Raw genomic sequence first — 57,154 nt, forward strand, 5'->3', positions numbered from 1 at the left:
TCGTGGTGCAGAGGGTCGAACTCGTCGAGTTCGTCGAGGTCGACGAACTCGACGACACGGTCCGGGGTGCGGGCGGGTACGGATCCAGTGGTGGGCACGCGAGCCTGGCGGCGCAGAGCGCACCGTCGACGGAAGGGGTCTGAGGTCATGTTCGGACGTCGCAAGAAGAACAGTGCTGCTGCCGAGGGCGTGGACGCCGCTGCCGAGGACGCGGCCGTCGACGGGTACCCGCAGGACGCCGACGAGACGTCGGACCGTGCCGGTGGGCCCTACGACGTGGGCGAGCTCCCGGAGGAAGCGGAGCCGTCGGCCACCCGCCTCGATCTGGGGTCGGTGCTGCTGCCGATGCCCGACGGCGCCCAGCTGCAGGTGGAGATGACGCCGGAGGGTGCTCCGCAGGCCGTGCACCTGGTGACCCAGTTCGGGCGGGTGACGGTGTCCGCGTACGCGGCGCCGAAGTCGCCCGGCCAGTGGCGTGAGGTGGCATCCGAGCTCGCCGAGTCGCTGCGCGCCGACAACGCCGACGTGTCCGTCGAGACGGGGCCGTGGGGCCGCGAAGTGGTCGGGGTCACCGCGAACGCCGACCTGCGCTTCGTCGGTGTCGACGGGCCGCGCTGGATGATCCGCTGTGTCGTCGCCGGCCCGTCCGGCAACGTCGCGGCCGGTACCCCGCTGGTGGAGATCGCGCGAAGGGTGCTGGCGGACACGGTCGTCCGGCGTGGCACCGAGCCGCACCCGGTGCGGACGCCACTTCCGGTGGTGCTGCCGGAGGTGCTGGTGCAGCAGCTCGTGGCCGCTCAGCAACAGCAGCAGGCGCAGCAGCTCGCACAGCAGCAGGCGGCGATGCAGGCGCAGCAGGAGGCGGCCGCCCAGCAGTCTGCCGGGGCTCCGTCGCAGAACGGGTCCGTACCGCCGGAGCCGCCGCGCCGCGGCGAGTCGGGCTCGGCGATGCAGCAGCTCGGGTTGTAGTCCGCGGCCGCGGGCCGTTACCTCCGAGGTAATCGACGCCGGTACTTCGTGCGCGCAGGCTGGGTTCCGACCGAGCCGCACCACACGAGGAGTACGACCGTGAACACCTCCGTCGCATCGCACACCGCCACCGCATCGAACACCACCACCGTGAGCCGGACGGCCCGGGAGTGGATCGAGGGGGTACTCGTCGCGTCGCCGGTGGCGCGGCATCTCGGCCTGCGGACGGTCCGTGCCGAAGTGGACCGGGTGGACCTCGCCCTGGACTTCCGGGACGACCTCACGACGGTGCCCGGGGTGCTGCACGGTGGTGTCCTCGCGACCCTCGTCGACACGGCGGCCGCAGCGGCGTCGGCCAGTGGCCTCGACGAGGCCGACCCTGCCGCCGGTGGCGCCACGACCCACCTGAACGTCACGTTCGTCACGGCGGCCACCGGCCGGCACCTGACCGCGACCGCCGTGGTGACGTATCGCACCCGGTCGACCACCCACTCGACCGTCACCGTCCGCGACGTCGACGGCACCCTCGTCGTGACCGCTACCGCGACGAGTCGGATCTTCCGCTGAGGGCCACTGCCGCGCTCAGGGACGCCCGGCCGAGCACGCCCGGATCGGCGCCGACCTCGTCGAGTGTCAGTTCCGACAGCGCGGCGTTCGGTAGCACCGTCGCCCACTCCTTCGCCACCGTGAGGGGGTGGACGGCGTCGTCGACGGCGGCCGCGATGCCCACGGGCACGTCGAGCCGGGCCAGGTCGTCGAGGTCGGGTGCCCGGTAGTGGGCGGCCTCCTCGAGCGCCGACGGCAGATCCGGCCACTGTGAGCGCCAGGACCGGGTGAGTTCGGCGGCGAGCCACGGCGGACTGGACGCGGCCATCTCCGCGGTGACGGCGTCGAGTCCGTCGGCGCGCAGGCGGGCCGCGGTGAACAGGGCACTGCCGGCCGCGGGGGTGTCGGTCGGTGTCCCCGTCCAGGCGGGTAGGGCGGCGAGGACGGCCACGGTCCGGTCCGGGTGGTCGAGGGCCCAGGCGAGAGCGACGGCGGCCCCGATGGACACTCCGCCGACGACGATCGGGCCGTGGCGGTCCGCGGCGGCGTCCATCGCGTCGCGGTAGCTGCCGACGACGCGACGCGGGTCGGGGTCGACCGCGATCACCGTGATCCCGGCGCCGGTCAGGGCGGGTCGGAACGCGCGGTCGGCGAAGTTCGCGTCGGACCCGGTTCCGGGTAGGACGACGGCTGTCGTCGCGTGTGTTCCGGGCCACGTGTGCTGCTGCATGAGACGATCTTGCACTGCCGTTTCCGGGGGGCCGAGGACGGCTGTGGTTGTCCGCTCGCTTTGGGGATACAGTGGCCAGCAGAAGACCATCCGATAACCCCCAACCCGGGCCGCACGGGCCCCGTCGAGCATCATCGTCGCGGCGCACGATCTTCCGCCGCCACGTCCAGGAGCGCGTTATGGCACCCGCCGCGACAGGCTATTTTCGCCGGCTGACCCGCAGACTCACCGAAGACCTCGAGCAGTTGGATGCCGAGGAGATGGTGGAGACCGCTCAGGCGTCCGGCGCGACCCGGGCCTGCGACTGCACCCGCGGTGAGGAGGTCACGATGCTCGGCCGGCTGCGGAGTGTCGAGGCCTGTCCCAAGTCGGCGAACGCGAGCGTCGAGGCCGAGTTCTTCGACGGCACCGATCCGGTGACACTGGTGTGGATCGGACGGCGTCGTATTCCGGGCATCGAGCCCGGCAAGACGTTGATGGTGCGGGGCCGGATCGGGGACCGGGACGGCCAGAAGGTGATCTTCAACCCCTACTACGAGCTCCGCGGCGAATCCTGACTGTTTCGCCCGGTCCGGGACCGAGGTGTCCCGGATATGGCACCCTCGTCGTGTGAGCGAGACGCGTGTGAGCGAACCCCGACAGCAGACGATCCTCGACCAGCTCGGTGGTCTCAGCGGGCTGGTGTACTCGACGCTGCCGATCCTGGCGTTCGTTCCCGCGAACAGTATCTGGGGGCTGGCGCCGGCGGTGTGGATCGCGCTCGGTGTCGCGGCCGCGATCCTGGTGTGGCGCATCGTCCGCCGCGGCCCGATCCAGCCCGCGATCTCCGGTTTCCTCGGTGTCGGCGTGTGCGCGTTCATCGCGTACCGCACCGGGGACGCCAAGGGCTACTTCCTGTTCGGCATCTACACGAGCCTCGCGTACGCCGGGGTGTTCGTGATCTCGATCCTGGCCCGGTGGCCGCTGGTCGGCGTGATCTGGGGTTACCTCAACGGTCATCGCAACGCGTGGCGCGCACACCCGGTCGCGGTCCGCGCCTACGACATCGCGACGCTCGCGTGGGCACTCGTGTTCGCCGCGCGTTTCGTGGTTCAGAACCGGTTGTACGACGCCGATCAGACGGGTTGGCTGGCGTTCGCCCGGATCGCGATGGGCTGGCCGCTCACCGGGGTCGTGCTGCTGGTGACGGTGTGGGCGGTGCGGCGCGCCGACCGAGCCGTCGAACCGGCACCGGATCCGGCCGAGATCTCCGGGATCGCGGCCGGTGAGGACGGTGGGAACTCAACCGTCGACGGGGCCGGAGCCTCCGGGGGTGCCGAGTCCGACCGCGACACGTAGGTCGTCCTCGACCTCGACGGACGCCACGAACAGCAGTTCGTCGCCGCCTTCGAGCGGGTCGTCGGGCTGCGGGACGATGACGCGTCCGCCGCGCAGGATCGTCACCAGTGCGGCGTCGCGCGGGAGCCGCATCTTGCGGACGGGTTTGCCGGCGAGCGCGGTGTCGTCGGGCAGGGTGATCTCGACGAGGTTCGCCTGGCCCTGGCGCAGGGTCATCAGCCGGACCAGGTCACCGACGGTGACCGCTTCCTCGACGAGCGACGCGAGCATCCGCGGCGTCGAGACCGCGACGTCGACGCCCCACGACTCGTCGAACAGCCATTCGTTGCGCGGGTCGTTGACCCGAGCCACTACCCGGCCCACCCCGAATTCGGTCTTCGCGAGCAGGCTCAGCACGAGGTTGGCCTTGTCCTCGCCGGTCGCGGCGATCACCACGTCGTACGTCTCGAGCTGGGTGGTTTCGAGCAGGCTCAGTTCGCACGCGTCCCCGAGGACCCATTCGGCCTGCGGGATCGTGTCGGGTTCGAGATGGTCGGGTTTGCGTTCGAGCAGCATCACGTGATGGTTGCTGCGGACGAGTTCGCGGGCGATGGAGCGGCCTACGGCGCCGGCTCCTGCGATGGCCACTCTCATCGGAGGCATCCAATCGGGTAGTCGAGCGAGGGAGGGGGATGACCGTGGTGATGTCAGTCGTCGGAGGGCGGCGGGTTGCCGGCCAGGGCGACGGCTTCGGCGACGGTGCCGGCGACGGCCGCGACGTACACCTGGTCGTCGGACTGGATGACGGTCTTGCGGTCGGGGAGGATCCCGGTGCCGAAGCGGATGAGGAACGACACCCGGGACGACGTGGCCTCCTCGAGGTCGGTGATCTTGCGGCCCACCCAGTCCTCGTGCAGTGCGAGTTCGGTGACGACGACGGTGCCCGACGGGTCCCGCCATTTGGCCATCTGGTCGTCCTGCTGCAGGGCGAGCATGAACCGGTCGGTGGTCCACGGCACGGTCGCGATGGTGGGGATGCCGAGCCGCTCGTAGACGGCGGCGCGTTTGGCGTCGTAGATGCGGGCGACGACCCGCTCGACGCCGAACGTCTCGCGGGCGACGCGGGCGGAGATGATGTTCGAGTTGTCGCCGGACGACACGGCGGCGAACGCCTCGGCGCGTTCGATGCCGGCGCGGACCAGGACGTCCCGGTCGAAGCCCATCCCGACCACGGTGTGGCCGGAGAAGTCCGGTCCGAGGCGGAGGAACGCGCTCGGGTCGCGGTCGATGACGGCGACCTCGTGGCCGATCCGGCTCAGTGCGGTAGCGAGGGACGAGCCGACCCGGCCGCATCCCATGACGACTACGTACACCCGTCCACTCCGTTTCTCGTTGCGGTCACCGGCGGGATGCCGCCGATGTCGGATCGAACGGTACCGCGCCGGGAGGGCGGTGCACGGCAGCAGTCGGTTCCGGCGTCGTGTGGGCCCGGTGGAGGGGATCGGAAAAGCGGAGGAATCGCCCACTGCGCCGCCCTGGTCCCGCACGGGCACGGGGACGGCTTACGCTTTGGCGGTGTCGAAGGTTTCCACCGCTGCGAAGCGGCTGATTCTGGGGCGACCGTTCCGGAGCGACAAGCTCGGACACACGCTGCTGCCCAAGCGGATCGCGCTCCCAGTCTTCGCGTCGGACGCGATGTCGTCCGTCGCCTACGCACCGGAAGAGATCTTCCTGGTGCTGTCCGTGGCAGGTATCTCCGCCTACGCGTACACCCCGTGGATCGGATTGTCGGTCGCGATCGTGATGGCGGTCGTGGTCGCCAGCTACCGGCAGAACGTGCACGCCTACCCGTCCGGTGGCGGCGACTACGAGGTGGCGACGGTCAACATCGGCCCGAACGCCGGGCTGACGGTCGGCAGTGCGCTGATGGTCGACTACGTGCTCACCGTTGCGGTGTCGATCTCGTCGGCGGCGTCGAACATCGGGTCGGCGGTGCCGTTCGTCGCCGACCACAAGGTGCTGTTCGCGGTGGCCGCGATCGTGCTGCTCACGGCGATGAACCTGCGCGGCATCCGCGAGTCCGGCACGATGTTCGCGATTCCCACGTACGCGTTCATCGTCGGCATGCTGCTCATGCTGGTGTGGGGGTTCGTGCGGATCTACGGATTCGGTGACGACGTGCACGCCGAGTCCTCCGGTTTCGATCTGCAGGCCGAGGACTCGCACCTGTACGGCATCGCGTTCGCGTTCCTCATCGCCCGCGCGTTCTCGTCCGGATGTGCCGCTCTGACCGGTGTCGAGGCGATCAGCAACGGGGTGCCGGCGTTCCGGAAACCCAAGTCCCGGAACGCGGCGACGACGCTGCTGCTGCTCGGCACGTTCGCGATCGTGCTGCTGATGGGCATCATCATCCTGGCGCAGAAGATCGGCATCGTGTACGCGCACGATCCGGCGACGCAGCTCGTCGGTGCCCCCGACGACTACCACCAGAAGACGCTCATCGCGCAGCTCGCGGGCGCCGTGTTCGACGGGTTCCCGATCGGCTTCTTCTTCATCGCGATCGTGACCGCCCTCATCCTGGTGCTCGCCGCGAACACCGCGTTCAACGGATTCCCGGTCCTCGGATCGGTGCTCGCGCAGGACCGCTACCTGCCGCGGCAGCTGCACACCCGCGGCGACCGCCTCGCGTTCAGCAACGGCATCCTGTTCCTGTCGGGTGCGGCGATCGCGTTCGTGATCGTGTTCGGTGCCGAGGTCACCAAGCTCATCCAGCTGTACATCGTCGGGGTGTTCGTCTCGTTCGTGTTGAGCCAGACCGGCATGATCCGGCACTGGACCCGGCATCTGAGGTCCGAGACCGATCCGGCGCAACGCCGCCGGATGCAGCGGTCCCGCGTCATCAACTCGATCGGCCTGGCGATGACCGGTGCGGTGCTGGTGATCGTGCTCCTCACCAAGTTCGCGGCCGGGGCGTGGATCGCGATCGTCGCGATGATCGCGATCTTCGTGCTCATGAAGTCGATCCGCCGGCACTACGACGGTGTCGCCGCCGAACTCGACGAGCAGGAGTGGGACGGGGTGCTGCCGAGCCGCACCCATTCGATCGTGCTGGTCTCCAAGATGCACATGCCGACGATGCGGGCCCTGGCGTACGCGCGGGCGACCCGCCCGGACACGCTCGAGGCGATCACCGTGAACGTCGACGATCCCGACACCCGGGCGCTGGTCCGGGAGTGGGAGAAGAGCGATATCACGGTGCCGCTCAAGGTGATCGAGTCTCCGTACCGTGAGGTCACCAAGCCGGTGCTCGAGTACGTGCGCCGGGTGCGCCGCGATTCGCCGCGTGACGTGGTGACCGTGTTCATTCCCGAGTACGTCGTCGGTCACTGGTGGGAGCAGTTGCTGCACAACCAGAGTGCGCTGCGCCTGAAGAGCCGGCTGCTGTTCCAGCCGGGGGTGATGGTCACGAGTGTGCCGTGGCAGCTCAGTTCCTCGGAGAAGGCCAGGGAACGGGCCCGGAAGACGAATTTCGACAGTGCGCCCGGCGCGATCCGACGTGGCCTCGATGTGGAAGGCAAGTGAGCGAGACCGTGAGCGAGAACTGGACCGGACGCCGACTCGAGGTCGAACTGGGTAATCCCGGGCACGGCGGGTTCTGCGTCGCCCGGCACGAGGGCCGGGTGCTGTTCGTGCGGCACGGGCTGCCCGGAGAGCGGGTGATCGCGCACGTCACCGAGGACCGTGGCGGCTCGTTCTGCCGGGCCGACGCCGTCGAGATCCTGGTGCCGTCGGACGATCGGGTCGACCCGCTGTGCCCGATCTCCGGGCCGGGCGGGGCCGGTTGTTGCGACTACTCGCATGCGGCTCCGGCCGCGCAGCGGGCGATGAAGTCGTCCGTCGTCGCCGAGCAGTTGCGGCGGATCGCCGGCGTGGACGTCGATGTCGCGGTCGAGGAACTGCCCGGCACGGGCGACGGGACGGGGTGGCGGTCGCGGGTGCGGCTGGCCGTCGATTCCGCGGGCCGGCCCGGCTTCCACAAGTACCGGAGCCTCGAGATCGAGACGTTCCTGGCATGCCCGCAGATCGCGCCGTCCGCGTACAGCGGGCTGTCCGAGCGGTCGTGGCAGCCGGGCGCCGAGGTTCAGGTGGTGCTCGATGCGGCGGGGGAGCGGCACGTCGTGGAGGTGGCACCGCCGAAGGTGTCGCGCACGGGACGGCGCAGCCCGGGCCGGCGCGGGGCGACCGCGCGACGGGCGGCGTCGTCGGGGAGTCGGGCCGAGCACGTCGTCGTCGGAACGGGGCGGGTGCTCGAGCGGGTCGGTGACCGGGAGTGGACGTTGTCGGCGACCGGGTTCTGGCAGGCGCACCGGGGTGCTGCCGCCACGTATTCGGCGGTGGTGGGGGAGTGGGCGCAGGCGTCGGTCGGGGCGCGGGTGTGGGACCTGTACGGCGGTGTCGGGGTGTTCGCGGCGACGCTCGCCGGCCAGGTCGGCCCGACGGGTCGTGTCGATTCGGTGGAGTTCTCGCGGCAGGCCGTCGCGGACGGCACTGCGGCGCTCGAGGATCTTCCGCACGTGCATCTGCACGCGGCCCGGGTGGAGCGGGCGTTGCACGAACTGCCGGCCCCCGAGGTGGTGGTCCTCGATCCGCCGCGGGCCGGGGCGGGACGCGAGGTCGTGGCGGCCGTCGCGGCGGCGGAGCCCGAGCGGATCGTGCACATCGGGTGCGATCCGGCGTCGTTCGCGCGGGACGTCGCGCTGTACCGCGAGCAGGGGTACCGGTTGGAGCGGGTGCGGGCGTTCGACGCGTTCCCGTCGACCCATCACGTCGAGTCGCTGGCGCTGCTGACGCGCTGAGCGGGTGGTCGAGGGCGGGATCGGAGTGGTTCTCGCCACAGTGACGCTGCGTGGTCGCCGGATCTGTGCAGGTCAGAGGCCATGTGGTCAGGTTTGTCGCGTTTGCGAAGTAATTGCTTGAGGTACGCAACTATCTCTATAGTTGCGTTCTGCAAGTAATTCGTCAGTCCTTATGAGGATTCGGGGTATCCGATGGCTGTCCAAGCCGATACCGCCCAGGCGCTCGTCGACGCGATCTTCCTGTTCGGCCGGTCGCTGCGCGCGGCCGTCGCGAACAGCGTCGACGACCCGGTGGCACCCGCGCTCGTCGCGGTCCTGGTCGCGCTCTCCGTGCGGGGGCCGTGCCGGCAGAACGAACTGGCCGGCGCGTTGTGCCTGAGCCAGTCGGCGCTGAGCCGGCAGCTGACCGAACTGGTCGACGCCGGGCTCGTCGAACGCCGGCCCGACCCGGACGACCGACGGGCGTTGCACGTCCAGGTCACCGAGAAGGGCACCGAGGTGCTGCGGGAGACGAAGAAACGCAGGTCCGCGCACCTGCGTGGACGGCTGGGCGACTGGAGTCAGGACGAAGCCGCCGCGGCGTTGACGCTCATCGAACGTCTCACCGTGTCCCTGGCGCCGAGAGCCGAGTCGACACCGGACCGCGAATCCATACCGCTAACCGCCGATCACTGTGGGAGTTCACTTCGATGACGACATCGACATCAGTGGGGGAGAGCCGGGCAGGTACCGGCCGCACGGCCCAAGAGCCTATGACCCACCGCCAGATCCTCGAGGTCCTCGCCGGCCTCATCGCAGCCCTGTTCACGGCGCTGCTCAGCACGACCATCGTCGCCACCGCGCTGCCGACGATCATCGGTGACCTGAAGGGCACCCAGACGCAGTACGCGTGGGTCATCACGACCGCGCTGCTCGCCAACGCCGCATCCACCCCGATCTGGGGCAAGCTCGCCGACCTGTTCAACAAGAAGATCCTGGTCCAGAGCTCGATCGTGATCTTCGTGGCCGGGTCCGTGATCGCCGGTTTCTCGCACAACGTGCCCGTCCTGCTGGTCGCGCGCGTCGTGCAGGGCATCGGCATGGGCGGTCTGACCGCGCTCGTCGTCGCGATCATCGGCAGCATCATCCCGCCGCGCGAACGCGGCCGTTACTCCGGCTACATGGGTGCGGCGATGGCCGTGTCGATGTCCGGCGGCCCGATCCTCGGCGGTGTGATCGTCGACAGCCCTCTCGGGTGGCGGTGGACGTTCTTCGTGTGCGTCCCGCTGGCCGTGATCGCCCTGTTCCTGCTGCAGCGCACCCTGCACATCGCGACCGAGCGCAAGGAGGACGTCTCCATCGACTGGTGGGGTGCCACCCTGCTCACCGCCGGTGTCAGCGTCCTGCTGGTGTGGGTGTCGTTCGCCGGCAAGGCCGACTACTACGCATGGTTCTCGAAGGAATCGGCGATCTACGTCGGCGTCGGTGTGTTGCTGCTGATCGCGACCGTGATCGTCGAATCCAAGGTGAAGTCGCCGATCATCCCGTTGTCCATCATCACCGAGAAGACCACCGGTCTGGCGATCATCGCGTCGGTCGCGGTCGGTGTCGGCATGTTCGGTGCCACCACGTTCCTCACCCAGTACTTCCAGACCGCGCGCGGCAACAGCCCCACCATCGCCGGCATCCTGACGATCCCGATGGTGCTCGGCATGCTGATCTCGTCGGTCGCCTCCGGCCAGCTGATCACCCGATTCGGCAAGTGGAAGCCGTTCATCGTCGGCGGCGCCGTGCTCCTCGTCGTCGGTTTCGGTCTGCTGTCCACGATCGACCACGCCACCAGCCTGTGGCTGATCGGCGTCTACATCGCGATCGTCGGTGTCGGTGTCGGCAGCCTCATGCAGAACCTGGTGCTCGCGGTGCAGAACACCGTCAGCGTGCACAACATCGGTGCCGCCAGCAGTTCGGTGGCGTTCTTCCGCACGTTCGGCGGCGCGATCGGCGTGTCGGTGCTCGGCTCGGTCCTCGCGACCCGCGTCGCCGACCTGTCGGCGGAGGGGTTCGCGAAGCTCGGTATCGACACCCACTCACAGGGCAACGGCGGCAACCTCGACCTGGCGTCCCTGCCGGAACCGGTCGCGGAGATCATCCGCGCCGCGTACGGCGACGCGACCGGACGCCTGTTCCTGGTGTCGGCGATCGTCGCACTCATCACCCTGGTGTGCGTGATCTTCGTGCCGAACACGCCGCTGCGCAAGACGATCGACATCGAGGAGTCGGCCGAGGAGCCGGCCGAGGAGATCACCGTCTGATCGGTTTCCCGCACCACGCACCACGGCCCGCAACCCTGTCCGGTTGCGGGCCGTCGGCCGTGTGGCAGGAACTCAGGTCTTGCGGTTGTACAGCCGCATCGTGAGCGGACCGAAGATCACGACGAATCCGGCGCACCACAGCAGCACCACCGACAGCTGCCCGAACTCGAACGAGCCCTCGCACAGCGACCGCAGCGTCGTCACCAGATGGCTGATCGGATTGACGTCGACGAACGCCTGCAGCCAGCCGGGCATCGTCGTCGGATCGACGAAGATGTTGGACGCGAATGTGAGCGGGAACAGGATGAACATCGACACGCCCATGACGGCCTGCTCGGTGCGCAGCAGCAGCGCGAACATCGTCCACACCCACGACATGCTGAACGAGAACAGCAGCAGTACCAGCACGGACACCACGACGCCGACGACGCCACCGGCGGGCCGGAAGCCGAGGATCAGGCCGAGGACCAGGACGATCACCGACGCGATGGTGTAGCGGGCGATGTCGCCGAACAGGGCGCCGACCAGCGGTGAGGGCCGCCAGATCGGCAGGGACCGGAACCGGTCGAAGACGCCCTTCTCGATGTCCTTGTTCAGGGTCAGACCCGTGTACATGGTGATCATGACGACGGTCTGCACGAGGATGCCGGGAATGAGGAACTGCACGTAGGCGTCGGTGGAGCCGGCGAGCGCCCCACCGAACAGGAACGTGAACATCAGCGTGAACATGATCGGGAACATCGTCACGTCGAACAGCTGTTCCGGAACGTGTTTGATCTTGAGCAGGGCCCGCCACCCGAACGACAGGGATGTCGACAGCCCGTTCGGGCGGGCCGGCCGGGGGCCGGGCATCTGCAGGACGTTGCCGACCGACTGGGCGGACGCGTTGATGGTGTCGGTCATCGGGCCTTCTCCTGGAGGGTGTCGGTCGATTCGGCGCCGTGCCCGGTGAGGGCGAGGAACACCTCGTCGAGACTGGGCTGGCCGAGCGCGAAGGTGGTGACGGCCAGGTTCGCGTCGTCGAGGGCGGCGAGGGCGCGGGCGACGCGTTGCGGGTCGTCGACGCGGGCGGTGAGTGCGGCCGGATCGGATTCGAGGGTGACGTCGATGCCGAGTTCGCGTTCGAGGACGACGGCGGCATCGGTGCGCCGCTCCGGTTCGGCGATCCGCACGTGCAGGGCACCCGAGCCGACGGACGCCTTGAGCTGACCGGTGGTGCCCTCGGCGATGACCTTGCCGCGGTCGATGACGGCGATCCGGTCGGCGAGCTGGTCGGCCTCGTCGAGGTACTGCGTGGTGAGCAGGACCGTGGTGCCGCCCGCGACGAGCGCCCGGACGATCTCCCACACCTGGTTGCGGCTGCGCGGGTCGAGGCCCGTCGTCGGCTCGTCCAGGAAGATCAGTTCGGGGGTGACGATGATGGACGCGGCGATGTCGATGCGGCGGCGCATGCCGCCGGAGAACGTCTTGACCTGACGGCCGGCGGCCTCGGTGAGCCCGAACGCGTCGAGCAGTTGGTCGCAGCGTGAGCGGGCCGCGGCCCGCGAGTACCCGTACAGGCGGCCGAGCAGGATCAGGTTCTCGGTTCCGGTCAGATCCTCGTCGAGCGATGCGAACTGGCCCGTCAGCGACACCTTCGACCGAACCGTCTCGGCTTCCTTCGTGACGTCGTGGCCGAGGACGCGGGCGCTGCCGCCGTCGATCGGCAGCAGGGTCGCGAGCATGCGGATCGTGGTGGTCTTGCCGGCACCGTTGGGGCCGAGGACGCCGTACACGCCGCCGGTCGGGACGGCGAGGTCGACGCCGTCGACGGCGGTGAACGAACCGAAACGTTTGATCAGCCCGGTGGTTTCGATGGCCAGTGCTCTGTCGGAAGTCATCCGTTTCCCGTCGTCAGGTGTGAGTGGGATCTCAGGCTCGGTCTTCGCTTTCAGCCTGTCGGACGCGAGGGGCGTGCGCAAACGTTTTTGCCGGAGTGGTCAGATCCGGCCGCGCTGCTCGAACGTGCGCAGCACGGTGTCGAGCTGGCTGTAGGCGGCGGTCGCGAGCCGCTCGAGCAGGGCCGCCTTGATCTCCGGGGCCGCCGACGTCAACCGGGCGAACCCGCTCGGCGGGAGTACCGCGAGTGTGACGGTGGTGTCGGCGCGGACGTCGTTGAGGAACGCCGAGTCGAGCAGCGTCGGCATCTCCCCGAACGTGGTGCCCGCCGACAGGGTCGTGATCCGGTGGGCGGCCCCGTCGGTGGACGTGACGATCGTGCTGACGCGTCCGGACAGGATCAGGAAGATGCCGGTGCCGCGGTCGCCGCGGCGCACGATCGTCTCGCCGCGGGCGACGGTGCGGCGTTCGAGTTCGTCGGTGAACCGTTCGAACTGGTCGGGTGACAGATCGGCGAGTAGCGGATGCTGTTCGAGACCGATCGACGCCGGCTGCCGGCCGTCGGGGCAGTGTCGGTCCAGGACGACGTCCTCGCACCATTCGGTGGCGGCGTCCAGGTCGACGAACACCCGGCCCTGCGGGGCGTCCGGGCTCAGACTCGACGTGGTGTGACCGAACACACCCGCCGGGTCGACCAGTGCTGTGGGGCAACCGGATTCGGCGAGGTCGGCGCGCAGTGCCTCGATCATCGTGCGGGCCACCGAGCTGACGTCGTCGACCTGGCTGACGTCGACGACGACGGCCTCGGAGTCGGTGCGGTCGGCGTCGATCGCGCGTACGGCGGTCTCGGCGCCGGTGAACAGCAGGTCGCCGTGCAGTTCGTAGATGCGGCCCCGCTCGCCGAACGCGTCGAGGACGGCTTCTTCGGCGTCGGTGCGCCGGATCCGGGACCGGACCGACGCGACGGTGTGCCGGGCCCGGATCGACGAGCGGGACGCGCGGGTGACGCGCAGGAAGTGCAGGCCCAGCGTGTTCGACAGTTCCCGGCACGTGCGGACTCCCCGGACACTGTTGCCGTGCCGGTCCAGTCGCGGGGAGAAGACGGCGATGCCGAGCTGTCCGGGCAGCACCGCCAGGACTCCGCCGCCGACACCGCTCTTGGCGGGCAGGCCGACGTCGGTGACCCATTCGCCGGCGTCGTCGTACATGCCGCACGTCGTCATGACACTGAGGACGCGTTCGACGATCGCGGGGGAGAGCACCCGCTCCCGGGTGTGCGGCTGGACACCGTTGTTGGCGAGGGTGGCCGCCATGAGCGCCAGGTCGCGGCACGTGACCTCGATCGAGCACTGCCGGAAGTACAGGTCGACGGCGTCGTCCGGGTTGCCGGCGACGATCCCGAACGAGCGCAGCATGTACCCGATCGCCCGGTTGCGGTATCCGGTGCGGGCCTCGGACGCGTACACGGTTTCGTCGAGTGTCAGCTGCCGTCCCGCGCACCGCGAGTACAGCGACCGGATCCGTTCGAACCGCTCGTCTGCACTCGTCCCGGCGACGAGGGACGCGGACGTGATCGCCCCCGCATTGATCATCGGGTTGCGGGGGCGTTCGGTGTCCGGGTCGAGGCTGATCTCGTTGAACGGTTCCCCGGACGGTTCGACGTCGACCTTCTCGGCGACGGCGTCCACCCCACGATCGGCCACGGCCAGCGCGTACGTGAACGGCTTCGAGATCGACTGGATCGTGAACGGCACCTCGGTGTCGCCGACCTCGTACACGTGTCCGTCCGCGGTGGCCACGACGATCCCGAACCGGTCGGGGTTCGCGGCGGCCAGCTCCGGGATGTAGTCGGCGACGGCGCCCCCGGTGTCGTCTCGGACGCTGTCGAACACCCGAGTGATGAAGTCGTCGACGACGTTGCTCATGGGGCAACAGTAAGATGAGCGGACAGTCCTGGTGTGCGATCGGATGCGGTCGCGTCCGTAGACTCGTGGGGCTGTCGTGCGACAGCCTGTGAACCTGCCGGAGGGAGCGATCTCGTTGGGTGTCCTTGCCCGCATTCAGACGCCTGACGACCTGCGTCGGCTCGATGCCGCCGAGATGAAGGAACTTGCCGCGGAGATCCGCGAGTTCCTCGTGCAGAAGGTGTCCGCGACCGGTGGGCATCTCGGCCCCAACCTGGGCGTCGTCGAACTGACCCTGGCCCTGCACCGGGTGTTCGATTCGCCGACCGATCCGATCGTCTTCGACACCGGCCACCAGGCGTACGTGCACAAGATCGTCACCGGACGCCGCGGCGACTTCGATTCGTTGCGCAAGCAGGGCGGCCTGTCCGGGTATCCGGCGCGCGCCGAGAGCGAACACGACTGGGTGGAGTCGTCGCACGCGTCGGCGGCCCTGTCGTATGCGGACGGCCTGGCCAAGGCGTTCGAGCTGTCCGGGCAGCGTGGCCGGCACGTCGTCGCCGTCGTCGGTGACGGGGCCCTGACCGGCGGCATGTGCTGGGAGGCTCTCAACAACATCGCGGCCGGCAGGGACCGGTCCGTGGTGGTGGTCGTCAACGACAACGGCCGCTCGTACGCGCCCACGATCGGCGGGTTCGCCGACCATCTGGCGTCGCTGCGGCTGCAGCCCGGCTACGAGCGGATGCTCGACAGCGGCCGGCGCATGGTCAAGAAGATGCCGTGGGTGGGTCGCGCCGCCTACCAGCTGCTGCACGGGATGAAGGCGGGCCTCAAGGACACCGTCAGCCCGCAGGTGCTGTTCACCGACCTGGGCCTGAAGTACCTGGGACCGGTCGACGGGCACGACGAGGCCGCGATGGAGTCGGCGCTGCGCCGCGCCAAGGCCTTCGGCGGCCCGGTGATCGTGCACGCGGTGACCCGCAAGGGCATGGGCTACGCGCCGGCGGAGAACCACGTCGCCGACCAGATGCACGCGACCGGCGTGATCGATCCGCTCACCGGAAAGTCCCGCACCGCGTCCGCACCGGACTGGACGTCGGTGTTCTCGTCGGAGCTGATCGCCCGCGCCGAGGAGCGCGACGACATCGTCGCGATCACCGCGGCGATGGCCGGGCCGACGGGGCTGGCCGCATTCGGTGAACGGTTCCCCGAGCGGATGTTCGACGTCGGTATCGCCGAGCAGCACGCGGTGACGTCGGCGGCCGGGCTCGCGCTCGGCGGCATGCACCCGGTGGTCGCGATCTATTCGACGTTTCTCAACCGGGCGTTCGATCAGCTACTCATGGACGTCGCGCTGTTGAAGCAGCCGGTGACGCTCGTGCTGGACCGTTCCGGTGTCACCGGCGCGGACGGTGCCAGCCACAACGGGGTGTGGGACCTGTCGCTGCTGGGTGTCGTTCCCGGCATCCGGGTGGCGGCCCCGCGTGACGCCGCGACACTGCGTGAAGAACTCGGCGAGGCCCTCGCCGTCGACGACGGGCCCACCGTGGTCCGGTTCCCGAAGGGCGCGGTCGGCGACGACATTCCGGCGGTGCGGCGGCTCGACGACGGGGTCGACGTGCTCACGATGCCGGACGGCGACACCGGTGACGTGCTGTTCGTCGCGGTCGGCTCGTTCGCGTCGGTGGCGCTCGGGACGGCCGAACGTCTCGCCCAGCACGGCATCACCGCGGCGGTCGTCGATCCACGCTGGGTGCTGCCGGTGCCCGGGTCGCTCGTCGAACTCGCGAAGAACTACCGCATGGTCGTCACGATCGAGGACAGCGGCCTGCACGGTGGTGTGGGCTCGTCGGTGTCGGCGGCGCTGCGCGCGGCCGGTGTCGACGTCCCGTGCCGGGATCTCGGTGTGCCGCAAGAGTTCCTGGACCACGCATCCCGCGAGCAGATCCACCGCGAACTGGGCTTGACGGCGCAGGACATCACGCGTCAGGTCACCGGATGGGTCGTCGGACTGGACCGGGCGGTGTCGTCCAACGGCGTCGCCAAGGACGCGGGACTCGACACGTCGAACCCGGGTGTCGGGTAGTCGGCCGGTGACGGTGTCGGGGGACCTGGTCTCGGACTGCTCGAACTGTTTCGGCTTGTGTTGTGTCGCTCTGCCGTTCGCGAAGTCGAGTGATTTCGCGATCGACAAGGCGGGCGGGACGCCGTGCCGGAATCTGCTCGACGATTTCCGCTGCGGCATCCACACGGACCTGCGCGGCCGAGGATTCACCGGCTGCACCGTGTACGACTGCTTCGGGGCGGGCCAGCAGGTGTCGCAGGTGACGTTCGAGGGCCGGGACTGGCGCACCGGGCCGGACGTGGCGGCGCCCATGTTCGACGTGTTCCCGGTGATGAGGCAGCTGCACGAATTGCTGTGGTATCTGGACGATTCCCTGCGCCGGCCGGTGGCGGCGGACCTGGTGCCCGAGCTGTCGCGGCTGCGCGACGAGACAGCAGCGCTGACCGGCGCGTCACCTGCCGAGCTGACGGCGCTGGACGTCCCGGCGCAGCGGGAGCGGGTGAACACGCTGTTGCTCGCGGTGAGCGAGCGGGTGCGGGCGGCGGCGCCGGGGCGCTCCCGCGATCATCGTGGCGCCGACCTGATGGGCGCGAAGCTGGCCGGGAAGGATCTGCGCGGTGCGAACCTGCGCGGGGCGTGGCTGATCGGCGCGGACCTGAGGAAGACGGATCTGCGGGGCGCCGACCTGATCGGCGCGGACCTGCGCGGGGCGGACCTGCGGGGCGCGAACCTGTCGGATGCGTTGTTCCTCACCCAGTTCCAGGTGAACGCGGCCCGCGGGGACGGGCGTACCGCGTTGCCGGCGGTACTGGCCCGGCCCGCGCACTGGCAGTAGCCCGGCAGCCCGGTTTCAACCGGCCTGTTCGAGGGTGCGGCCGCGGGTTTCGGTGACGAACTTCGACACGATGACGATCGACAGCACCGCCATGACGGCGTAGCCGGCGTAGGTGAGGGAGAGGTTCCAGTCGGCGAGCGACGGGAACGTGGCGGAGACGAGGAAGTTCGCGACCCAGTTGGAGGCGGTGGCGATACCGACGGCCGCGGCCCGCACCCGGTTCGGGAACATTTCGCTGATGAGGACCCACACGACCGGGCCCCACGACAGGGCGAAGAAGAACACGAACGCGTTGGCGGCGATCAGGGCGACGGTGCCGGCCGCGCCGGTCAGGGTGGCGACGGATTCGCCGATGTCGTTCGTCGTCACCGTTGCCGAGTGGAAACAGACGGCGGCGGTGGCGAGGGATACGGCCATGCCGACGGAGCCGATGAGCAGCAGCGGTTTGCGGCCGATGCGGTCGATGACGGCGATCGCGACGAACGTGCCGACGATGTTGACGAGGGCGCTGACGACGCTGATGAGCAGGGAGCGGTCCTCCCCGAAGCCGACGGCCTGCCACAGGGTGGACGAGTAGTAGAAGATCACGTTGATGCCGACGAACTGTTGCAGGGCGGCGAGGGTCATACCCACCCAGACGAGGGCGGCGACGCCGGTGGATTTCGTGAACAGGGCGCGGACGCCGATGCGGGTGCGTTCGGCGCCGAGGGAGGAACGGATCTCGAGAATGCGGTCGGTGACGACACCGGTGTCGCCGCCCTCGAGTCGGGTGACGAGGGCGCGGGCCTCGTCGTCGCGGCCGCATCGCACGAGGTGCCGGGGCGATTCGGGAATCAGATAGGTGGCCGCGAGGTAGGCGACGGCGGGGATCGCCTCGATCGCGAGCATCCACTGCCAGGCCTCGACGCCGGCGAGTTCCCCGCGGCCACCGCCGGCGGCATCGGAGATCGCGTAGTTGATCAGTTGGGAGATCGCGATGCCGAGGACGATCGCCAGCTGGTACATGGAGCCGAGCCGGCCGCGGATCGCGGCGGGCGCGATTTCCGCGATGTAGGCGGGGGCGATGACGGAGGCGAAGCCGACGGCGACACCGCCGACGACCCGCCACAGGGTGAGGTCGACGATCCCGAACGGGAACGCCGACCCGAGCGCACCGACCACGAACAGGGCGGCCGCGATCCGCATCACCCGGATACGGCCGACCCGGTCGGCGATACTGCCCGCCAACCACGCGCCCAGCGCGGCACCGAGCAGGGTCAACGACACCGACAGCCCCGTCGCGCCCGCCCCGATGTCGTAGCGGTCCCGGATCGCGCCCACCGCACCGTTGATCACCGCGGTGTCGTAGCCGAACAGGAAACCGCCCAGCGCCGCCGCCGCCGAAAACAGCACGGCCGCACCGACTGCCGGCGAAGCAGCCGGCGGACGGCCGGTCGTGTCGAGTCCGGACATCACGTGCCTCCCGCCGCCGAGGGGTGTTGTCGGGGAGAGTACGCCGAATCGGGTGGGGCGGGTGGAGTGACGCGAATCGGCCCGGCCCGGGGACCTTCGATCGGGTTACCCGACCTTCCCGGCCGCTTCCGTCAGCAGGGGCGTCAGCTGTCCGAGCACCCAGGGGGTGGCGAGGACGCTGGTCTGGCTGAGGCCGGCGATGATCTTGGTGTCGGAGAGGGGGACGTCGCTGCCGCGCTGCACGGCGCCGAGGGTGGCGTAGGCGGGCATCTTCACGGTGTCGGCGGCGTCGGTGACGAACGCGACGACGACGTCGGCGTCGACCTCGGAGATCCGTTCGGCGGAGATGTCGACGAAGAACTTGTCGGGATCACTGGTGGCGGTGAGCTTTTCGACGCCCGGCGAGTTCACGAACCCCAGCTGGGTGAGGATCTGCACCCGCGGATCCGTCGGCTTGTACACGTTCACCTGACCGTTGGTGGTGTCCAGGTTGATCACCGACAGGGTCTTGCCCGCATACTCGGGATGCTCGGCCGCGGTACGGGCCAGCATCGCGTTCATGTCGTCGACCAGCGCCGCGGCCTCGTCCGACTTGCCCATCGCCTGCCCGATCAGCGTCGTCTGGTCCTGCCACGTCGTCTGCCAGGCCTTGTCCGGGTACGCCACGGTCGGGGCGACCGCCGACAACTGCTCGTACACCGCCTGATCGAATCCCTCGTACGGTGCGAGAACCGCGTCCGGCGTCAGTGCGGCCACCGCCTCGACGGGGGTCGCGGCCGTGGTGTCCAACAGGGTGGTGGCGTTCGGATCGAACTGGTCCTGCAGCCACGGCATCACCCCGTTCGCCTCCGCGCCGTACGTGTACTTCGGCATCCCGACCGGCGTCTCACCCAGCGCGTAGACGACGTCCTGTGCGTTCCAGCCGAGCGTCACCAGGCGTTCCGGCCGCGACTCGATCGTCGTGTCGCCGAACGTGTTCGCAATCGTGACCGGGAACGCTCCGTCGGAGCCGGCCGGGGTCGTGGACCCGCTGTCGGAACCGGACGAACAGCCGACCAGCAGTGCGGTGGTGGCGCCGAGGGCGGTGACGGTGGCGGCGATCCGGCGCCGGGTGGTGGTCACGAACACGACAGGACTCCTTCGGTTGAAATTAAGGAAGCCTAACCTACATATCGGTATGGTGGAATGCCACTCCCCTCGGGCCGGCCGGACGTATGCTCGCGGTGGCGAAGGACAAGCCCGCGACAGCAATCTCCAGGTCGGCCCAGTGCAGGTGAGGAGCGAGCGTGTACTACAGCAGCGGAAACTACGAAGCATTCAGCAGGCCGCGTAAACCCGAGGGAGTGGACGGCAAATCCGCGTGGTTCGTCGGCGCCGGACTGGCCTCCCTGGCCGGCGCGGCCTTTCTCGTGCGCGACGGTGGGATGCCGGGCGGGAACATCACGATCCTCGAACGGCTGAAACTACCGGGTGGCGCCCTCGACGGCATCAAGGAACCCGAGAAGGGGTTCGTGGTCCGCGGCGGCCGCGAGATGGAGAACCACTTCGAGTGCCTGTGGGACCTGTTCCGGTCCGTCCCCTCCATCGAAATCGAGGGGGCGAGCGTACTCGACGAGTTCTACTGGCTCAACAAGGACGACCCGAACTTCTCGCTGCAGCGCGCGACGATCGACCGCGGACGGGACGCCCACACGGACGGCCTGTTCACCCTCGACGAGAAAGCGCAGCGTGAACTGATCAAGATCTTCATCGCCACCCGCGAGGAGATGGAGGGCAAGCGGATCGACGAGGTCTTCTCCGAGGACTTCCTGGGCAGCAACTTCTGGCTGTACTGGCGGACCATGTTCGCGTTCGAGGAGTGGCACAGCGCGCTCGAGATGAAACTGTATCTGCACCGGTTCATCCACCACATCGGCGGACTCCCGGACTTCTCGGCGCTGAAGTTCACCAAGTACAACCAGTACGAGTCGCTGGTCCTGCCGTTGTACAGGTGGCTGCTCGACCAGGGTGTCACCGTCCGCTTCGAGACCGAGGTCACCGACGTCCGGTTCGACATCACCCCGGAACGCAAGCGCGCCACCGGAATCGACTGGATCAGTGAGGGCGTCGAGGGCGGTGTGGATCTGGGTCCGGACGACCTGGTGTTCATGACGATCGGCTCGCTGACGGAGAATTCGAACAACGGCGATCACCACACGCCGGCGAAACTCGACACCGGCCCGGCCCCCGCGTGGGAGCTGTGGCGTCGGATCGCTGCGAAGGACCCGTCGTTCGGGCGGCCCGACGTCTTCGGCTCGCACATTCCGGAGACCAAGTGGGAGTCGGCGACGGTGACCACCCTCGACGAGCGGATTCCGCGATACATCCAGAAGATCTGCAAGCGGGACCCGTTCTCCGGCAAGGTCGTCACCGGCGGCATCGTGTCGGTGCGGGACTCGAACTGGCTGATGAGCTGGACGGTGAACCGGCAGCCGCACTTCAAACAGCAGCCGAAGGACCAGATCGTCGCGTGGGTGTACGCACTGTTCTCGGACCGGCCCGGCGACTACGTGAAGAAGCCGATCCAGGAGTGCACCGGCGAGGAGATCACCCAGGAATGGCTGTACCACCTGGGGGTTCCGCTCGACGAGATCCCGGAGCTCGCAGCCACCGGCGCGAAGACGGTGCCGGTGATGATGCCGTACGTGACGGCGTTCTTCATGCCCCGGCACGCCGGGGACCGGCCGGACGTCGTGCCCGAGGGGGCGGAGAACTTCGCGTTCATCGGCCAGTTCGCGGAGAGCCGCAGCCGGGACTGCATCTTCACCACCGAATATTCGGTGCGCACCCCGATGGAGGCGGTGTACACGCTGCTCGGTATCGAGCGCGGCGTCCCGGAGGTGTTCGCCTCCACCTACGATCTGCGGTCGCTGCTCGCGGCGACGACCCGCCTGCGGGACGGGAAGGAACTCGACATCCCCGGACCGCAGATCCTGAAGAAGTGGCTCCTCGGCAAACTCGACCGCACCGAGGTCGGCAAACTCCTCGAGGAGTTCGGGCTCGTCGACTGAACCCGGCCGCACGCCGGTGACCCGGAGGCACGGAGAACGGGCGCGTCCCCTGACCGGAAACGCGCCCGTTCTCCGTCTGCATCAGACGCTCGCGACACCCTTCGCCAGGAACGGCTTCCCGTTCACGGCGGCCGACGTGCCGGTGCGGTCCAGGTACGGGGTGATGCCGCCGTTCCAGAACCCGAACCCGCCACCGAGGATCAGGCACAGATCGATGTCCTCGGGGGCGGCGACGACACCCTCGTCGAGCATGATCCGGATCTCCTCGGCGAATGCGCGGCGTGTCCGCTCGAGCACCTCCTCGGCCGTCGACGGCGTGTCGCCCTGCTGCCACAGCGCGGCGACCTCGGGGTCGACGACCTGACCCCGGTCGGTCCAGGTCCACACGCCCGGCTTGCGGGCCTCGACGATCGCCTCGAGCCCCGGGGACGGCGTGAACCGCTCCGGGTAGGCGGCGTGCAGCGTCTCGCCGGTGTGCAGCGCGATGGCCGGGCCGACCAGCGCGAGCAGCGTGAACGGCGTCATCGGCATGCCGATCTCGCCGAGCGCGTTGTCGGCGACGTCGAACGGGGTGCCCTCGTCGACGGCGTTCATCACCTCGCCGAGCGCGCGGATGAGCAGCCGGTTGAACACGAAGCCCGGCTTGTCGGCGCAGCCGACGGCCGACTTCTTCAGCGCCTTCGCGGTGGCGAAAGCGGTCGCGAGCGTCGCATCGTCGGTCTGCTCGCCCTTGACGACCTCGAGCAGCGGCAGCACCGCGACCGGGTTGAAGAAGTGGAAGCCCACCACCCGCTCCGGATGCTGCAGATCCGACGCCATCTCGGTGATCGACAGCGACGACGTGTTGGTCGCCAGCACCGTCTCGGGGGAGACGTACTGCTCGAGCTCCGCGAACACCTGCTTCTTGACGTCCATGTTCTCGAACACGGCCTCGATGACGAAGTCGGTGTTCGCGAACGCGGCCTTGTCGAGCGAACCGGTGACGAGCGCCTTGAGCCGGTTCGCGCCGTCCGGGGACAGCCGGCCCTTGCCGAGCAGCTTGTCGATCTCGCCGTGCACGTAGCCGACGCCCTTGTCGATGCGCTCCTGATCGATGTCGGTGAGGATCACCGGCACCTTCAACTGTTTGACGAACAGCATCGCCAGCTGGCTCGCCATCAGGCCCGCACCCACGATGCCGACACCGGTGATCTTCCGCGCCAACGACTTGTCCGGGGCACCGGCCGGCCGCTTGGCCCGCTTGTTCACCAGATCGAACGCGTACAGGCCCGCGCGCAGCTCGTCCGTCATGAGCAGGTCGGCCAGCGCCTCGTCCTCGGCCTCGAACCCGGCGTCCAGCGACGCCGCATCCGTGAGATCGATGTTCCGGGCCCGGTCGAGCAACGCGACGGTGCGCACCGCGCCGAGCGCGTTGTCCGACGTCTTGGCGGCCACGAGCGCCGTCGCCCGCGCGATCGCCTCGTCCCAGCCGGCGCCGCGGTCGATCTCCGGACGGGACGGGGTGATGTCCCCGGCGATCACCTTCGCCGCCCACGCGAGGGACTGCTCGATGAAGTCGGCCGAACCGAGCACGACGTCGGCGATGCCGAGGTCGAGCGCCTTCTTCGAGTTGATCACCTTGCCGTTGGCGAGCGGATTCTCGATCGCGACGGTGACCGCGTTCGACGGCCCGATCAGGTTGGGCAGCAACTGGGTTCCGCCCCAGCCGGGAACCAGGCCCAGCATCGCCTCGGGCAGCCCGAGTGCGCCGACGTTGTCGGCGTAGGTGCGGTAGTGGCAGTGCAGGCCCACCTCGAGGCCGCCGCCGAGCGCGACACCGTTGACGAACGCGAACGTCGGCACCTCGGACTCGCGCAGCCGACGGAACACCTTGTGCCCCAGACGGCCGAGTTCGAGGCCCTGCTCGCGGGTGGTGATGGACGGGACGCCCTTGAGGTCGGCGCCGGCCGCGAAGATGAACGGCTTGCCGGTGACGGCGATCGCCGCGGGCTTCGCCTCGAACGCCTCGTCGAGTGCCTTGTCGAACGCCAGCAGACCCCGCGGGCCGAAGGAGTTCGGCTTGGTGTGGTCGAAGCCGTTGTCGAGGGTGATCAGCGCGACCGGCCCCTCGATGCCGGGCACCGAGACCAGCTTGGTGTAGGCGTTCGTGACGACCTCGTCGGCGAAAGCGCTTGCAATGTCGGTCATCTACTTGACTCCCGCCTCGTAGTTGGCATGGTTCGGGTTCTCCCAGATCACGGTGCCGCCCATGCCGAGACCGATGCACATCGTGGTCAGGCCGTACCGGACACCGGGGTTCTGCGCGAACTGGCGCGACAGCTGCGTCATCAGACGCACGCCGGACGACGCGAGCGGGTGACCGCACGCGATCGCGCCGCCCCACTGGTTGACGCGGGGGTCGTCGTCGGCGATGCCGAAGTGCTCGAGGAACGCGAGCACCTGCACCGCGAACGCCTCGTTGATCTCGAACAGGCCGATGTCGTCGATGGACAGGCCGGTACGGGCGAGGACCTTCTCGGTCGCCGGGACCGGGCCGATACCCATGACGGCGGGGTCGACGCCCGCGAAGGCGAAGCCGACCATGCGCATCCCGATCGGCAGCCCCAGCTCGGTGGCGGTGTCCTCGCCGGCGAGCAGGCACGCCGTCGCACCGTCGTTGAGACCCGCGGCGTTACCGGCGGTGATCCGGCCGGCGGGACGGAACGGGGTCTTGAGCTTCGCGAGATCCTCGAGGGTCGTGCCCGGGCGGGGCGGCTCGTCCTCGGTGGCCAGACCCCAGCCCGCCTCCGAACGTGTCGCGACCGGCACGAGGGTGTCGGCGATGTAGCCGGCCTTCTTCGCGGCCTCGTACTTGTTCTGCGACGCGACCGCGTAGGCGTCGGTGCGCTCCTTGGTGATCGACGGGAACCGGTCGTGCAGGTTCTCGGCGGTGTTGCCCATCACGAGCGCGCTCGGATCGACCAGGCGGTCGGTGAGGAAACGCGGGTTGGGGTCGGCGCCCTGGCCCATCGGGTGATGGCCCATGTGCTCGACACCACCGGCGAGCACGACGTCGTACTGGCCGAAACCGATACCCGACGCCGTCGTGGTCACGGCCGTCATGGCGCCCGCACACATGCGGTCGATCGCGAAGCCCGGCACCGTCTCGGGCAGGCCTGCGAGGATCGCGGACGTGCGGCCGATGGTCAGGCCCTGGTCACCGGTCTGGGTGGTCGCGGCGATCGCGACCTCGTCGATCCGGGCCGGATCGAGCGCAGGGTTGCGACGCAGCAGCTCGCGGATCGCTTTGACGACCAGGTCGTCGGCGCGGGTCTCGGCGTAGATGCCCTTCGGTCCGGCCTTGCCGAACGGCGTGCGGATGCCGTCGACGAAGACGACGTTTCTCTGATGTGCGGAAGCAGCCACGCTGGATTCCTCCTGGCGGGAACGATGCGGAAACGGCGGGAGCGAGACCCGCCACGCACCACTGTAGCCCTGATTACCCGCCAGTAACATACGGGGTGATCGCGAGGCTTTCGCCGCAGGTCAGGGCTGCGCGCGCAGTGCTTCCACGAGAATCGGACCGACCAGTTCGCGCTGCCAGGGGCGAGCACCACCGGCGGTCAGCACGTCCTCGACCGACGCGGGCGCATCCCAGCACACCCGGCGCACCAGATCCGGGCTGAGCAGATTCTCCACCGGCACGTGCACCCGTTCGCTCAGCTCGGTGAGACCCGCCTTCGCGGCCGTCAACCGAGCCGCGGCCTCCGGGTCCTTCCGTGCCCACCGGCTCGCCGGCGGGGGACCGGTGAAGGGCTGGGTCACCGGCGGCAACTCGGCATCCGGCAGTACGCGCGCCCGCTCGAGCGCCGACAACCACACCCGCGACGAGCGGCGCTGCCGCGGACCCCCGAACACCGGCAGCTTCCGCAACGACTCGATGCTCCGGGGATCGGCGGTCGCGGCCGCGACGATCGCCGAATCCGGCAGGATCCGGCTCGGTGAGATGTCCCGACGGGCGGCGATCTCGTCACGCGCCGTCCACAGTTCGCGCACCGCCGCCAGCTGGCGTGGGCTCTTGAGGCTGTGGATCTGCGACGTCCGACGCCACCGGTCCGGTTTGGGCTGCGGCGGCCCGGCCAGCCGCACGTGCTCGAACTCCTGCGCGGCCCATTCCGTTTTTCCTTGCGCGGCAAGCTCGCTCGCCATCGCCTCGCGCAGCTCGAGCAGCACCTCGACGTCGAGGGCGGCATAGTTGAGCCATGCGTCCGGCAGCGGACGGGTGGACCAGTCCGCGGCCCCGTGCCCCTTGCGCAGTTCCAGGCCCAGGGTGCGTTCGACGATCGCCGCCAGCCCGACTCGCTCGAAACCGGCCAGACGCCCGGCCAATTCGGTATCGAACAGTGCGGCGGGCCCGAGACCCAACTCGGCCAGGCACGGCAGATCCTGATCGGCCGAGTGCAGCACCCACTCGAGGCCGTTCATCGCGTCGGCCAACGGCGCGAGCTCCCCGGCGGTGGGGATCGGGTCCAGCAGGAACGACCCGGCGCCCGCGCGCCGCAACTGCACCAGGTAGGCGCGCGACGAGTACCGGAACCCGGACGCCCGTTCGGCGTCCACAGCGAGCGGCCCCGATCCCGCGGCCAGGCGCTCGGCGGCGTCGCGCACTCCTGCGGCGGTCTCGATCACCGGCGGCACCCCGTCGGCCGGAACCAGCAGGGGGACCGCGGTGGGGGTGGATTCGGGCACGCGTTCGGGGGAAGGCTCGGTGGACTCTGACATAGGGCAGAACTCTACGTGCCCGAGGCTCGGTGTCCCCGACCGTACGGAGTCCGTCCGGGGTCCGCCCGGGGCCGTCCGCGCCGGTGACGAAACCGGCGCCACCCGTTGACATATGGCCGAATTCCGGCAATTGTGTCAAATGTTGGACAAGTGACCGACAGCACTCCGAGGAGTGCCGTGGATATCGCGACGGTGCCACCGGACCGTCGAACCGGAAGGTGATTCGATGCTCAACCTCGCGGCCGCCGTGGCCCCCGTCGGTGCACTGCCGACCGGGTCGATGGTGGAACTGCCCGGTCGCGGCAGCACCTACGTCATCGACACCGGTGCCGGCTCGGTCCCCGACGACCGGCCCACGCTCGTGCTGCTGCACGCACTGGCCTGCACCGGCACGCTCACGTGGTACCCGGTGATCGACGCACTCGCCGAGAAGGCGCGCGTCGTGGTGCTCGACCAGCGCTGGCACGGCCGGGGCATCCGGTCGGAGCGGTTCACGCTCGAGGACTGCGCCGACGATGTCGCCGCGCTCGCCGACGTGCTCGGCATCGACCGCGTCGTACCGGTCGGCTACTCGATGGGGTCGCTTGTCTCGCAGCTGGTCTGGAAGCGCCACCGGGACCGGGTCGCGGGTCTGGTGCTGTGCGCCGGTGCCGCACACTTCAAGCGGAACTCCCGGGAACGGGTCGCACTCGAGTCGCTCAGCGTCGGACTCGGCGCGCTCAAGCCTCGTCCCGGTCCGGTCCCGGTGGGTGCGCCGCGCCTCGGCGGCGACCGGGTGTGGGCGTACTCCCAGTTCCGGGAGACCAGTTACGGCGCGATCGGGCGGGCGACCGCCGAGATCGGCAAATTCGACTCCACCGCGTGGGTGAGCGACATCGACGTCCCCACCGCCGTCGTGGTGCCCACCAAGGACCTCATCATCCCGCCACGGCGCCAGCGCTGGCTCGCCCGCCAGATCGCCGGCGCCGCAACGTACGAAGTGAACTGCGGTCACTCCGCATGCGTCATGGACGCGGGACCGTTCACCGAGGGGCTGCTGGCTGCTTCTGCTTCGGTGCTTGCGCGCGTGCGGCCGTGACCAGTTCCTCCAGGGCTTCGGGGAACGCGTCCGCGAGATCCCACAGACGCGGGGCAAGTTCCTTGCACGAGACCAGGCCGACGTCCAGGCGGCCCTCGAGCGACATCACCGTCACGTTGAGGCCGGCGCCGTGGAACACCGGTCCGAGCGGGTACATCTGCTTGATCCGCGCGCCCAGGAAGTACAGCGGTATCGGCGGGCCCGGCACGTTCGAGACCACCAGGTTGTGCACGACCGGGTGACGCTCGGCGAGCTTGAGCTTGGAGTACACGCGCATCGCGCTGCCGAACGTCGCCGGCGCCGCGAACTGGGCCCAGTCCTGCAGCAGGGTCGCGCCCAGGGCCTCGGCGTGATGGTTCTTGTTGATCGCGTTGTGCTCGGCGATGAACTTCAGCCGCTCCACCGGATCGGCGATGTCGGTGCCGAGCTGGGTGAACATCACCGAAATCTGGTTGGTGCCGGGGCGATCCGACTTGTCGTGCACCGACACCGGGACCGTCGCGACCAGTGAGCTGTCGGGCAGCTCGTTGCGATCCTCGAGGTACGTGCGCAGTGCGCCACCGCACAGCGTCAGCACGACGTCGTTCACCTTCACCCCGAACGCGTTCTTGACCAGCTTGACGTCGTCGAGGCTCAGTTCCTTGTAGGCGAGGGTCCGGCGGCCGGTGATCGCACCGTTGAACGACGTGCGCGGCGCCGTGAACGGCGTCGGCATCGCCTCACCCTTGCGGGCGCGGCCGATCCACCGGAACGGCAGCGTCACACTCTCGGGCAGCAGCTTCGCCATCTTGAGCGGCCGCGACGCGAACGACATCAGCCCGCCGAGCGCGATGTCGAGTGACGACGCCCGGCCCGCACCCTCGGGCAGCTCGTCGAAAACCGGGCGCGGGGCGTCGGGTTCGAGGCCGCACAGCTGAGACATCAGGTTGGAGCCGGTGACGCCGTCGACGTTGGCGTGGTGCATCTTCGACATCACTGCGACCGAGCCGTCCTCGAGGCCCTCGATGACGTACATGTCCCACAGTGGCCGGGACCGGTCCATCGGCTGGCTGGCGATCGAGCTGCACAGCTCCGACAGCTCGTCCCGGCCGCCGGGGGCGGGGACGGCGATGCGGTGGAAGTGCCGGTCGATGTCGAAGTCGGTGTCGTCGACCCACACCGGGTGGTCCAGGTTGAACCGGCTGTCCGCGAGGCGGCGCTTGAAGCTGGGCATGGCCTTCACGCGGGCCGCGAGTTCGTCGCGGAGCTTCGCGAAGGAGTAACCACCTGGGACGGTGGAGCTGTCCAGGATGATCAGGCCGCACACGTGCAGCATCTGTGTCGGGGTTTCGAGGTACAGGAAGCTGGCGTCCATCCCACTGAGTCTCTCCATGCAGCTAACGGTAGAACCTGTTCTAACTTCACGCGTGCGGTGTGACAAAAGTCATGCTTGAATGTGTTTATGACCATCGGTAACGCGTTCTTGTTCCGGCAAATAGCAACTCTCGGTGCGACGGTAAATGCGCTTCGTCCGATTCCGGGCATGCCGCTGTCGGTTCCCGCTTTCCTGTCCGGATGGCTCACCACGGAACTTGCTCCGCAGTTGCTCGCCGCGACCGCGGCCGATGCGGCGCAACGCGTCGCCCGGCGCGGCATACGCACCCCCGGCGACGCGGCCGGGCTCGCGCTCGCCGGCCTGTCGGTCGCCGGCCTCGCCGCCGTGATCGCCGAGTCCCGCAGCGCCCGCCACGAGGCCGAGACCGCGCTGACGGAAGCACTCGGCGCCGACTACCGCAGCGTCGCCGGACACGACGGACCTGTCGCCCCCGTCCGGATCCCCTGGCGGCAGTTCGCGACACCGTTCCGGATGCGCCGCGACGACGTCGTCCGGGTCCGTGACCTCGCGTACGCGCCGGGCGGCCGCCGCTTCCGGCTCGACGTCTACCACCGCCGTGACACCCCCGCGAACGCGCCGATCCTGCTGCAGATCCACGGCGGCGGCTGGGTGTTCGGCAGCAAGAACGATCAGGGCATCCCGCTCATGATGGAGATGGCGTCCCGTGGCTGGGTGTGCGTCGCGATCAACTACCCGCTGTCCCCGAAAGCCGTGTGGCCGGCCCACCTGATCGCCGTCAAACGGGCGGTCGCGTGGCTACGGGACAACGCCGCGAACTACGGCGGCGACCCGAGTTTCGTCGCCGTCACCGGAGGCTCCGCGGGCGGCCACCTCGCCGCGATGCTCGCCCTCACCGCCGACGACCCCGACCTGCAGCCCGGCTTCGAGGACGCCGACACGTCGATCCAGGCGTGCGTGCCGCACTACGGCGTCTACGACTTCACCGGCGAGACCGGGATCAAGGCCACCCGCCTGCGCGTCGAGTCCGGGCTGATGCCGATGGTGCTCGGCAAGGCGGCACGATTCCCACAGGACTACGAGGCCGCGTCCCCGCTGTGCCACCTGCGCGCCGACGCGCCCCCGTTCTTCGTCGTGCACGGCACCAGCGACTCGTTCATTCCGGTCGCCGAGGCACGCGAGTTCGTCCGCAGGCTGCGGGAGGTGTCCGAGAACCCCGTCGCCTACGCGGAACTGCGCGGCGCCCAGCACGCGTTCGACATCTTCCCGTCGCTCCGGTCGTCCGCCGTCGTCCAGGCGGCCGCCGACTTCCTGGACTGGACGCGGGCGCGGCAGCAGGCGGACCGGATGGACAGCGAGGTCGTGGAGGAAGTGGAGGAGACGGAGAACGTCGGCTAGGGGTTCGCCAGCCGGGTGATCCCGGCCGGGGGCAGCCCGGCCGCGTACGCGAGGACGTCGCAGAACGCTTCGACGTGCGCGGCCAACGCCGGTGGGGACGACGTCGGTGTCCACGACGCCCGCACCTCGAGCTGGTGGGCGCGCGACGGGCCGGCGATGTCACCGAACCGCACCGAACTGGTCGCCGTCACGGTGCCGCCCAGGGCGACCACGTCGTCGGTCCGATCGGCGAGCGTGTCGACCAGCCAGCTCCACGCGACCTCCGGCAGCAGCGGATCGGCGGCCAGAGCCGACTCGACGTCGGCCTGGATGTACGCGACGAGCCGCATCGTGCCGTGCCATGTGTCGTGACCGTCCGGGTCGTGCAGCAGGATCAGCCGCCCGAACGCGTCGCTGTCGGAATGTTCGGGCACGGTGTTGTCGCCGGCACCACCGCCGTCCGGGTGGCGCACCTCGGCGCCCAACGCGTAACTGAAGGGGGCGAGACGCCGCGGCGGCCGGATCGGACCGACCTCGATGCCGGGATGGGCGACGGCCGCCCGCATCGTGTCGACAGCGGCGCGGAACACGGCAGGTTCGTCGGTTGCTCCCGGGGTCGTCACACCTGCGGACGGTAGACGCCGTACCTGGTAGGCCGGGGGAGGCGCGCCGATTCTCCCTTCTGGGCCGACCATGGCAGCATGAACCGCGTGAGCGGCTTGGAAGATACGAATGCAGGTATGCCCGGGCGCGTCGACTACCCGTCCCGGCGGGTCCTCGACGACGCCCCGTTGCTGGCAGCGGCCACGGGCCGCACCCCGAAGCACCGCCCCGTGTGGTTCATGCGGCAAGCCGGACGGTCGCTGCCCGAATACCGGGAGATCCGTGCCGGAATCGGCATGCTCGAATCGTGCTTCGACCCCGAACTGGTCTGCGAGATCACGATGCAGCCCGTGCGCCGGCACAAGGTGGACGCGGCGATCCTGTTCTCCGACATCGTCGTTCCCCTGAAGGCCGCCGGCATCGATCTCGACATCGTCGCCGGCGTCGGCCCGGTCGTCGCGGACCCGGTGCGCAGCGTCGCCGACGTCGACGCGCTGCCCCGGCTCGTGCCCGACGAGGTCGGCGCCGTCGCGCGGGCCGTGCGGCTGCTGACGGCCGAACTCGGCGACACCCCGCTGATCGGTTTCGCCGGTGCCCCGTTCACGCTCGCGTCGTACCTCGTCGAGGGCGGCCCGAGCCGCAACCACGAGCGCACCAAGGCGCTCATGCACGCCGACCCGAAGACGTGGCACACCCTGCTCGGGCACATCACCGACATCACGATCGCGTTCCTGCAGGCGCAGTTGCACGCCGGTGTCGACGCGGTGCAGCTGTTCGACTCGTGGGCCGGGGCACTGTCCCTCGCCGAGTACCGCGAATTCGTGTTCCCGCACTCCGAGCGGGTGTTCGCGGAGGTCGCGTCCGCGGGCGTGCCCCGCATCCACTTCGGCGTCGGGACCGGGGAACTACTCGGCGCGATGGGGGAGGCCGGTGCGGACGTCGTCGGCGTCGACTGGCGCATCCCCCTCGACGTCGCGGCCCGCCGCATCGGACCGGGCAAGGCGCTGCAGGGCAACCTCGATCCGGCCGTGCTGTTCGCCGGCCGGGACGCCGTCGAAACCCAGGTCCGGCGCATCTGCCGGGAGGCCGACGCCGCCCTCGCCGCCGGCGCGACCGGGCACATCTTCAACCTCGGCCACGGCGTCATGCCGGACACCGATCCGGCGGTACTGACCGACGTCGTGGAGTTGGTGCACTCGCTGTGACGGTCCGGCGGGTCGCGGTCGTCGGCGGCGGCATCACGGGTCTCGTCGCCGCCCACCGGCTGCGGCAGCAACTCGGCGGCGGCATCGACATCACCCTCGTCGAGGCCGGGACGCGGCTCGGCGGCAAACTGCGGACGGTGCCGCTCGGTGGCGGACCGGTCGACGTCGGGGCCGAGGCGTTCCTCGCCCGCCGGCCCGAGGTGTCCGACCTGATCGCCGAACTCGGCCTGTCCGACGAGCTGGTGTATCCGGCAGGCCGGCAGCCGCTGATCTGGTCGCAGGGCAGCCTGCACCCGCTGCCGGCGCGCACACTCATGGGTATCCCGTCGACCGCCGAATCCGTCGCCGGACTCGTCGACGAGGCCACCTGCGCCCGCATCGCCGCCGAACCGTCCGTGCCGCTGACCTGGGACACCGCGTCCGACATGTCGGTGGCCGCGCTGGTCGGGTCCCGGTTCGGCGAGCAGGTGGTACGGCGCAGCGTCGACCCGCTGCTCGGCGGCGTGTACTCGGGCCTGGCCGAATCGATCGGGGTGCGGGCCGCGGTCCCGACCCTGGCCGCCGCCCTCGATGCCGGGGCGGCCAGCCTCACTGCGGCCGTCGCCGCGGCCCTGCCCACTCCCGCACCCGGACCCGTGTTCGGGGCGCTGCGCGGCGGCTACGGCACGCTGCTCGACGCCCTGCACGACGCCGCCCGGCCCCGGGTGCTGTCGGGCATCCCGGCGTCCGGGCTGCGGCGGGACGGCGACGGCTGGTGGCTCGACCCTGTCGGCCGTGTCGACGGCGTCGTCCTCGCCGTGCCGGCGCCACAGCTGGTGGAGCTGGTCGCCGACGCCGCACCCGCCCTCGCCGACGCGGCCTCCGGTATCGCACTCGCGTCGTCGGCCGTGGTGGCGCTCGCACTGCCTTCCGGTGCCGCCCTGCCCGACAACTCCGGCATCCTCGTCGCGACCGGAGAAGCATTGGGCGCCAAGGCCTTCACGCTGTCCGGCCGCAAGTGGCCGCACCTCGCCGACCGGGACGTCACCCTGCTGCGGGCGTCGTACGGACGCTTCGGCGACGCCGCCGTCGTCGACCTGCCCGACGCCGACCTGATCGCCCGGGCCCGCGCCGACCTCGAGGTCGTCACCGGTATACGTGCGGAACCGGTGGACGCGTTCGTGCAGCGCTGGCACGACGGCCTGCCGCAGTACGCGCCCGGTCACCTCGACCGGGTTGCCGCGATCGAGGCGGCGGCCGCGGACGTCGAGGGACTCGAGGTCGCGGGCGCCTACCTGCGCGGAGTCGGGGTTCCGGCGTGCGTTGCGTCGGGGACGACGGCCGCGACCCGGCTGGCGACGCGAGTGGCAGGATGAGGCCATGGCACGCCTCGATTACGACAAACTCAACTCCACCCTCCGCTACGGCATGTTCTCGGTGTTCCAGGTGCAGCCCGGTGTCCTCGGTGAGGACCGCGCCGCCGCGGTGAAGAACGCGCAGGACTTCTTCGACTCGTACACCGACACCGACGTCGAACTGCGCGGCATCTACGACGTCGCCGGCCTGCGCGCCGACGCCGACTACATGATCTGGACGCACGCCGAGCGGCTCGAGGACCTGCAGAAGCTGTACAAGGACTTCCGCCGCACCACCGACCTCGGCCAGTCCAGCGACCCGGTGTGGTCCAACGTCTGCCTGCACCGCCCCGCCGAGTTCAACAAGAGCCACCTGCCGGCGTTCGTCGCGGGCGAGGAGCCGGGCGACTACATCTGCGTCTACCCGTTCGTGCGCTCCTACGAGTGGTACCTGCTGCCCGACGCCGAGCGCCGCAAGATGCTCGCCGACCACGGCAAGGAAGCCCGCGACTACCCGGACGTGCGCGCCAACACGGTGCCGTCGTTCGCGCTCGGCGACTACGAGTGGATCCTCGCGTTCGAGGCGCCCGCCATGGACCGCATCGTCGACCTCATGCGCGACCTGCGCGCCACCGAGGCCCGCATGCACGTGCGTGAGGAGACCCCGTTCTTCTCCGGCCCGCGGGTGAGCGTCGAACAACTGATCACCGAACTTCCCTGATCCGCCGCGACCACACCCCGCACCGGACAGGTGCGGGGTGGGTCGTGTGTACCGCGGCGCTCGTCGGTGTCCGCTTCTTCGTTCACGCCTGGACCTGTCGCTCCGTTGTGGTAGCAGTGTCCGTGTCCTCGTCGGGTTCCCATCGCAGGAGATCTCCCGGCTGGCAGTCGAGTACGCGGCACAACATGGCCAAGGTGGTGAATCGCACTGCCTTGGCGCGGCCGTTTTTCAGGACTGCGAGATTGGCGGGGGTGATGCCGATCCGGTCGGCGAGCGTGCCGACCGCCATCTTGCGCTTGGCGAGCATCACGTCGATGTCGACGATGATGGGCATCAGATCACCTCGTCGAGTTCGGACTCGAGGTACTTCGCCTTCGAGTCCAACGCGACCGCCTGGGCGAGCAGCGTCCTCATCACGTGGACGACGAGCGCCACGCCGGCGATCACCAGGCTGCACCCGCAGATCAGCGCCACGAAACCGGGAGCGATCTCGTCGTCGGGTGTGGCGTGGTTGGCGAACCGGGCCACTACCGCGAAACCGAACGTCAGCACCGATGCGGTGGCGATCGCGCCGATGACGATGTCGACGTAGCGGAAGGCTGCCGGGGAGAAGACCGTGCCGCGGCCGACCATGGTCGACAACCGCCAGATGCAGACGGCAACGACCTGCAGGGTGCCGACTCCGAGGACACCGATCGCCACGAGGGACACGTCGATTCCGGTGGGCGCTTGGTCGGTGCCCAGCCACAGCAGGGCCACCATCATCACCTGAACCACGACGGACCCGGCCAATGCGATGGCGATGACCACCCTCAATGCTCGAATTGCCCAGCTACTCATCCAACGCTCCCTTGCATCGTTAAACGATGGAATGCTATCGAAAAGCGATCGATATGCACAGGCGGTGGAAGAGGAGGGTGTTCGTGGAGTGGCCCTCCGCGACCTCGATCGAGGGAAATCTCTGCATTGGACGGAAAACGTCGAATTTCCGAACTGGGGGGGCGAGTGGCTGCGCTCGCCGAAGAACGGCATGAACTGGGGAGTCCGTCAGGTGTCGGCGGGATCGAGCAGGCCCGGATCGTTGTTCCTGACGTTGTTGACCGCGGTGCTCACCTCGTAGGGGTGCAGCCGGGGTTCGGGGATGGAGTTCACCATCGCCTGGACATCGTCCTTGTCGGTGAGCGTCGGGTCGAGCCAATGCTCCCAGAACGACGCCGGCAGGATCACCGGGGAGCGGTCGTGGATGTGGCCGGTCGCATCGGTGGCCTGTGTCGTCAGCACGGTAGTCGTCCACAGCCAGCGGTCCGGGTCGTCCTCGCTCTTGGACGGGTCCGGCCACAGCTCGTAGAGGCCGGCCATCGCGAGGACCGGGTCGTCGCCGTGGAGGAAGTAGGGGATCTTCTTGCCCTCGTCGTTCTTCATCCACTCGAAGTACCCGTCGGCGGGGATGATGCAGCGCCGCTTCGCGGCAGCGGTTCGGAACGAGGGCTTCTCGGTGATCGTTTCGGAGCGAGCGTTGACCAGCCTCGATCCGATCTTCGAATCCTTCGACCACGCCGGGACCAGCCCCCACTTGACGGTCCGCAGTTGTCGTTCGGGGTCCGCGTTCGGCTCGTCCCGCGGTGCCCGCTCGAGCACGACGCGCACCTGCTGGGTGGGGGCGACGTTGTACGACGGCGACAGTTCGGCGCCGACCGATTCGGTTGCATCGAACAGTGAGCGCAGGTCCTCGTCGCTCGTGGTGCTCGCATACCGTCCACACACGATCGGGTCTCCCGTCGTCGCAGGTACACCTCGCACGATAGTCGCGGCCGCCGACACCTGCGGCAGTGCGCTGGGGCACGAACCTGAGAAGGCCCTGGGCGGCTGCACCCGGTCGGTGCACACCTACATGCTCGGCGCGACACGGCTGGGCTCGACAGCGATCATCGTGCGAAACACCCTGGAACCGGTCCCCGGGTGGCTACGCTGCGACCCATGCGCAGATCGAGGATCTTGGCGGCAGTGGGGGCGTTTTCGACTTTGGTGGCGGTGTGGGGTGGTGCGGTCACACCTCCCGTACTCGCGGGTGCCGCTCCGGTGCAGCCGGCTGTCGACGACTTCTATCGTGCACCGGACGGATTCGAGTCGACGGCTCCCGGAACCATCCTCCGCGACCGGCCCGTGCAACTGGCGTCGTACTCGGCGTTGCCGTTCAACGCGCAGGCATGGCAACTTCTCTACCGGACAACGGATCTCGCGGGCAGCCCCATGGCGAGCGTGACCACCGTGATACTGCCTGCCGGCGCACCGCCCGCCGGTGGACGCCCGTTGCTGTCGTATCAGATGGCAACGGACAGTATCGATCCCGGCTGTGCGGCCTCGGTCGCCATGCAGCCCGGATCCGGACTCGAGGCGTTCACCACTCAGGGACAGATGACCTTCGTCGGTCAGGCTCTCCAACGAGGCTGGGCGGTCTCGGTTCCCGATCACGAAGGTCCCGCACCGCGTGTGGGCACTCCACGAGAGCCCGGTTATGTAGCGCTCGACGGCATCCGGGCCGCGGAGCAGTTCGCTCCGCTCGGACTCTCCGGGGCACAGACTCCGGTCGGACTGTGGGGCTACTCGGGCGGCGGGCTCGCGTCCGCATGGGCTGCGCAGGTGCAGCCGACATACGCGCCGGAGCTGAACGTACGAGGATTCGCTCTGGGCTCGCCGTCGCCGGATCCTGCAGCGGTCGTCCATCGTCTCAATGGAACGCCCTGGGCTGGACTGCAGACAATGGTCCTCGCATCGACACGGGAGATCTTCCCCGACGCAGCACGTGAGATCGATGCACGCCTCACTCCGGAGGGCCGCGCGGCGTTGGCCGCTCCAGCTGATCAGTGCCTGGCGTCGACGATTGCCACCAACCTCTTTCGCGACAACACCGGCTACTGGACGGTCCCGTTGACGGAACTGTTGCAGGTGCCGGCGATTGCCGCCGCCGTCGCGGAGACCACACTCGGCGGCACTGCACCCACGGCACCCGTATATCTGTACAGCGGCGTGAACGACGAGATCGTTCCGATCGCCACCGTCGATCAGCTGGCCGACACCTACTGCGCGGGCGGCACTCCGCTCACCTACCGCCGAGACGAGATCAGCCTGCACGCCACGCTCATCGTGACCGGCGCCGCGGACGCGTTGAACTGGCTGGGCGACAGGATCGGTGGCGTACCGAGCGCGCCGGGTTGCAACACGCAAACCCTGACCTCGACCCTGCAAGCGCCCGGCGCCCTGGAGACCTACGTGTCGACCACCCTGGGAATGGGTGACATCCTGATGGGCCGACCGATCGGACCCCGGTAGATCGTCGGGTCACCTGACTCTCCCGGTTCGGGCTCTTCCGAACTCCCGCGATACCGGGGAGTCGTCGAGAACGCTGCGGCGACCAGTGGCTTCCGGTCGTACGCACTGCGAGAAAGAGAAAGCCGTACCGCAACGCCCCAGGTAGCCTGAACCTACGACAGCAGACCCGAGTTGCCCGGCAACGACCTCGAGGACAGTGCGATGCGGAGTCCACAACAGCTCATCGGCGCCGCTGTTCTGACGGTCGGCGTGGCAGTCGGTCTCGTGACGGTGCCGAACGCCCAGGCCTCGGCTGCGCCCACGGTGAACACCTTTCAGATACCGCTCGTGGTGAACACCGGCATCTGGGCGTGCAGTGGGATCCACACGTTCTGCTCCTACACTCCGGTCGCGATCACCGGAGAGACACCTGGGCTCGTCACCTTTCGGGTCGTGCCACCCGGTGAGAGGCTTCCCCCCGCGTTGAGCTGGTGGAATATCCGGGTGCACTGGTGGAACGCCGGGACCGGCGCATCGGGAGTACTGGACATCCCCGCCGACGGTTCGGCGAGCGTCTTCACAGGGGCCGGGTTCGTAACCGCATCCATGACGGCGCGCGACCAGGCCGTCGCCGGCACGGGCGTCTTCCTCGTGCCCTGAGTCCGCTGGCAGACTGGGACCGTGACTTCGCGGTACCAGCAGATGGCGCACTGGGGCATGTTCGAGGTCGAGGCATCCGACGGTGACGTCACCGCGGTCCATCCGTATGCGGGCGATGAGGACCCGTCACCGATCCTGGGGAACCTGCCCGGATCAGTACGGTCCCGCACCCGTATCACCGGCCCGGCCGTGCGTTGCGGCTGGCTCGAGAACGGTCCCGGCCCGTCGGACGCCCGGGGCGCCGACGAGTTCGTGCCCGTGTCGTGGAACGAACTGCACGACCTGCTCGCACGCGAATTGCGGCGTGTCGTCGACGAGCACGGCAACCGGGCGATCTTCGGCGGCTCCTACGGATGGGCCAGCGCCGGGCGATTCCATCACGCGCAGAGCCAGATCCACCGGTTCCTCAACCTGCTCGGCGGCTACACCGGCTCGGTGCAGAACTATTCGATCGGCGCGACCGGTGTGATCATGCCGCACGTCGTCGGCGCCCACTGGAAACTGTTCGCCCGCGCCACCGACTGGACCGTTATCGCCGAGAACACCGATCTGATGGTGTGTTTCGGCGGTATCCCGGTCAAGAACACCGCCGTCGCATCCGGTGGCACCAGCGCCCATCCCACCCGTGGTGCACTCGACCGGCTTCGTGCCCGCGGCGGGCGGCTGGTGTCGATCAGCCCGCTGCGCGACGACCTGCACGGTGAGTACGAGTGGCTCGCCCCGGTTCCCGGGACCGATGTCGCGATCATGCTCGCCCTCGCGCATGTCCTCGCGTCGGAAGGGTTGCACGACAAGGGTTTCCTCGCTCGCTACTGCGTCGGCTACGAGCGGTTCGAGAACTATCTGTTCGGTGGCGACGACGGGATCGCGAAGACCCCGGGGTGGGCGTCGGCGCTGTCCGGGATACCGGCCGAGACGATCGTGGCTTTGGCGCGGCGGATGGCTGCCGGCCGCACGATGGTCACCGTCACGTGGTCGCTGCAACGCGTCCGGCACGGCGAACAGGCGCCGTGGGCGGGCATCACCCTCGCTGCGATGCTCGGGCAGATCGGTGTTCCCGGAGGCGGATTCGGCCACGGTTACGGCTCGATGAACGAGCCCGGCCTCGGACCGGTGCCGTATCCGCTGCCCACTCTGTTCCAGGGCAGCAACCCGGTGCCCGATTTCATCCCGGCCGCGGCGATCTCGGATCTGCTGCTGCGTCCGGGGGAGGAGTTCGACTACGACGGCCGACGCCACACCTACCCCGACATCCGGCTCGTGTACTGGGCGGGCGGAAATCCGTTCCATCACCACCAGGACCTCGGCCGGCTGCGACGCGCGCTGGCCCGACCCGACACGATCGTCGTGCACGATCCTTACTGGACGCCGATGGCCCGCCACGCCGACATCGTCGTCCCGTCCACCACGTCCCTCGAACGTGACGACCTGGCGTGCAGCCGCAACGATCCGCTGCTCGTCGCGATGACGCAGGCGGTGCCCCGGTACGCGGGTGCCCGCGACGACTACGACACGTTCGCCGCGCTCGCGTACCGGCTCGGGTTCGGGGAGCGGTTCACCGAGGGCCGCACCGCGGGGCAGTGGATCGAGCACCTGTACGAGCAGTGGCGTGGCTTCGTCCTCGCCGACCCGCAGCATCTCGAGGCGCCGACGTACGCCGAGTTCCGGCGGCGCGGGCACGTGCGGATGCGCACCGAGGACCGGCTCACCCTGTTCGCTGACTTCCGCGACGATCCGGTGGGCAGTCCGCTGCGCACCCCGAGTGGACGCATCGAGATCTTCTCCGCGACCGTCGAGGGTTTCGGTTACGACGACTGCCGGGGTCATCCACGCTGGTACGAGCCCGACGAATGGCTCGGCGGCGAGCGGGCGTCCCGGTTCCCGCTGCATCTGATCGCGAACCAGCCGAAGACTCGGCTGCACGGTCAGCTCGACCACGGTGCGGTGAGCCGGGCGTCGAAGATCCGGGGGCGTGAACCGGTCCGCATGCATCCCGCGGACGCCGCCGCCCGCGGTATCGGGGCCGGGGACGTGGTGCGGGTGTTCAACGACCGCGGCGCCTGCCTGGCCGGGGCCGTCCTCGACGACGGGGTCCGGTGCTCGGTGGTGCAACTGGCCACCGGCGCCTGGTACGACCCGCTCGACCCCGCAGATCCGGATTCGATGTGTGTGCACGGCAATCCGAACGTGCTTACCGCCGACGTCGGCAGTTCCGGGCTGTCCCACGGCTGCACCGGACAGCACGTCCTCGTGCAGATCGAACGGTTCGACGGGGATCTGCCGCCGATCCGGGTGTTCGAGCCACCGATCTAACTTGTTCTATTTGAACTAGAACAATAGGGTGGGTGTGTGCTCATCCGAATCGATCCGTCGTCCGCGGTTCCGCTGTACGAACAGTTCGCCGCGTCGGTGCGCGGCGCGATCGCCGACGGCTCCGTTGCGGCAGGGCAGCGCCTGCCGTCGGCCCGAGACCTGGCCGCTTCCCTGGACGTCAACGTGCACACCGTGCTCCGCGGCTATCAGGAGTTGCGCGACGAGGGGCTGATCGAACTGCGTCGCGGTCGCGGCGCCGTCGTGATGGGGGACGCGTCCGCTCGCGGTCGTGTGCTCGCGGCCGTCCGCGAGGCCGCGGCGGAGGCGCGCCGATACGGCATGAGCACGGCCGACCTGCTCGACCTGGTGAAGAAGGAGATGACATGACCGATTCGGTTGTGGTGCAGAAGGTGTCGTGGGTCCGAAGCGGTGTGGCGGCGGTGTCGCTGCCGGTTGTCGCGGCGGTGATCGGTGTCGTCGTCCTCGGCGCGTGGTCGGCAGAACTCCCCGACCCGGTGGCGGTCCACTTCGGGTCCGGCGGTGTCGCCGACGGATTCACCGGGGCCGGCTCCGTCCGGTGGTGGCCGCTGTTCGGGCCGCTGTTCGCGCTGCTGCTCGCCGGCGTGATCGCGGTATGCACCCGCAGGGACGTACGGGCCGGGCGGTTCGGGGCGGCGGTGGCGTCGGGCACCGGGACAGCGCTCGCGGCGTTGCCGGTCGTGCTGCTCGCCCCGCAGCGAGGCCTCGCGGACGCCGCCGACGCGAGCATCGGTCTCCAGTGGGCCCTCGTGGCCGTCGTGCTCGGGATCGCTGCGGGGTGCGCCGCCCTCCCGATGGTCGGGCGGGTCATGCCGGTGCGGGCTGCGGCGCCGCCGCCGGCGAACGCATCACGCCTGGATATCGCGGACACCGAGGCCGTCGTGTGGACCGGGTCGGCGGCGCTGCCGCGCTGGGCCGCGATCGGCCTCGCAGCGCTGCCGATGGTTCTCGCGCTGGCGGTGTCGCGGACGGTGGGCCCGGAACTGCTCGTCACCGGAGTGGTCGGGGCACTGCTCCTCGGCGTCACGCTGGCACCGGTCCACGTCGTCGTCGACGGCCGTGGACTCGAGACCCGTTACGTGCTCACCGGCGGCCGACGACGCATCCCGCTCGACGAGATCGCCCGTGCCGACGCCGTGAAGATCGGGCTGATCAACCGGTACGGCGGCATCGGCTACCGGGTCGGCCCCGACGGTGTCGGACTGCTCGTCCGCCCCGGCGCCGCACTGCGGATCACCCGGGGAGACGGCTCGAAATTCACCGTCACCGTCGACGACGCCGATCAGGCTGCGGCCGTGCTCAACTCGCTCGCGGCGCGCGGACGGATCGCGAGGTAGCGGGCGGTCCCCGGCTCGACCGACGGCTCCGTAGCAGGGGAGGCGGCCCGGTTCCGGCTGTCGATGTCGTCGGCACAGGCGCTGCGCGCAGAATGACGTCCCGCATGCGCAATCGTGCGCGCGGGACGTCATTCTGCGCGCGGGAACACCGATCACACCGCGCTCGACACGCCCACCGGTCAGCTGTCGGCCGGTTCGAGCCTCAGAGAGATGCTGTTGATGCAGTACCGCTGGTCGGTGGGGGTGGGGTAGCCCTCGCCTTCGAAGACGTGGCCGAGGTGGCTGTGGCAGGCCCGGCACAGGACTTCGACGCGGTGCATGCCGAGGGAGTTGTCGGCGCGCAGGAGGACGGCGTCGGTGTCGGCGGGGTCGAAGAACGACGGCCATCCGCAGTGGGACTCGAACTTTTCGCTGCTGCGGAACAGTTCGGCGCCACACGCCCGGCACGTGTACACGCCGTCGATGGTGGTGTCGGTGTACTCGCCGACGTGCGGTGGTTCGGTGCCGGCCTGCCGCAGCACGTGGTACTCCTCGGGCGTCAACTGCGCCCGCCATTCCCCGTCGTTGCGGCGGACGGTCGGTTCGGGCAGGCCGGCGTCGGGTGCGGAAGTCATGCGTCCACGCTAGTCCGGTCCGGCGTCGTACCGGTGACGAGGAAATCCGGGTCGATGCCGCGATCCAGGCGGCCTTCCCGTTTCGCGGTGAGATACCGGTTGGTCAGGACCGCGAACACCACGATCAGCAGCAGACTCCAGCCCATCGTGCCCTTGAGGTATTCGGCGGCGCGGCCCTCCTCGAGGAACCGGTTCGAGATCCAGGAGTCGGCCGCGAACACGCCGTAGATCGCGAGCCACGCCGGCCAGTTCCGGAGCACCGAGTTGCGCAGCACCACCGTCATGATCAGCGGGAACAACAGCATCGAGTAGTACAGCTGGCCCAGCGACCCGATGAGGAACGAGCCGGCCATGAGCACACCGGACGCCGTCGTGACGAAGAACAGTTCGTCGTGGCGGCAGTACCGGTACAGCAGCCACAGCGACACCGCGACCATCGCGATGAAGCCCAGGCGCAGCGCCCAGATCAGCGCGATCGGCAGACCGTAGTAGGTGCCGTTGCCGACGATCGCGCTGTTGAAGTAGTCGCGCGACTCCATCAGATACGGCAGGGTGTGCTCGACGAACGCCCACGGATCCGCCGCCAGCGGCCACGCGATCGCCGTGAGGACCAGCGGGATACCGGCGGCCGTGACGAACACCTTCCATTGGCCGCGCACCAGTGGCAGCAGCAGCAGCGGCGCCAGAATCGGTTTCACCGCGAACGTCAGACCGATCGCGGCACCGGACCACATGTCGCGGCGGCGCAGCAACAGGAACAGGAACGCGACCTCGCCGAGCAGGACGAGACCGTTGATGTTCGTGAACACCAGCGTGTTCGAGACGGTTTCGGTGGAGAACGCGGCGAACAGCAGGATCGGCGCCGCCACCGAGTCCAGGGCGAGCCCGAACATCTTGAGCAGCAGATACAGGGCCGCGATCACCGCGATCGCGTTGACCAGAATGAACAGCCATCGCGACTTCTCCGGGTCGAGGATCGCGATCGGCGCCATCAACAGCGTGCCGGACGGCGGATACAGGTAGTGCGGATCCACCGAATTGAAGTTCGCGGTGTAGACGTCCTCACGATTCAGGAACCGCAGCGCCGCCTGATAGACCGGTGCATAGTCGTCGGTGTAGGCGCCGTTGACCGCCCGGACGACCACCCGGTGGATCACCGTCATCACGGCGAGAGGCCACAGGGCGAAGTTCACGACCTCGGCGGTGGTGCGACCGGTACGCGGCTCGAATCGTCGAAGGAACACTACGGCACGGTACACCGGACAACCCCCGAATCGGACTCGGTCCTGCTCAGGCCGGGCAGGCGCCTGCGTTCGGCGGCAACACGGCGGTGTCGAGATAGCGGGTCAGATGGCCGCGCGCGCATTCGGAATGCGTCGTCACCGGATGACCGAAACCCTCCCACGTCACCCGCGACCACGGCGCGTCGGCGAGCGTCAGCGCACCCGTGAACGTCGCGAGGTCGGCGTTGCCGACGACCGGGTCCGCCGCACCGTCGAACACCAGGATCGGCACCGGGACGGTGCCCGGCTGCGGTGGCGGAGGCGTCGCCGGCCAGGCGGCGCACCGCAACAGCCCCAGCGCGGCGTCCTCCCCGAACACCGGGTACGTCGTCGCCCACTCCTGCCGCAACTGGTCGACGCGTCCCGGACCCGGCCACTGCCGGCCGTCCGAACAACGGGCCACGAACTGGCCGTCGGAACCGGTGACCGCCGTGGTCGCGTCGATCAGCCCCTGCAGTGGGACCGTGTCGCCGCGGTCGGCGGCCGCGAGCACATCGGCCAGGTCCCGGACCCGCGCCGCCTGGTCGCCACGCGGCGACCCCAGGAAACCGGAAAGGGCGTTCAACAGCGCACCAGGCGACACCGTTCCCAGTTCGCCGGCCGCCGCCCGGTCCCGCAGCGCGGTGATCGCCGCGACCGGATCCGGGCCGAGGGAGCACTCGAGGGCGGCGCAGCGGCGGGCGAACGCGGCCAGTGCCGCCTCCTGCCCGGCCGTCCGTGACTCGGTGGCCGACGCGGCATCGAGCGTGACGGCCGCCGGGGAATCGAGGACCAGCCGTCCGACCCGCTCCGGATACTTCGCGGCGAACGCCAGCGCGACCGACGCGCCGTTGCCGGTTCCCAGCAGGGCGAGCGTGTCGACCTGCCACATTCGGCGCAGCTGCTCGAGATCGTCGGCGGCGTGCGCGGTGTCGAACGCCAGCGCATACGGCGCCATCGCGTCCGTGCACGCGACCGTCGCGTCCCGGCCCGCCGCTGCGACCGCATCGGCCTCACCCAGGTCGGCGAGGGTGCGGCGGTCCACGGTCGGTCCGCAGTCGATCGGCGTCGACGCCCCGAAACCGCGCCGGTCGACCGCGACGATCGGCTGCCGGTCGAGCAGTGTCGCGCTGGGGCCCGTCGCGAGCGCCGCGAGCGTGTTCGACGACGCCAGATCGGCCCCCGAGGTGAGCACGAGCGGTGCGGCGTCGAGCGGTGTCCGCGGCAGCCGCGCCCGGGTGACGCCCACCTGGATCGACCGGGCCGGACCCGCCGACAGGGGATCCACAGGGGAGGTGAAGGTGGCGCACTCGAGGACGAGACCGTCCGGGCCGGGACCGACACCGAGCGGTGCCAGCGCATCGGACGTGCAGTCCGTCCACGCGAGATCGTGCACCGGCGCCCGCAGTTCGGGGGCTGCCGGCGCCTCGCTGGTCCGGGGCGTCGACCCGCCGTCGTGTTCGACGATCGCCACATCGGGCCGACTCGACGGACCCACCCCGCAGCCGGTTCCGACGGCGAGTACGACGCCGGCGATCGCGGCCACCCCGATCCTGCGCGCACCCGTCTGCATGCCCGACAGCCTGCCAGCCCGCTCACCCATCCGACGCCCGCACCCACCGCGTCAACAGGGTGCCGTCGTCGTCACCGAGGACGTGGACGCGACGCATCGGCGTCGGACAGGCGGCGGGGGAGACCGCGATCCGGCCGGCGCCGCCTGCCACCAACTGCGGCGACGTCGTCAGACACAGCTCGTCGACGACGCCGTCGGCGAGGAGCGTCCCGAACAGGCCGGGCCCGCCCTCGCACAGCACCCGCCGCAACCCCCGCGCTTCCAGGGCAGCCACCAGTGCGGCCCCACCGATCGCGGTGTCGGCGATCGTCTCGACGTCCGCGCCCGCGTCCCGCAGCCGCGCTGCCTGCCCGGCATCGGCTCGCGTGGACGTCAGCACGATCGGTGCGACGGCCGTGTCGGTGAACAGCCGCGACGCCGGATCCAGCCGTCCGCTCGCGGTCACCACGACGATCGGGGGCACCTCCGACTGCCCGCGGGCCCGGCGCAGGTCCCGATCGGCGCCGGTGATCCGGGCGCCCCCGTAGTCCTCGGTGCGGGCCGTGCCGGCGCCCACGACGACCGCGTCGGCCAACGACCGCAGGATCCCGAACACCCGTTTGTCCGCCGGAGTCCCCAGGCCCGCGCTCGCCCCGTCGGCGGTCACCGCGCCGTCGATGCTGGACACGAAGTTGACCCGCAGCCACGGTCTGTCGAGGTCGGCCGGATACCCGTACAGTGAACGCAGGTCCTCGTCGTCGAGTGGCACGGGTCGACCGTTGTCGGCCCTTTTCCCTGTGAAGTAGGTCGCAAAATCCAGGCGCTGCACGTGTTCGATCAGAACACGTCGATACCCTCGATGCATGCATGCACGTCTTGTCGATCGCAGCCCGGTGGTGCCGGCCGATCAGTTGGTTGCTCAAATGGTGCCCCCGGCGATGTTCGACGAGGTCAGCTTCGCGTCCTACATTCCCGACCCCAAAGAGCCCAGCCAGGCGGTCGCGGTCCGCAAGGCGGAGGAGTTCTCGCAGAAGGTCACCAAGATCCGCGGCGGCGGCAAGCGGGGCCTGTTCGGACGCAAGACGCAGCAGTCCGGTGCCGGTCTCTACCTCGACGGCGGTTTCGGTGTCGGCAAGACCCACCTGCTCGCCTCGATCTTCCACAGCTCCCCGTCGCCCAAGGCGTTCGGCACGTTCGTCGAACTGACGCACGTCGTCGGCGCGCTCGGCTTCAACAAGGCCGTCGAGGAACTGTCCAACCATTCGGTGCTGTGCATCGACGAGTTCGAACTCGACGATCCGGGCGACACGATGCTCGTCTCGCGGCTGCTGACCGAGCTGTCGGCGCGCGGTGTGTCCATCGTGGCCACGTCGAACACGCTGCCCGGTCAGCTCGGTGAGGGCCGCTTCGCCGCCCAGGACTTCCTGCGCGAGATCAAGAAGCTCGGCTCGATCTTCGAGACCATTCGCGTCGACGGCCCCGACTACCGGCACCGTGACCTGCCGCCGGCGCCCGAGCCCACCGACGACGCCGACCTGCTCGAGCGCGCCGACTCGATCGACGGTGCCACGCTCGACGACTTCGACGAGCTGTGCGCGCACCTGAGCACGCTGCACCCGTCGCGGTACGGCAAGCTCATCGAGGGCGTGCCGGCGGTGTTCATCAAGGGCGTGCACCCGGCCGCCGACCAGTCGGTCGCGCTGCGCCTCGTCGTCCTCGCCGACCGCCTGTACGACGCCAGCATTCCGGTCACCGTGTCCGGTGCGAAGCTCGACGAGATCTTCACCCCTGAGATGGTCGCCGGTGGCTACCGCAAGAAGTACCTGCGTGCCACGTCGCGTCTGCTCGCGCTCTCCCGTTTCGAGGTCGCCGCGTCGTCCTGACGCCCGATTCCGCGTGACTGTGACGCAGCCTCCGAGCGACCCCGCTCAGAGGCTGCGTTGCATCACGAAGTCGTGGTGGATCTGATTGCCCACCCGGAACGTCTTCGTCCCGACCTTCTCGAACCCGTTCTTGGCGTAGAACTTCTGCGCCCGCACGTTCTCCTGGTTGACGCCGAGCCACACACCGGCACAGCCCGCCTCGCGGGCGTGCGCGATCGCCGCCTCCATGAGGGCGGCCGACACCCCGGACCCGTGCCGGTCCGGCAGCACGTACAGCTTGCTGATCTCCATCGTCGGCTGCAACGACACCGCCGACCGGATGTCGTGGTCGTCCGGCATGCCCTCGACGAGCATCACGTAGCCGACGACCTCTCCGCCCGCCGTCGCCTCCAGGACCGTCCGGGCCGGATCGGTGAGGTATTCGCTGAACCTCTCCGCCGACAGCACCTCGTCGACGAACGCCGCGATGTCCTCCTGCGTCGCATGCGGTGGGCACGCGAGCGGGAAGGTCACCGCGGCCACGTCGGCGAGCGCTTCCGCATCCCACAGTCCGGCACGGTCCACGGAAATCGTCACGATGTCACCTCGGGGTCGATTCGGGCAGGGTGGTGTCGGTCCCGGTAAGTACATCATCTGTGGCCGACGCTCCGGTGCGGCGTGGTGCGAACGCCGGGGCCAGCGCGAACAGGACGACCGCGAACAGCAGCGGCACCACGAACCCGATCCGCAGGTCGGTGACCGCCGCGACCCCACCGATCACCCCGCCCGCGACGATCGTGCCGGCATAGTTGAACAGGTTGATCCGGGCGACCACGGCATCCGTCTGCTCCGGCGGCGCCAATCGTCCGGCGGCACTGAAACTGAGCGGCGCGATGACCGGCGCACCCAGTCCCACGACGAAGAAGCCGACGATCGCGACGGCCGGGTTCGGGGCGAGCACCGCGGTCAGCAGACCGACGACACTGATCGCCGCACCGGCCCGCACCACCGCGATCTCCCCGAACCGGTGCACCCAATGATCGCCGGTCAACCGTGAGATCAGCGCCGTCACCTGGTAGGCGCCCATCGCCAGGGCGGCGGTACCGGCGTCCGACAACAACACCTCCTTGAGATACAGCGGCGAGTACGTGCCGATCCCGAAGTCGATCGCATAGAACAGCAGCATCGCGACACCGAGCGCGAGGAAGGGCCGCATCGGTACCGACAGCGGCGCGGTCGCCGACGTCGCAGCCCGCTCGTGTCCGGTGCGCAGCAGCCGCGGCCCGATCCACGCACACACCGCGGCGACCAGCACGGCCGCCACGATCACCGACACCATGACCGACAGCTCCAGCGCCGAGCACACCGCAACGTATCCGGCACCGACGATCGCACCGACACTCCAGGACGCGTGGAACGACGACAGGATCACCCGCCCGTACGCGTGCTGGATCGACACCGCCTGCATGTTCGCGGACGCATCCACGATGCCGAGGCCGACACCGTACAGCGCGAACGCCGCCAGGAACGCCGGCGTCGACGACGCGACCGCGATGACGGCACCACCGGCGGCGATCACGAACAGGCCGACCCGCAGCGTCGTCCGACTCGACATCGCCTTCGCGAGCTGCTCGGCCAGCACACTGCCGACGCCCGCGACGACCGAGATGCCGACGACCGTCGCCGCCACCAACGTGTCGCCGAACCCGAGATCCTCCTTGAACTGGGGGAGCTGGGTGAGCAGCACGGCCAGCAGGAACCCCTGCAAACCGAAGGCGACGGACGCCGACATCCGGGCGCGTCCGGGAACTTCCGTGTTTCGTATCACTGGACGAGTGTCCAATATTGTGCTCCGTTTCGTGGCGTTCTCTGCTTCACTGCACATCATGACGGCACAGCATTCGATTCCGGAGTTTCCCGACGATTTCCTGTTCGGCGTCGCGGCCGCGGCCTATCAGATCGAGGGAGCCGTCGACACCGACGGACGCGGCCGCTCCATCTGGGACGAGTTCTGCCGCATCCCCGGCAAGATCGTCGGCGGCGAGACCGGGGACGTCGCAATCGACCACTACCACCGCCACCGCGAGGACGTCGCCCTCATCCGTGACCTCGGCGTCGACGCCTACCGGCTGTCGATCGCCTGGCCGCGGATCCTGCCCGACGGCGCCGGCGCGGTCAACGCGGCGGGCCTGGACTTCTACGACCGGCTGATCGACGACCTGTGCGCCGCCGGCATCGCTCCCGCAGTCACCCTGTTCCACTGGGACCTGCCGCAGACCCTGCAGGACGACGGCGGCTGGCTGAATCGGACGACGGCGCAGCGGCTCGCCGACTACGCGACGATCGTGGGGGAGCGGCTCGGTGATCGCGTCGGCATGTGGATGCCGCTCAACGAACCCGTCGTCCACACCCTCTACGGGCACGCGCTCGGCGTGCACGCTCCCGGACTCGAACTCGGTTTCGGAGCACTGCAGGCCGCCCACCACCAACTGCTCGGGCACGGGCTGGCGGTGCAGGCGCTGCGCGCCGCCGGCTGCGGGAACATCGGCATCGCGTCGAATCACGCACCCGTGCACGCGGCGTCGGACTCGGACGCCGATGTGGAGGCCGCCGACATCTACGACCACATCGTGAACTGGACGTTCGCCGACCCGGTCCTGCTCGGCAAATACCCGGCCGACGAACTCGCGGCCCTGCTGACCGGTCCGGTCGACGACGATCTCGCCGTGATCGCGCAACCCCTCGACTGGTTCGGCATCAACTACTACGAGCCGACGGTGATCGCTGCACCCCGCGACGGGGAGGGCACCGACGGCGTCCTCGAAGTGGATCTGCCGCCCGGCATGCCGTTCGCACCGGTACCGCTGGACGGATATCCGCGCACCGACTTCGGCTGGCCCATCGTGCCCGACGGACTCCGGGAGATCCTCGTGACCTTCCGGGACCGCTACGGTGCCGCACTGCCGCCCGTCCACATCACCGAGAGCGGTTGCTCGTTCCACGACGCCGCACCCGACACCACCGGCCGGGTACGTGACGAGCGTCGCATCGCCTACCACGCCGATCATCTCGCCGCCGTGCGCGCTGCGATGGATGCCGGTGTCGACGTCCGCGGCTACTTCGTGTGGTCGATCCTCGACAACTTCGAATGGGCCGCCGGATACCGGGAACGCTTCGGCCTCGTCCACGTCGACTACGACACCCTCGCCCGCACCCCGAAGGACTCCTACCGGTGGCTGCAACACGAACTGGCGAACCGTAGAAAACGGTGAGAAACGCCGAAAGGCACCTCCGAGCGGAGGTGCCTTTCGGGTGTGGTGCGCGATACTGGGATTGAACCAGTGACCTCTTCCGTGTCAGGGAAGCGCTCTCCCGCTGAGCTAATCGCGCGGGTCGTGCAGATCGGCCCCAGGGGTCGATCGTGGAGCGGATGACGGGATTCGAACCCGCGACCCTCACCTTGGCAAGGTGATGCGCTACCAGCTGCGCTACATCCGCATGTTGTGACACAACAAGTTACCCGACAGTGAACTGCCGCGAAACTTGGTGCGCGATACTGGGATTGAACCAGTGACCTCTTCCGTGTCAGGGAAGCGCTCTCCCGCTGAGCTAATCGCGCGAGGTGGAGACGGGAATCGAACCCGTGTGCACGGCTTTGCAGGCCGTTGCCTCACCACTCGGCCACTCCACCATAAAAGGTCGAGTCCAACCTCTCGAGCGGATGACGGGATTCGAACCCGCGACCCTCACCTTGGCAAGGTGATGCGCTACCAGCTGCGCTACATCCGCATTTGCTCCGGCGGGGCGTTTCCGCTTCCCCGGTGCGGTGAGAACATTAGCGGACTATTCGAGAAAGGCACAAATCAGCAGGTCAGGGCCCAAAAAGGGTATGCACGAGCAGTATTGCGGCAGGCGGGCGAGCGGCCGCGCGCCGGCGTTCGGTGATCTTTCGTCGTCGCGGCCCGCTGTGACGGCCGGGGGACAGCTGAAGGGGCCCGCCGTGCGCCCGTGCGAGCCGAAGGGTCCCTTCGGCTGTCGGTGGCGTGGTCGGGGTGGGTGGAGTCGGGAGGGAGTGGGGAGGGTTGGAAACGTGCCCGCGCGTGTACGCGCGCGAGGACGCCGGCCGGTGAGGGCTCGAGGGGGGTTCGAGGAGGGGGCTGCGGCGTCGAAATGGTGTTGACCAGCGGATTCGTGTTCGGCGACGGTAGGTGTTAGTGTTTCGTCTCGTTCGACCGCGAGCAATTGACGCGGTTCGGTCCCGTGGCTCAGTGGGAGAGCGTCCGCTTCACACGCGGAAGGTCGCTGGTTCGATCCCAGCCGGGACCACATCAGAAAGGCCCTGTCCGAATTACGGACAGGGCCTTTCTCGTTCCCGGGTGACGTGTTCGGGTCCGCAGCCGTCAGCCGATGTCGTATGTCACCGCGACGTTCACGGTCAGTTCCTGGGACCCCGCCTCGATCGGCACGGTGTCCGTGAGAACCGCGTCGGGTGCGCGCATGGACGGATCGGACGACCGAGGTGCCTGCGCAGGCACCTCGACGATCGAGCGCACCTTGCCGAGTTTCACACCGGCTGTGTCGGCCATCTGCTGTGCCTGATCCTGTGCTTGCCGGACGGCACGGCTGCGCGCCTCGGCACGTAGGTCGCTGTCGTCGGCGATGGAGAAGGTCACCTGTTGTACGCGGATCGCGTCGCCGGCGGTGGCTGCGGCCGCATCGATGAGCGTGCCGGCCTGGGAGATGTCGTGCAGGGTCGCGGTCACCTGGTTGGTGACCTGATATCCGGTGATGCGCGCGCCGCCCGGTTCCCAGGTCGGATTCACCGACAGCTGACTCGTCCGGACGTCCTCGTCGGCGACCCCGTTGCTCTTCAGGGTGTCGATCAGAGCGGTGGCCTTCCGTGAATTGTCCTGCAGGGCGGCCTGCGCCTCGGACGCCTGGGTCTGCACGCCGAGGGCGACGGTCAGCGTGTCGGGAGTCCCGGTGACCTTGCCGGTGCCCTGGGAATTGATCCCGGCCGGTTGTCCGTTCGACGGGTCGGATGCGGTGGCCGAGCACCCTGATGCGGTCAGGACGGCCGCGGTTGCGCCGACCGTCGCGAGAGCGAGTTTCGTGCGGGTTCTTCGCATCACTTCACTATCGGGCAGGATGCCCGGCGGCGAACCGGGTTCGTCCGAATCGACTCGAGGTCGTGTCCCCGGTTGTTCGAGGACGAGCGCGTCCCCGCCGGTGTCTCGTGCGTCGGTACGCTCGAATCACGTCGGCGTGACGATCGGCGCGGATCACGGATGCGACGGTGGGTGCAGATCATGGGCGATCGGGTGGTGGGCGAGCGTCACCACGGCGCCCCACAGGAATCGGGGGTGCCCGATGCGGACGGCTTCCGCCCGATCGGGATCCTCGAGGAGGCCGAGAACAAGTGGCGGCGACGTCGCAGGCGCATCGCCGCGAACACGTCACTGAACCTCGCCTACCGCATCGGGGTGGGGTTCGTCGGCACGATCGTGCTGGCTGCCGGGATCGTGGCGATTCCGTATCCCGGCCCCGGCTGGTTGATCGTGTTCGCCGGTTTGGGCATCCTCGCGTCCGAGTTCGCGTGGGCGCACCGGATGCTGCACTGGATTCGGGCGCGATACGACCGGTTCATGGAGTGGTTCTCCCACCGGTCCGTCTTCGTCAAGGCCCTCGGCGTGCTGTTCACGACGATCGTCGTCGTCGCGACATTGTGGGTGCTCGGTACCTTCGATCTGCTCGGAACATGGGTGGGACTCGAGCAATCGTGGCTGGAGAGCCCGCTGTAGCGACCCGGCCCGGGCCGACAGCGGTACGCCTCCACTCGGCGTGGCGTCGTGCCGATAACATGGGGTCGCTCCCGGGACCGGGGGCACACTCTCATACCTAGGAGCGCATCGCCGTGACCACGCCCGCATCCGTTACCCCAGCCGCACGCGTCCGAGTGCCCGCCGGGACTACTGCGGGCACGGCGGTCCGAGAGGCCGGTCTCCCGTCGAAGGGACCCGACACGATCGTCGTCGTCCGGGACGCCGACGGCAACCTCAAGGATCTGTCGTGGACGCCGGAGATCGACGTCGAGGTGGAGGCCGTCGCCGCGAACACCGAGGACGGCCGCAGTGTCATCCGGCACTCGGCCGCGCACGTGCTCGCGCAGGCCGTGCAGCAGGAGTTCCCGGAGGCGAAGCTCGGCATCGGCCCGCCGATCAAGGACGGCTTCTACTACGACTTCCAGGTGGCCGAGCCGTTCACCCCGGAGGATCTGGCCCGTCTCGAGAAGCGGATGAAGAAGATCGTCAAGGAGGCGCAGCGGTTCTCCCGCCGCGTCGTCGAGGACATCGAGGACGCCCGCGTCGAGCTCGCGAACGAGCCGTTCAAGATCGAGCTGATCAGCGACAAGAGCGGTATCGACGATCCCGAGGTGATGGAGGTCGGCGGCAACGAGCTGACGATCTACGACAACCTCAACCCGCGTACCGGTGAGGTGATCTGGAAGGACCTGTGCCGCGGCCCGCACATCCCGACCACCAAGTTCATTCCGGCGTTCAAGATCACGCGCAGTTCGGCGGCGTACTGGCGCGGCAACCAGGAGAACGCGCAGCTGCAGCGCATCTACGGCACCGCGTGGGAGTCCAGCGAGGCCCTCGACGAGCATCTCGAGCTGCTCGCCGAGGCCGAACGCCGCGACCACCGCAAGCTCGGTGCCGAGCTGGACCTGTTCTCGTTCCCCGACGAACTCGGCTCCGGCCTGCCGGTGTTCCACCCCAAGGGCGGCATCATCCGCCAGGAGATGGAGAACTACTCGCGGCAGCGGCACGTCGAGGCCGGCTACGACTTCGTCAACACCCCGCACATCACCAAGGGACACCTGTACGAGGTGTCCGGCCACCTCGACTGGTACCGCGACGGCATGTTCCCGGCGATGCACATCGACGAGGAGCGCAACGAGGACGGCACGGTCCGCAAGCCCGGCCAGGACTACTACCTCAAGCCGATGAACTGCCCGATGCACGACCTGATCTTCCGTTCGCGTGGACGGTCGTACCGGGAGCTGCCGCTGCGCATGTTCGAGTTCGGTTCGGTCTACCGCTACGAGAAGTCGGGCGTCGTGCACGGCCTGACCCGCGTGCGCGGCATGACGCAGGACGACGCGCACATCTTCTGCACCCCCGAGCAGATGCGTGACGAACTGACCAGCGTGCTCCGGTTCATCCTGGACGTGCTCAAGGACTACGGTCTCGACGACTACTACCTCGAGCTGTCGACGAAGAACCCGGACAAGTTCGTCGGCAGCGACGAACTGTGGGAGACCGCGACCGAGACGTTGCGCGAGGTCGGTGAGGCGTCCGGTCTGAACCTGGTGCCGGATCCGGGTGGCGCCGCGTTCTACGGCCCGAAGATCTCGGTGCAGGTGCAGGACGCGCTGGGCCGTAGCTGGCAGATGTCGACCATCCAGCTGGACTTCAATCTGCCCGAGCGGTTCGAACTCGAGTACACCGGCACCGACGGCGCCAAGCATCGTCCGGTGATGATCCACCGCGCGCTGTTCGGGTCGATCGAACGGTTCTTCGGTGTCCTCACCGAGCACTATGCGGGTGCGTTCCCGGCATGGCTCGCACCCGTCCAGGTGGTCGGCATCCCGGTCGCGGAAGCGTTCGAGGACCACCTGTTCGACGTCGTGGCGCAGCTGAAGAAGCTCGGTGTGCGTGCCGAGGTCGACGCCAGCGACGACCGTATGCAGAAGAAGATCCGCAACCACACCACCCAGAAGGTGCCGTTCATGCTCCTCGCGGGCGAGCGGGACGTCGAGGCCGGTGCGGTGAGCTTCCGGTTCCGGGACGGCACGCAGGTCAACGGGGTGCCGGTCACCGAGGCGGTTCGCACGATCGCCGATTGGATCAAGCGCCGCGAGAACGCCTCGCCCACGGCGGAGCTGCTCGGCGGTGCCCAGTGACCGAACACGGCACTCTCGTCGACACCGGCCCCGGAGACCCGGACCGGCTGCAGCGACTGTGGTCACCGCACCGCATGTCGTACATCGCGGAGGCCCCGAAGACCGACACCGCGGACGAGGGGCCGTTCACCGCGATCCCGAAGATGAGCGACGAGGACGGTCTGATCGTCGCGCGCGGCGAACACGTGTACGCGGTGCTCAACCTGTACCCGTACAACCCGGGACATCTGATGGTGGTGCCGTACCGCAGGGTGGCGGCGCTCGAGGACCTGACGCCGGAGGAGAGCTCCGAGCTGATGGCGTTCACGCAGCAGGCGCTCCGTGTCATCAAGCGGGTGTCGAACCCGGACGCGTTCAATGTCGGACTCAATCTCGGTGCGGCAGCGGGTGGTTCGCTCGCCGAGCATCTGCACCAGCACATCGTGCCGCGTTGGGGTGGTGACGCGAACTTCATCACCGTCCTCGGTGGGGTGAAGGTGATGCCGCAGCTGCTCCGCGAGACGCGGGCCCTGCTCGCGGAAGCCTGGAACGAGTGATCCACCGAGTGGCGGGGACGGGGGGAGTGCAGTGCTGAGCTTCTTCGGACGGGCATCGGTGTCGAAGGTGACGGCACCGATGGGGCGGGCCCTGGTGAAGACCGGGCTCACCCCCGATGCGGTGACGATCATCGGCACCGTCGCGAGCATCGCGGGCGCGCTCACCCTCTTCCCGTCCGGGCATCTGTTCTGGGGAACCATGCTGATCTGGTTCTTCGTGATGTTCGACATGCTCGACGGTGCGATGGCCCGGGCCCGCGGTGGCGGCACCCGCTACGGCGCGGTGCTCGACGCGACGTGCGATCGGGTGGCGGACGGTGCAATCTTCGCGGGTCTCGCCTGGTGGGCGGTCTACCACGAGAACAGCAAGTCGCTGCTGGTCGCGACGCTGATCTGCCTGGTGACCTCGCAGGTCATCTCGTATGCGAAGGCCCGTGCCGAAGCCAGCGGCCTGTCCGCCGACGGCGGGCTGATCGAACGCCCGGACCGGCTGATCATCGTGCTGGTGGGTGCCGGTTTCACCGGCATCGCCGGTCACTACGGTATCGGCTGGCTGCACTGGGCGGTGTACGTCGCGATGTGGATCCTCGCGGCCGCGAGCATCGTCACGGTGTTCCAGCGGGTTCTCGCGGTCCGCAACTCCGCCGGGGCCCGTGAACTGCTGCCGATGGCGCCGCCGCCGGGTGCCGCCGGGGAGTCGTCGTGACGTCGCCGGTGTCGTTCTCGGAGCGGCTCACCGATCTCGGCTACGCCACCGGGTGGCGGGTCGTGCGGGCGTTGCCCGAACGGTTCGCCACCGCCCTGTTCGACGCCGGCGCCGACATCGCGGCCCGTCGGAACGGTGGCCCGCAGCAGTTGCGCCGCAACCTGTCCCGCGTGCTGGGGGTGCCGCCCGAACAGGTGCCGGACGAGCTGATCCGGGAGTCGCTGCGGTCGTACGCGCGCTACTGGCGGGAGGCGTTCCGGCTGCCGTCGATGGATCTCGCGGCGATCCGGGTCGCGCTCGACGACGTGATCGTCGGTACCGAGTACCTCGAGGCGGCGATGGCCGACGGCAAGGGGGCCGTCCTGGCGCTGCCGCACAGCGGCAACTGGGACATGGCCGGGGTGTGGTGCGCGCAGACGTGGGGTGGACTGTCCACCGTCGCGGAACGGTTGAAGCCCGAATCGCTGTACCACCGGTTCGTCGCCTACCGGGAGAGCCTGGGCATGGAGATCTTCCCCCTCAGCGGTGGCGAGCAGCCGCCGTTCGGGGAACTCGCGAAACGGCTCCGGGCGAACAAGGTGGTGTGCCTGCTGGGGGAGCGGGACCTGGCGGCGAAGGGGGTGCCGGTCACGTTCTTCGGTGAACCCACCCGGATGCCGGCCGGGCCCGCGAAGCTCGCGATCGAGACCGGGG

52 protein-coding genes and 6 tRNA genes (2 of these 58 only partly in view) are annotated in these 57,154 nt (G+C 69.1%); 30 read left to right on the plus strand and 28 right to left on the minus strand.

Annotated elements, in window-relative coordinates; genetic code table 11:
* The 3 genes from dut to Q5696_RS08965 all read left to right on the plus strand — a co-directional run.
* A protein-coding gene (gene dut / locus Q5696_RS08955) for a dUTP diphosphatase (protein ID WP_370654886.1) crosses the window boundary here: on the plus strand, positions 1 to 143 show its 3' end. It extends 352 nt beyond the left edge of the window; 143 of the gene's 495 nt are visible here — the last part of the coding sequence; the start codon falls outside the window, past its left edge; it ends in the stop codon at positions 141 to 143.
* 4 nt (positions 144 to 147) lie between these two features.
* A complete protein-coding gene (locus Q5696_RS08960; RefSeq protein ID WP_305094824.1) occupies positions 148 to 969 on the plus strand; it encodes a DUF3710 domain-containing protein in 822 nt (273 codons plus the stop codon).
* Between the two features lie 99 nt (positions 970 to 1,068).
* Positions 1,069 to 1,536 (plus strand): PaaI family thioesterase, encoded by a 468-nt coding sequence (locus Q5696_RS08965; protein ID WP_305094825.1) that lies wholly within the window; start codon positions 1,069 to 1,071, stop codon positions 1,534 to 1,536.
* On the opposite strand, the gene Q5696_RS08970 is transcribed toward Q5696_RS08965, so the two are convergent.
* Positions 1,508 to 2,245 (minus strand): alpha/beta fold hydrolase, encoded by a 738-nt coding sequence (locus tag Q5696_RS08970; protein WP_305094826.1) that lies wholly within the window; start codon positions 2,243 to 2,245, stop codon positions 1,508 to 1,510. The two genes, Q5696_RS08965 and Q5696_RS08970, sit on opposite strands and share 29 nt — an antisense overlap.
* Positions 2,246 to 2,424: 179 nt before the next feature.
* Between Q5696_RS08970 and Q5696_RS08975 the strand changes: the two genes are divergently transcribed.
* Positions 2,425 to 2,802, plus strand: coding sequence for an OB-fold nucleic acid binding domain-containing protein (locus tag Q5696_RS08975; protein ID WP_305094827.1), 378 nt, complete (start codon positions 2,425 to 2,427; stop codon positions 2,800 to 2,802).
* A 67-nt stretch (positions 2,803 to 2,869) separates the two neighbouring features.
* Positions 2,870 to 3,583, plus strand: a complete 714-nt coding sequence (locus Q5696_RS08980; protein WP_305095199.1) for a DUF3159 domain-containing protein — start codon at positions 2,870 to 2,872, stop codon at positions 3,581 to 3,583.
* On the opposite strand, the gene Q5696_RS08985 is transcribed toward Q5696_RS08980, so the two are convergent.
* Complete coding sequence (locus Q5696_RS08985; RefSeq protein WP_305094828.1) at positions 3,527 to 4,216, minus strand: potassium channel family protein; 690 nt, start codon at positions 4,214 to 4,216, stop codon at positions 3,527 to 3,529. The two genes, Q5696_RS08980 and Q5696_RS08985, sit on opposite strands and share 57 nt — an antisense overlap.
* A 53-nt stretch (positions 4,217 to 4,269) precedes the next feature.
* Positions 4,270 to 4,935, minus strand: coding sequence for a potassium channel family protein (locus Q5696_RS08990; RefSeq protein WP_370654887.1), 666 nt, complete (start codon positions 4,933 to 4,935; stop codon positions 4,270 to 4,272).
* A 202-nt stretch (positions 4,936 to 5,137) separates the two neighbouring features.
* Here Q5696_RS08990 and Q5696_RS08995 point away from each other — a divergent pair, with 202 nt between their 5' ends.
* The 4 genes from Q5696_RS08995 (at position 5,138) to Q5696_RS09010 (ending at position 10,709) form a co-directional block, all read left to right on the plus strand.
* Positions 5,138 to 7,144, plus strand: coding sequence for an APC family permease (locus Q5696_RS08995; protein WP_305094829.1), 2,007 nt, complete (start codon positions 5,138 to 5,140; stop codon positions 7,142 to 7,144).
* Positions 7,145 to 7,152: 8 nt separating this feature from the next.
* Positions 7,153 to 8,418: a class I SAM-dependent RNA methyltransferase gene (locus Q5696_RS09000; protein WP_305095202.1), complete on the plus strand. Its 1,266-nt coding sequence runs from the start codon at positions 7,153 to 7,155 to the stop codon at positions 8,416 to 8,418.
* Positions 8,419 to 8,610: 192 nt separating this feature from the next.
* A complete protein-coding gene (locus Q5696_RS09005; protein ID WP_305094830.1) occupies positions 8,611 to 9,111 on the plus strand; it encodes a MarR family winged helix-turn-helix transcriptional regulator in 501 nt (166 codons plus the stop codon).
* A gap of 59 nt (positions 9,112 to 9,170) precedes the next feature.
* Positions 9,171 to 10,709 carry an MDR family MFS transporter gene (locus Q5696_RS09010; protein WP_305094831.1) on the plus strand — a complete coding sequence of 513 codons (1,539 nt, stop codon included), beginning with the start codon at positions 9,171 to 9,173 and terminating at the stop codon, positions 10,707 to 10,709.
* Positions 10,710 to 10,781: 72 nt separating this feature from the next.
* Here Q5696_RS09010 and Q5696_RS09015 read toward each other — a convergent pair whose 3' ends face one another.
* From Q5696_RS09015 to glsA, 3 genes are all read right to left on the minus strand, one after another.
* Complete coding sequence (locus tag Q5696_RS09015; RefSeq protein ID WP_305094832.1) at positions 10,782 to 11,612, minus strand: ABC transporter permease; 831 nt, start codon at positions 11,610 to 11,612, stop codon at positions 10,782 to 10,784.
* The gene (locus Q5696_RS09020; RefSeq protein ID WP_305094833.1) at positions 11,609 to 12,589 is read right to left on the minus strand and encodes an efflux ABC transporter ATPase subunit, DrrA-related; all 981 of its coding nucleotides are present in this window, start codon (positions 12,587 to 12,589) and stop codon (positions 11,609 to 11,611) included. Before Q5696_RS09020 ends, Q5696_RS09015 begins: the two co-directional genes overlap by 4 nt.
* Before the next feature lie 99 nt (positions 12,590 to 12,688).
* The gene (gene glsA / locus Q5696_RS09025; protein WP_305094834.1) at positions 12,689 to 14,512 is read right to left on the minus strand and encodes a glutaminase A; all 1,824 of its coding nucleotides are present in this window, start codon (positions 14,510 to 14,512) and stop codon (positions 12,689 to 12,691) included.
* A 115-nt stretch (positions 14,513 to 14,627) separates the two neighbouring features.
* Here glsA and dxs point away from each other — a divergent pair, with 115 nt between their 5' ends.
* Entirely contained in the window at positions 14,628 to 16,577 is a 1,950-nt protein-coding gene (gene dxs, locus Q5696_RS09030) for a 1-deoxy-D-xylulose-5-phosphate synthase (RefSeq protein ID WP_305095203.1), read from the plus strand.
* Positions 16,578 to 16,584: 7 nt separating this feature from the next.
* Positions 16,585 to 17,391 carry a pentapeptide repeat-containing protein gene (locus Q5696_RS09035; RefSeq protein WP_305094835.1) on the plus strand — a complete coding sequence of 269 codons (807 nt, stop codon included), beginning with the start codon at positions 16,585 to 16,587 and terminating at the stop codon, positions 17,389 to 17,391.
* A 15-nt stretch (positions 17,392 to 17,406) separates the two neighbouring features.
* Here the strand turns inward: Q5696_RS09035 and Q5696_RS09040 are convergent, their stop codons facing one another.
* Together Q5696_RS09040 and Q5696_RS09045 are read right to left on the minus strand one after the other, a co-directional pair.
* A complete protein-coding gene (locus Q5696_RS09040; RefSeq protein WP_305094836.1) occupies positions 17,407 to 18,843 on the minus strand; it encodes a sugar porter family MFS transporter in 1,437 nt (478 codons plus the stop codon).
* A 105-nt stretch (positions 18,844 to 18,948) separates the two neighbouring features.
* Positions 18,949 to 19,971, minus strand: a complete 1,023-nt coding sequence (locus Q5696_RS09045; RefSeq protein WP_305094837.1) for an ABC transporter substrate-binding protein — start codon at positions 19,969 to 19,971, stop codon at positions 18,949 to 18,951.
* 158 nt (positions 19,972 to 20,129) lie between these two features.
* On the opposite strand from Q5696_RS09045, the gene Q5696_RS09050 reads away from it, so the two are divergent.
* Positions 20,130 to 21,893, plus strand: coding sequence for an oleate hydratase (locus Q5696_RS09050; protein WP_305094838.1), 1,764 nt, complete (start codon positions 20,130 to 20,132; stop codon positions 21,891 to 21,893).
* An 81-nt stretch (positions 21,894 to 21,974) separates the two neighbouring features.
* Here Q5696_RS09050 and Q5696_RS09055 read toward each other — a convergent pair whose 3' ends face one another.
* The 3 genes from Q5696_RS09055 to Q5696_RS09065 form a co-directional block, all read right to left on the minus strand.
* Positions 21,975 to 24,080: a 3-hydroxyacyl-CoA dehydrogenase NAD-binding domain-containing protein gene (locus Q5696_RS09055; RefSeq protein ID WP_305094839.1), complete on the minus strand. Its 2,106-nt coding sequence runs from the start codon at positions 24,078 to 24,080 to the stop codon at positions 21,975 to 21,977.
* The gene (locus tag Q5696_RS09060) at positions 24,081 to 25,298 is read right to left on the minus strand and encodes a thiolase family protein (protein WP_305094840.1); all 1,218 of its coding nucleotides are present in this window, start codon (positions 25,296 to 25,298) and stop codon (positions 24,081 to 24,083) included.
* Between the two features lie 120 nt (positions 25,299 to 25,418).
* The gene (locus Q5696_RS09065) at positions 25,419 to 26,654 is read right to left on the minus strand and encodes an HRDC domain-containing protein (protein ID WP_305094841.1); all 1,236 of its coding nucleotides are present in this window, start codon (positions 26,652 to 26,654) and stop codon (positions 25,419 to 25,421) included.
* Positions 26,655 to 26,880: 226 nt separating this feature from the next.
* On the opposite strand from Q5696_RS09065, the gene Q5696_RS09070 reads away from it, so the two are divergent.
* Positions 26,881 to 27,732, plus strand: a complete 852-nt coding sequence (locus Q5696_RS09070; protein WP_305094842.1) for an alpha/beta fold hydrolase — start codon at positions 26,881 to 26,883, stop codon at positions 27,730 to 27,732.
* On the opposite strand, the gene Q5696_RS09075 is transcribed toward Q5696_RS09070, so the two are convergent.
* The gene (locus tag Q5696_RS09075; protein ID WP_305094843.1) at positions 27,677 to 29,104 is read right to left on the minus strand and encodes a WS/DGAT/MGAT family O-acyltransferase; all 1,428 of its coding nucleotides are present in this window, start codon (positions 29,102 to 29,104) and stop codon (positions 27,677 to 27,679) included. The genes Q5696_RS09070 and Q5696_RS09075 overlap by 56 nt on opposite strands.
* A gap of 75 nt (positions 29,105 to 29,179) precedes the next feature.
* On the opposite strand from Q5696_RS09075, the gene Q5696_RS09080 reads away from it, so the two are divergent.
* Positions 29,180 to 30,463, plus strand: coding sequence for an alpha/beta hydrolase fold domain-containing protein (locus Q5696_RS09080; RefSeq protein ID WP_514131068.1), 1,284 nt, complete (start codon positions 29,180 to 29,182; stop codon positions 30,461 to 30,463).
* On the opposite strand, the gene Q5696_RS09085 is transcribed toward Q5696_RS09080, so the two are convergent.
* Positions 30,460 to 31,065, minus strand: a complete 606-nt coding sequence (locus tag Q5696_RS09085; protein WP_305094845.1) for a DUF3000 domain-containing protein — start codon at positions 31,063 to 31,065, stop codon at positions 30,460 to 30,462. The two genes, Q5696_RS09080 and Q5696_RS09085, sit on opposite strands and share 4 nt — an antisense overlap.
* Positions 31,066 to 31,182: 117 nt before the next feature.
* Between Q5696_RS09085 and hemE the strand changes: the two genes are divergently transcribed.
* The 3 genes from hemE to hemQ are packed head-to-tail and all read left to right on the plus strand — an operon-like array spanning position 31,183 to position 34,305.
* On the plus strand, positions 31,183 to 32,250 hold the full coding sequence (hemE, locus tag Q5696_RS09090; protein ID WP_305095204.1) for a uroporphyrinogen decarboxylase: 1,068 nt from the start codon (positions 31,183 to 31,185) through the stop codon (positions 32,248 to 32,250).
* On the plus strand, positions 32,247 to 33,605 hold the full coding sequence (locus Q5696_RS09095; protein ID WP_305094846.1) for a protoporphyrinogen oxidase: 1,359 nt from the start codon (positions 32,247 to 32,249) through the stop codon (positions 33,603 to 33,605). The genes hemE and Q5696_RS09095 overlap by 4 nt, the downstream gene beginning before the upstream one ends.
* 4 nt (positions 33,606 to 33,609) lie before the next feature.
* Positions 33,610 to 34,305: a hydrogen peroxide-dependent heme synthase gene (gene hemQ / locus Q5696_RS09100; protein ID WP_305094847.1), complete on the plus strand. Its 696-nt coding sequence runs from the start codon at positions 33,610 to 33,612 to the stop codon at positions 34,303 to 34,305.
* A gap of 82 nt (positions 34,306 to 34,387) precedes the next feature.
* Here hemQ and Q5696_RS09105 read toward each other — a convergent pair whose 3' ends face one another.
* The 3 genes from Q5696_RS09105 to Q5696_RS09115 form a co-directional block, all read right to left on the minus strand.
* A complete protein-coding gene (locus tag Q5696_RS09105; protein ID WP_305094848.1) occupies positions 34,388 to 34,639 on the minus strand; it encodes a helix-turn-helix domain-containing protein in 252 nt (83 codons plus the stop codon).
* On the minus strand, positions 34,639 to 35,145 hold the full coding sequence (locus Q5696_RS09110) for a DUF2975 domain-containing protein (protein WP_305094849.1): 507 nt from the start codon (positions 35,143 to 35,145) through the stop codon (positions 34,639 to 34,641). The genes Q5696_RS09105 and Q5696_RS09110 overlap by 1 nt, the downstream gene beginning before the upstream one ends.
* 207 nt (positions 35,146 to 35,352) lie before the next feature.
* Positions 35,353 to 36,069, minus strand: coding sequence for an SOS response-associated peptidase (locus tag Q5696_RS09115; RefSeq protein ID WP_305094850.1), 717 nt, complete (start codon positions 36,067 to 36,069; stop codon positions 35,353 to 35,355).
* 213 nt (positions 36,070 to 36,282) lie between these two features.
* Between Q5696_RS09115 and Q5696_RS09120 the strand changes: the two genes are divergently transcribed.
* From Q5696_RS09120 to Q5696_RS09140, 5 genes are all read left to right on the plus strand, one after another.
* On the plus strand, positions 36,283 to 37,635 hold the full coding sequence (locus Q5696_RS09120; RefSeq protein ID WP_305094851.1) for a lipase family protein: 1,353 nt from the start codon (positions 36,283 to 36,285) through the stop codon (positions 37,633 to 37,635).
* A gap of 171 nt (positions 37,636 to 37,806) precedes the next feature.
* On the plus strand, positions 37,807 to 38,274 hold the full coding sequence (locus Q5696_RS09125) for a hypothetical protein (RefSeq protein WP_305094852.1): 468 nt from the start codon (positions 37,807 to 37,809) through the stop codon (positions 38,272 to 38,274).
* Positions 38,275 to 38,316: 42 nt separating this feature from the next.
* The gene (locus Q5696_RS09130; RefSeq protein WP_305095205.1) at positions 38,317 to 40,587 is read left to right on the plus strand and encodes a molybdopterin-dependent oxidoreductase; all 2,271 of its coding nucleotides are present in this window, start codon (positions 38,317 to 38,319) and stop codon (positions 40,585 to 40,587) included.
* Between the two features lie 36 nt (positions 40,588 to 40,623).
* The gene (locus Q5696_RS09135; protein ID WP_305094853.1) at positions 40,624 to 40,974 is read left to right on the plus strand and encodes a GntR family transcriptional regulator; all 351 of its coding nucleotides are present in this window, start codon (positions 40,624 to 40,626) and stop codon (positions 40,972 to 40,974) included.
* Positions 40,971 to 41,963 carry an SdpI family protein gene (locus Q5696_RS09140; RefSeq protein ID WP_305094854.1) on the plus strand — a complete coding sequence of 331 codons (993 nt, stop codon included), beginning with the start codon at positions 40,971 to 40,973 and terminating at the stop codon, positions 41,961 to 41,963. Before Q5696_RS09135 ends, Q5696_RS09140 begins: the two co-directional genes overlap by 4 nt.
* 179 nt (positions 41,964 to 42,142) lie before the next feature.
* Here Q5696_RS09140 and msrB read toward each other — a convergent pair whose 3' ends face one another.
* Genes msrB through Q5696_RS09160 form a run of 4 tightly spaced genes read right to left on the minus strand, consistent with a single transcriptional unit; the run spans position 42,143 to position 46,220 of the window.
* Positions 42,143 to 42,577, minus strand: coding sequence for a peptide-methionine (R)-S-oxide reductase MsrB (gene msrB / locus Q5696_RS09145; protein WP_305094855.1), 435 nt, complete (start codon positions 42,575 to 42,577; stop codon positions 42,143 to 42,145).
* Entirely contained in the window at positions 42,574 to 43,821 is a 1,248-nt protein-coding gene (locus tag Q5696_RS09150) for a glycosyltransferase family 87 protein (RefSeq protein WP_305094856.1), read from the minus strand. Before Q5696_RS09150 ends, msrB begins: the two co-directional genes overlap by 4 nt.
* Before the next feature lie 46 nt (positions 43,822 to 43,867).
* Positions 43,868 to 45,412, minus strand: coding sequence for an alpha/beta hydrolase (locus Q5696_RS09155; protein ID WP_305094857.1), 1,545 nt, complete (start codon positions 45,410 to 45,412; stop codon positions 43,868 to 43,870).
* 22 nt (positions 45,413 to 45,434) lie between these two features.
* Positions 45,435 to 46,220 carry a pyrimidine reductase family protein gene (locus tag Q5696_RS09160; RefSeq protein ID WP_370654888.1) on the minus strand — a complete coding sequence of 262 codons (786 nt, stop codon included), beginning with the start codon at positions 46,218 to 46,220 and terminating at the stop codon, positions 45,435 to 45,437.
* 34 nt (positions 46,221 to 46,254) lie between these two features.
* Between Q5696_RS09160 and zapE the strand changes: the two genes are divergently transcribed.
* Positions 46,255 to 47,274, plus strand: coding sequence for a cell division protein ZapE (gene zapE, locus Q5696_RS09165; protein WP_305094858.1), 1,020 nt, complete (start codon positions 46,255 to 46,257; stop codon positions 47,272 to 47,274).
* Positions 47,275 to 47,319: 45 nt separating this feature from the next.
* Here the strand turns inward: zapE and Q5696_RS09170 are convergent, their stop codons facing one another.
* Both Q5696_RS09170 and Q5696_RS09175 read right to left on the minus strand, forming a co-directional pair.
* On the minus strand, positions 47,320 to 47,850 hold the full coding sequence (locus Q5696_RS09170) for a GNAT family N-acetyltransferase (protein WP_305094859.1): 531 nt from the start codon (positions 47,848 to 47,850) through the stop codon (positions 47,320 to 47,322).
* Between the two features lie 4 nt (positions 47,851 to 47,854).
* Positions 47,855 to 49,045 carry an MFS transporter gene (locus tag Q5696_RS09175; RefSeq protein ID WP_305095207.1) on the minus strand — a complete coding sequence of 397 codons (1,191 nt, stop codon included), beginning with the start codon at positions 49,043 to 49,045 and terminating at the stop codon, positions 47,855 to 47,857.
* 94 nt (positions 49,046 to 49,139) lie between these two features.
* Between Q5696_RS09175 and Q5696_RS09180 the strand changes: the two genes are divergently transcribed.
* On the plus strand, positions 49,140 to 50,525 hold the full coding sequence (locus Q5696_RS09180) for a GH1 family beta-glucosidase (protein WP_305094860.1): 1,386 nt from the start codon (positions 49,140 to 49,142) through the stop codon (positions 50,523 to 50,525).
* Between the two features lie 43 nt (positions 50,526 to 50,568).
* Here Q5696_RS09180 and Q5696_RS09185 read toward each other — a convergent pair.
* The 5 genes from Q5696_RS09185 to Q5696_RS09205 form a co-directional block, all read right to left on the minus strand.
* Positions 50,569 to 50,643 (minus strand) — tRNA-Val (locus Q5696_RS09185).
* A gap of 32 nt (positions 50,644 to 50,675) precedes the next feature.
* Positions 50,676 to 50,751: transfer RNA gene (locus Q5696_RS09190), tRNA-Gly, on the minus strand.
* A 46-nt stretch (positions 50,752 to 50,797) separates the two neighbouring features.
* Positions 50,798 to 50,872, minus strand: a tRNA-Val gene (locus Q5696_RS09195).
* A gap of 1 nt (position 50,873) precedes the next feature.
* A tRNA-Cys gene (locus Q5696_RS09200) sits at positions 50,874 to 50,944 on the minus strand.
* A 25-nt stretch (positions 50,945 to 50,969) separates the two neighbouring features.
* Positions 50,970 to 51,042, minus strand: a tRNA-Gly gene (locus Q5696_RS09205).
* Between the two features lie 465 nt (positions 51,043 to 51,507).
* Between Q5696_RS09205 and Q5696_RS09210 the strand changes: the two genes are divergently transcribed.
* Positions 51,508 to 51,579, plus strand: a tRNA-Val gene (locus Q5696_RS09210).
* Positions 51,580 to 51,653: 74 nt separating this feature from the next.
* Here the strand turns inward: Q5696_RS09210 and Q5696_RS09215 are convergent.
* On the minus strand, positions 51,654 to 52,382 hold the full coding sequence (locus Q5696_RS09215; protein ID WP_305094861.1) for an SIMPL domain-containing protein: 729 nt from the start codon (positions 52,380 to 52,382) through the stop codon (positions 51,654 to 51,656).
* Between the two features lie 180 nt (positions 52,383 to 52,562).
* On the opposite strand from Q5696_RS09215, the gene Q5696_RS09220 reads away from it, so the two are divergent.
* From Q5696_RS09220 to Q5696_RS09240, 5 genes are all read left to right on the plus strand, one after another.
* Complete coding sequence (locus tag Q5696_RS09220) at positions 52,563 to 53,054, plus strand: TIGR02611 family protein (protein ID WP_305095208.1); 492 nt, start codon at positions 52,563 to 52,565, stop codon at positions 53,052 to 53,054.
* A 113-nt stretch (positions 53,055 to 53,167) separates the two neighbouring features.
* Positions 53,168 to 55,219: a threonine--tRNA ligase gene (thrS, locus tag Q5696_RS09225; RefSeq protein ID WP_305094862.1), complete on the plus strand. Its 2,052-nt coding sequence runs from the start codon at positions 53,168 to 53,170 to the stop codon at positions 55,217 to 55,219.
* Positions 55,216 to 55,755, plus strand: coding sequence for an ATP adenylyltransferase (locus Q5696_RS09230; protein ID WP_305094863.1), 540 nt, complete (start codon positions 55,216 to 55,218; stop codon positions 55,753 to 55,755). The genes thrS and Q5696_RS09230 overlap by 4 nt, the downstream gene beginning before the upstream one ends.
* Before the next feature lie 31 nt (positions 55,756 to 55,786).
* Positions 55,787 to 56,461 (plus strand): phosphatidylinositol phosphate synthase, encoded by a 675-nt coding sequence (gene pgsA, locus Q5696_RS09235; protein WP_305094864.1) that lies wholly within the window; start codon positions 55,787 to 55,789, stop codon positions 56,459 to 56,461.
* Between the two features lie 8 nt (positions 56,462 to 56,469).
* Positions 56,470 to 57,154, plus strand: partial view of a phosphatidylinositol mannoside acyltransferase gene (locus tag Q5696_RS09240; RefSeq protein WP_305095209.1) — the 5' portion only. It continues 221 nt past the right edge of the window; the window shows 685 of its 906 coding nt (coding positions 1-685); its start codon is at positions 56,470 to 56,472; the stop codon falls past the right edge of the window.

This window comes from Prescottella sp. R16, from assembly GCF_030656875.1.
Lineage (GTDB): Bacteria > Actinomycetota > Actinomycetes > Mycobacteriales > Mycobacteriaceae > Prescottella.

Bases quoted from the DNA above. Each gene is read 5' to 3' on its own strand.
- Q5696_RS09105 (WP_305094848.1), bottom strand. From the start codon at position 34,639: ATGCCCATCATCGTCGACATCGACGTGATGCTCGCCAAGCGCAAGATG.
- Q5696_RS09015 (WP_305094832.1), bottom strand. From the start codon at position 11,612: ATGACCGACACCATCAACGCGTCCGCCCAGTCGGTCGGCAACGTCCTG.
- Q5696_RS08985 (WP_305094828.1), bottom strand. From the start codon at position 4,216: ATGAGAGTGGCCATCGCAGGAGCCGGCGCCGTAGGCCGCTCCATCGCC.
- Q5696_RS09010 (WP_305094831.1), top strand. From the start codon at position 9,171: ATGACCCACCGCCAGATCCTCGAGGTCCTCGCCGGCCTCATCGCAGCC.
- Q5696_RS08970 (WP_305094826.1), bottom strand. From the start codon at position 2,245: ATGCAGCAGCACACGTGGCCCGGAACACACGCGACGACAGCCGTCGTC.
- Q5696_RS08975 (WP_305094827.1), top strand. From the start codon at position 2,425: ATGGCACCCGCCGCGACAGGCTATTTTCGCCGGCTGACCCGCAGACTC.
- Q5696_RS09020 (WP_305094833.1), bottom strand. From the start codon at position 12,589: ATGACTTCCGACAGAGCACTGGCCATCGAAACCACCGGGCTGATCAAA.
- Q5696_RS09140 (WP_305094854.1), top strand. From the start codon at position 40,971: ATGACCGATTCGGTTGTGGTGCAGAAGGTGTCGTGGGTCCGAAGCGGT.
- Q5696_RS09175 (WP_305095207.1), bottom strand. From the start codon at position 49,045: ATGTCGGCGTCCGTCGCCTTCGGTTTGCAGGGGTTCCTGCTGGCCGTG.
- Q5696_RS09040 (WP_305094836.1), bottom strand. From the start codon at position 18,843: ATGTCCGGACTCGACACGACCGGCCGTCCGCCGGCTGCTTCGCCGGCA.
- Q5696_RS09110 (WP_305094849.1), bottom strand. From the start codon at position 35,145: ATGAGTAGCTGGGCAATTCGAGCATTGAGGGTGGTCATCGCCATCGCA.
- Q5696_RS09065 (WP_305094841.1), bottom strand. From the start codon at position 26,654: ATGTCAGAGTCCACCGAGCCTTCCCCCGAACGCGTGCCCGAATCCACC.
- Q5696_RS09005 (WP_305094830.1), top strand. From the start codon at position 8,611: ATGGCTGTCCAAGCCGATACCGCCCAGGCGCTCGTCGACGCGATCTTC.
- Q5696_RS09180 (WP_305094860.1), top strand. From the start codon at position 49,140: ATGACGGCACAGCATTCGATTCCGGAGTTTCCCGACGATTTCCTGTTC.
- Q5696_RS09130 (WP_305095205.1), top strand. From the start codon at position 38,317: ATGGCGCACTGGGGCATGTTCGAGGTCGAGGCATCCGACGGTGACGTC.
- msrB (WP_305094855.1), bottom strand. From the start codon at position 42,577: ATGACTTCCGCACCCGACGCCGGCCTGCCCGAACCGACCGTCCGCCGC.
- Q5696_RS09155 (WP_305094857.1), bottom strand. From the start codon at position 45,412: ATGCAGACGGGTGCGCGCAGGATCGGGGTGGCCGCGATCGCCGGCGTC.
- Q5696_RS09120 (WP_305094851.1), top strand. From the start codon at position 36,283: ATGCGCAGATCGAGGATCTTGGCGGCAGTGGGGGCGTTTTCGACTTTG.
- Q5696_RS09215 (WP_305094861.1), bottom strand. From the start codon at position 52,382: ATGCGAAGAACCCGCACGAAACTCGCTCTCGCGACGGTCGGCGCAACC.
- Q5696_RS09055 (WP_305094839.1), bottom strand. From the start codon at position 24,080: ATGACCGACATTGCAAGCGCTTTCGCCGACGAGGTCGTCACGAACGCC.
- hemE (WP_305095204.1), top strand. From the start codon at position 31,183: ATGCCCGGGCGCGTCGACTACCCGTCCCGGCGGGTCCTCGACGACGCC.
- Q5696_RS09070 (WP_305094842.1), top strand. From the start codon at position 26,881: ATGCTCAACCTCGCGGCCGCCGTGGCCCCCGTCGGTGCACTGCCGACC.
- Q5696_RS08960 (WP_305094824.1), top strand. From the start codon at position 148: ATGTTCGGACGTCGCAAGAAGAACAGTGCTGCTGCCGAGGGCGTGGAC.
- glsA (WP_305094834.1), bottom strand. From the start codon at position 14,512: ATGAGCAACGTCGTCGACGACTTCATCACTCGGGTGTTCGACAGCGTC.
- Q5696_RS09220 (WP_305095208.1), top strand. From the start codon at position 52,563: ATGGGCGATCGGGTGGTGGGCGAGCGTCACCACGGCGCCCCACAGGAA.
- Q5696_RS09075 (WP_305094843.1), bottom strand. From the start codon at position 29,104: ATGGAGAGACTCAGTGGGATGGACGCCAGCTTCCTGTACCTCGAAACC.
- zapE (WP_305094858.1), top strand. From the start codon at position 46,255: ATGCATGCACGTCTTGTCGATCGCAGCCCGGTGGTGCCGGCCGATCAG.
- hemQ (WP_305094847.1), top strand. From the start codon at position 33,610: ATGGCACGCCTCGATTACGACAAACTCAACTCCACCCTCCGCTACGGC.